General features: G+C 33.9%; 52 protein-coding genes and 1 riboswitch (2 of these 53 only partly in view). Of the genes, 3 read left to right on the top strand and 49 right to left on the bottom strand.

Translation table 11 applies throughout. From position 1 onward, the window contains the following. From kdpB to AB6B24_RS03515, 16 genes are all read right to left on the bottom strand, one after another. Positions 1-751: the 5' end (the start) of a potassium-transporting ATPase subunit KdpB gene (gene kdpB / locus AB6B24_RS03590; protein WP_311804111.1), read on the bottom strand. The gene continues 1,316 nt to the left of window position 1, outside the view; only the first 751 of its 2,067 coding nucleotides appear in the window; its start codon is at positions 749-751; the stop codon falls past the left edge of the window. A gap of 8 nt (positions 752-759) precedes the next feature. Then, the gene (locus AB6B24_RS03585; protein ID WP_311804090.1) at positions 760-2,487 is read right to left on the bottom strand and encodes a potassium-transporting ATPase subunit KdpA; all 1,728 of its coding nucleotides are present in this window, start codon (positions 2,485-2,487) and stop codon (positions 760-762) included. A gap of 9 nt (positions 2,488-2,496) precedes the next feature. Then, positions 2,497-2,577, bottom strand: a complete 81-nt coding sequence (kdpF, locus tag AB6B24_RS03580) for a K(+)-transporting ATPase subunit F (RefSeq protein WP_080513128.1) — start codon at positions 2,575-2,577, stop codon at positions 2,497-2,499. 246 nt (positions 2,578-2,823) lie between these two features. Further along, entirely contained in the window at positions 2,824-3,534 is a 711-nt protein-coding gene (locus AB6B24_RS03575; protein WP_047206209.1) for a response regulator transcription factor, read from the bottom strand. Next, a complete protein-coding gene (locus tag AB6B24_RS03570) occupies positions 3,524-6,154 on the bottom strand; it encodes a sensor histidine kinase KdpD (RefSeq protein ID WP_311804088.1) in 2,631 nt (876 codons plus the stop codon). The genes AB6B24_RS03575 and AB6B24_RS03570 overlap by 11 nt, the downstream gene beginning before the upstream one ends. Before the next feature lie 284 nt (positions 6,155-6,438). Next, positions 6,439-8,904, bottom strand: coding sequence for a Cna B-type domain-containing protein (locus AB6B24_RS03565; RefSeq protein WP_311804087.1), 2,466 nt, complete (start codon positions 8,902-8,904; stop codon positions 6,439-6,441). A gap of 585 nt (positions 8,905-9,489) precedes the next feature. Then, positions 9,490-10,335, bottom strand: a complete 846-nt coding sequence (locus AB6B24_RS03560) for a nucleotidyl transferase AbiEii/AbiGii toxin family protein (protein ID WP_311804086.1) — start codon at positions 10,333-10,335, stop codon at positions 9,490-9,492. After that, positions 10,332-10,919 carry a hypothetical protein gene (locus tag AB6B24_RS03555; protein ID WP_195935341.1) on the bottom strand — a complete coding sequence of 196 codons (588 nt, stop codon included), beginning with the start codon at positions 10,917-10,919 and terminating at the stop codon, positions 10,332-10,334. Before AB6B24_RS03555 ends, AB6B24_RS03560 begins: the two co-directional genes overlap by 4 nt. Positions 10,920-11,378: 459 nt before the next feature. Further along, entirely contained in the window at positions 11,379-13,043 is a 1,665-nt protein-coding gene (gene alsS, locus AB6B24_RS03550) for an acetolactate synthase AlsS (protein WP_311802637.1), read from the bottom strand. A gap of 154 nt (positions 13,044-13,197) precedes the next feature. Further along, positions 13,198-14,454: a tetratricopeptide repeat protein gene (locus AB6B24_RS03545; RefSeq protein ID WP_311802636.1), complete on the bottom strand. Its 1,257-nt coding sequence runs from the start codon at positions 14,452-14,454 to the stop codon at positions 13,198-13,200. 27 nt (positions 14,455-14,481) lie between these two features. After that, a complete protein-coding gene (locus AB6B24_RS03540; RefSeq protein WP_311802634.1) occupies positions 14,482-15,654 on the bottom strand; it encodes an AI-2E family transporter in 1,173 nt (390 codons plus the stop codon). Between the two features lie 65 nt (positions 15,655-15,719). Continuing rightward, positions 15,720-16,340, bottom strand: coding sequence for a class I SAM-dependent methyltransferase (locus tag AB6B24_RS03535; protein ID WP_311802633.1), 621 nt, complete (start codon positions 16,338-16,340; stop codon positions 15,720-15,722). Between the two features lies 1 nt (position 16,341). Continuing rightward, positions 16,342-17,949, bottom strand: a complete 1,608-nt coding sequence (locus tag AB6B24_RS03530) for an NAD(P)/FAD-dependent oxidoreductase (RefSeq protein ID WP_311802632.1) — start codon at positions 17,947-17,949, stop codon at positions 16,342-16,344. Between the two features lie 36 nt (positions 17,950-17,985). Continuing rightward, positions 17,986-19,356, bottom strand: coding sequence for a 23S rRNA (uracil(1939)-C(5))-methyltransferase RlmD (gene rlmD, locus AB6B24_RS03525; protein WP_311802631.1), 1,371 nt, complete (start codon positions 19,354-19,356; stop codon positions 17,986-17,988). Between the two features lie 206 nt (positions 19,357-19,562). Beyond that, positions 19,563-19,808 (bottom strand): hypothetical protein, encoded by a 246-nt coding sequence (locus AB6B24_RS03520; protein WP_003130138.1) that lies wholly within the window; start codon positions 19,806-19,808, stop codon positions 19,563-19,565. A 289-nt stretch (positions 19,809-20,097) separates the two neighbouring features. After that, positions 20,098-20,919, bottom strand: a complete 822-nt coding sequence (locus tag AB6B24_RS03515; RefSeq protein ID WP_153241464.1) for a MurR/RpiR family transcriptional regulator — start codon at positions 20,917-20,919, stop codon at positions 20,098-20,100. A gap of 159 nt (positions 20,920-21,078) precedes the next feature. On the opposite strand from AB6B24_RS03515, the gene AB6B24_RS03510 reads away from it, so the two are divergent. After that, a complete protein-coding gene (locus AB6B24_RS03510) occupies positions 21,079-21,774 on the top strand; it encodes an N-acetylmannosamine-6-phosphate 2-epimerase (RefSeq protein ID WP_039115419.1) in 696 nt (231 codons plus the stop codon). A gap of 61 nt (positions 21,775-21,835) precedes the next feature. Here the strand turns inward: AB6B24_RS03510 and AB6B24_RS03505 are convergent, their stop codons facing one another. The 19 genes from AB6B24_RS03505 to AB6B24_RS03415 form a co-directional block, all read right to left on the bottom strand. Beyond that, positions 21,836-24,343: an HAD-IC family P-type ATPase gene (locus AB6B24_RS03505; RefSeq protein ID WP_311843332.1), complete on the bottom strand. Its 2,508-nt coding sequence runs from the start codon at positions 24,341-24,343 to the stop codon at positions 21,836-21,838. A 477-nt stretch (positions 24,344-24,820) separates the two neighbouring features. Continuing rightward, positions 24,821-26,269 carry a cardiolipin synthase gene (gene cls, locus AB6B24_RS03500; RefSeq protein ID WP_369164170.1) on the bottom strand — a complete coding sequence of 483 codons (1,449 nt, stop codon included), beginning with the start codon at positions 26,267-26,269 and terminating at the stop codon, positions 24,821-24,823. A gap of 634 nt (positions 26,270-26,903) precedes the next feature. Further along, positions 26,904-27,971, bottom strand: coding sequence for an ABC transporter substrate-binding protein (locus AB6B24_RS03495; protein WP_311802627.1), 1,068 nt, complete (start codon positions 27,969-27,971; stop codon positions 26,904-26,906). Between the two features lie 47 nt (positions 27,972-28,018). Continuing rightward, positions 28,019-28,819: an ABC transporter permease gene (locus AB6B24_RS03490; RefSeq protein WP_029343880.1), complete on the bottom strand. Its 801-nt coding sequence runs from the start codon at positions 28,817-28,819 to the stop codon at positions 28,019-28,021. A gap of 1 nt (position 28,820) precedes the next feature. Next, the gene (locus tag AB6B24_RS03485; protein ID WP_311802626.1) at positions 28,821-29,609 is read right to left on the bottom strand and encodes an ABC transporter permease; all 789 of its coding nucleotides are present in this window, start codon (positions 29,607-29,609) and stop codon (positions 28,821-28,823) included. Further along, a complete protein-coding gene (locus AB6B24_RS03480; RefSeq protein ID WP_311802625.1) occupies positions 29,606-30,892 on the bottom strand; it encodes an ABC transporter ATP-binding protein in 1,287 nt (428 codons plus the stop codon). Before AB6B24_RS03480 ends, AB6B24_RS03485 begins: the two co-directional genes overlap by 4 nt. Positions 30,893-31,543: 651 nt before the next feature. After that, on the bottom strand, positions 31,544-32,443 hold the full coding sequence (gene murB / locus AB6B24_RS03475; protein ID WP_010905790.1) for a UDP-N-acetylmuramate dehydrogenase: 900 nt from the start codon (positions 32,441-32,443) through the stop codon (positions 31,544-31,546). Positions 32,444-32,485: 42 nt separating this feature from the next. Next, entirely contained in the window at positions 32,486-33,085 is a 600-nt protein-coding gene (niaX, locus tag AB6B24_RS03470) for a niacin ECF transporter S component NiaX (RefSeq protein ID WP_003132120.1), read from the bottom strand. A gap of 253 nt (positions 33,086-33,338) precedes the next feature. After that, a complete protein-coding gene (gene thrB, locus AB6B24_RS03465) occupies positions 33,339-34,229 on the bottom strand; it encodes a homoserine kinase (protein WP_311918995.1) in 891 nt (296 codons plus the stop codon). 4 nt (positions 34,230-34,233) lie between these two features. Next, a complete protein-coding gene (locus tag AB6B24_RS03460; RefSeq protein WP_311918996.1) occupies positions 34,234-35,520 on the bottom strand; it encodes a homoserine dehydrogenase in 1,287 nt (428 codons plus the stop codon). A gap of 176 nt (positions 35,521-35,696) precedes the next feature. Then, entirely contained in the window at positions 35,697-36,338 is a 642-nt protein-coding gene (locus tag AB6B24_RS03455) for a deoxynucleoside kinase (RefSeq protein WP_032398530.1), read from the bottom strand. Positions 36,339-36,464: 126 nt separating this feature from the next. Then, complete coding sequence (locus AB6B24_RS03450) at positions 36,465-37,748, bottom strand: folylpolyglutamate synthase/dihydrofolate synthase family protein (RefSeq protein WP_311918997.1); 1,284 nt, start codon at positions 37,746-37,748, stop codon at positions 36,465-36,467. Positions 37,749-37,766: 18 nt separating this feature from the next. Beyond that, positions 37,767-38,264 carry an NUDIX domain-containing protein gene (locus AB6B24_RS03445; RefSeq protein WP_098383820.1) on the bottom strand — a complete coding sequence of 166 codons (498 nt, stop codon included), beginning with the start codon at positions 38,262-38,264 and terminating at the stop codon, positions 37,767-37,769. Positions 38,265-38,266: 2 nt separating this feature from the next. Further along, positions 38,267-39,340 (bottom strand): dihydropteroate synthase, encoded by a 1,074-nt coding sequence (folP, locus tag AB6B24_RS03440; RefSeq protein WP_311918998.1) that lies wholly within the window; start codon positions 39,338-39,340, stop codon positions 38,267-38,269. Then, positions 39,337-40,386, bottom strand: a complete 1,050-nt coding sequence (gene folE / locus AB6B24_RS03435; RefSeq protein WP_039115398.1) for a GTP cyclohydrolase I FolE — start codon at positions 40,384-40,386, stop codon at positions 39,337-39,339. The genes folP and folE overlap by 4 nt, the downstream gene beginning before the upstream one ends. A gap of 78 nt (positions 40,387-40,464) precedes the next feature. Beyond that, positions 40,465-40,815: a dihydroneopterin aldolase gene (gene folB / locus AB6B24_RS03430; protein WP_311802619.1), complete on the bottom strand. Its 351-nt coding sequence runs from the start codon at positions 40,813-40,815 to the stop codon at positions 40,465-40,467. Between the two features lie 53 nt (positions 40,816-40,868). Then, positions 40,869-41,456, bottom strand: a complete 588-nt coding sequence (yihA, locus tag AB6B24_RS03425) for a ribosome biogenesis GTP-binding protein YihA/YsxC (protein ID WP_010905788.1) — start codon at positions 41,454-41,456, stop codon at positions 40,869-40,871. After that, positions 41,453-42,688 (bottom strand): ATP-dependent Clp protease ATP-binding subunit ClpX, encoded by a 1,236-nt coding sequence (gene clpX / locus AB6B24_RS03420; RefSeq protein ID WP_057720252.1) that lies wholly within the window; start codon positions 42,686-42,688, stop codon positions 41,453-41,455. Before clpX ends, yihA begins: the two co-directional genes overlap by 4 nt. Before the next feature lie 243 nt (positions 42,689-42,931). Next, positions 42,932-43,438 carry a dihydrofolate reductase gene (locus tag AB6B24_RS03415; protein ID WP_029343872.1) on the bottom strand — a complete coding sequence of 169 codons (507 nt, stop codon included), beginning with the start codon at positions 43,436-43,438 and terminating at the stop codon, positions 42,932-42,934. A gap of 398 nt (positions 43,439-43,836) precedes the next feature. Between AB6B24_RS03415 and AB6B24_RS03410 the strand changes: the two genes are divergently transcribed. Next, positions 43,837-44,346 (top strand): tRNA (cytidine(34)-2'-O)-methyltransferase, encoded by a 510-nt coding sequence (locus AB6B24_RS03410; RefSeq protein ID WP_010905785.1) that lies wholly within the window; start codon positions 43,837-43,839, stop codon positions 44,344-44,346. Between the two features lie 119 nt (positions 44,347-44,465). Continuing rightward, the gene (locus AB6B24_RS03405) at positions 44,466-44,879 is read left to right on the top strand and encodes a hypothetical protein (protein ID WP_311918999.1); all 414 of its coding nucleotides are present in this window, start codon (positions 44,466-44,468) and stop codon (positions 44,877-44,879) included. Positions 44,880-44,906: 27 nt separating this feature from the next. Here the strand turns inward: AB6B24_RS03405 and AB6B24_RS03400 are convergent, their stop codons facing one another. The 14 genes from AB6B24_RS03400 to tpiA form a co-directional block, all read right to left on the bottom strand. After that, positions 44,907-46,211, bottom strand: coding sequence for a nucleobase:cation symporter-2 family protein (locus AB6B24_RS03400; RefSeq protein ID WP_003132095.1), 1,305 nt, complete (start codon positions 46,209-46,211; stop codon positions 44,907-44,909). Between the two features lie 48 nt (positions 46,212-46,259). Further along, positions 46,260-46,853, bottom strand: coding sequence for a xanthine phosphoribosyltransferase (locus tag AB6B24_RS03395; RefSeq protein ID WP_029343871.1), 594 nt, complete (start codon positions 46,851-46,853; stop codon positions 46,260-46,262). 111 nt (positions 46,854-46,964) lie between these two features. Beyond that, a riboswitch (purine riboswitch) is annotated at positions 46,965-47,062 on the bottom strand. A 62-nt stretch (positions 47,063-47,124) separates the two neighbouring features. Continuing rightward, the gene (gene guaC, locus AB6B24_RS03390) at positions 47,125-48,114 is read right to left on the bottom strand and encodes a GMP reductase (RefSeq protein ID WP_012897747.1); all 990 of its coding nucleotides are present in this window, start codon (positions 48,112-48,114) and stop codon (positions 47,125-47,127) included. Between the two features lie 258 nt (positions 48,115-48,372). Next, positions 48,373-48,990, bottom strand: coding sequence for a TIGR01906 family membrane protein (locus tag AB6B24_RS03385; RefSeq protein ID WP_021721812.1), 618 nt, complete (start codon positions 48,988-48,990; stop codon positions 48,373-48,375). Positions 48,991-49,092: 102 nt separating this feature from the next. Beyond that, positions 49,093-49,866 (bottom strand): TIGR01457 family HAD-type hydrolase, encoded by a 774-nt coding sequence (locus AB6B24_RS03380; RefSeq protein ID WP_012897745.1) that lies wholly within the window; start codon positions 49,864-49,866, stop codon positions 49,093-49,095. Positions 49,867-49,915: 49 nt separating this feature from the next. Next, positions 49,916-50,644, bottom strand: coding sequence for an acyl-[acyl-carrier-protein] thioesterase (locus tag AB6B24_RS03375; protein ID WP_369164166.1), 729 nt, complete (start codon positions 50,642-50,644; stop codon positions 49,916-49,918). A 96-nt stretch (positions 50,645-50,740) separates the two neighbouring features. Further along, positions 50,741-51,181 carry a cytidine/deoxycytidylate deaminase family protein gene (locus AB6B24_RS03370; RefSeq protein ID WP_021721810.1) on the bottom strand — a complete coding sequence of 147 codons (441 nt, stop codon included), beginning with the start codon at positions 51,179-51,181 and terminating at the stop codon, positions 50,741-50,743. A 103-nt stretch (positions 51,182-51,284) separates the two neighbouring features. After that, positions 51,285-52,088, bottom strand: a complete 804-nt coding sequence (locus tag AB6B24_RS03365) for a glycoside hydrolase family 25 protein (protein WP_014570581.1) — start codon at positions 52,086-52,088, stop codon at positions 51,285-51,287. A 58-nt stretch (positions 52,089-52,146) separates the two neighbouring features. After that, positions 52,147-53,286 carry a radical SAM family heme chaperone HemW gene (hemW, locus tag AB6B24_RS03360; RefSeq protein WP_195935372.1) on the bottom strand — a complete coding sequence of 380 codons (1,140 nt, stop codon included), beginning with the start codon at positions 53,284-53,286 and terminating at the stop codon, positions 52,147-52,149. A gap of 179 nt (positions 53,287-53,465) precedes the next feature. Further along, on the bottom strand, positions 53,466-53,993 hold the full coding sequence (locus AB6B24_RS03355) for a ParB/RepB/Spo0J family partition protein (RefSeq protein ID WP_153241443.1): 528 nt from the start codon (positions 53,991-53,993) through the stop codon (positions 53,466-53,468). Then, entirely contained in the window at positions 53,975-55,294 is a 1,320-nt protein-coding gene (locus AB6B24_RS03350; protein WP_277730413.1) for a phosphoadenosine phosphosulfate reductase, read from the bottom strand. Before AB6B24_RS03350 ends, AB6B24_RS03355 begins: the two co-directional genes overlap by 19 nt. Positions 55,295-55,527: 233 nt before the next feature. Further along, positions 55,528-56,115 (bottom strand): hypothetical protein, encoded by a 588-nt coding sequence (locus AB6B24_RS03345; protein ID WP_311919000.1) that lies wholly within the window; start codon positions 56,113-56,115, stop codon positions 55,528-55,530. 48 nt (positions 56,116-56,163) lie between these two features. Next, a complete protein-coding gene (locus AB6B24_RS03340; RefSeq protein WP_047206234.1) occupies positions 56,164-57,135 on the bottom strand; it encodes a choloylglycine hydrolase family protein in 972 nt (323 codons plus the stop codon). Positions 57,136-57,297: 162 nt separating this feature from the next. After that, positions 57,298-57,671 carry the end of a triose-phosphate isomerase gene (gene tpiA / locus AB6B24_RS03335; RefSeq protein ID WP_029343862.1) on the bottom strand. The gene runs 385 nt beyond the window's last position, so the window shows 374 of its 759 coding nt (coding positions 386-759); its start codon lies beyond the right edge, outside the window — the gene reads right to left on this strand; the stop codon is at positions 57,298-57,300.

Below are 57,671 nucleotides of genomic sequence, written 5' to 3'. Positions count from 1 at the left end.
GAACAAAAGAAGCAATGGGATAGAGTGTCACAATAACTATTAAGAAAATAATAGTTAAACTCACAAGTAGAGTATTTAATGCTATTTCATTCGGCGTTTTTTTCCGTGAGGCTCCTTCAACAAGAGAAATCATTTTATCAAGAAAAGATTCTCCTGAACTAGAAGTGATTTTTATCTTGAGCCAGTCGCTTGAAACAGTTGTTCCTCCTGTTACTGAGGCAAAGTCACCACCAGATTCTTTTATAACAGGAGCAGATTCTCCTGTTATTGCAGATTCATCGACGGAAGCAATTCCTTCAATTACCTCCCCATCACTTGGTATCAATTCTCCTGCTTTAACTAGAACTATATCATCTTTTTTTAACTCAATTGCATCAATAATAGTTTCCTTAATCTGATTAGTAGCTTTATCTTTATTGATAATTCTTGCTTTCATATTTTTCTGCGTCTTTTTCAAACTCTCTGCCTGAGCTTTTCCTCTGCCTTCAGCGACAGATTCTGCAAAATTAGCAAAAAGAATTGTTAAGAATAAGATTATAGTCACAATTATATTATAAATTTGACTTGATGATTGAACTGTCCCAAATAAGTTTGGAAAAATAGATAGAATTAATGTAATAGTAAATCCAACCTCAACGACAAACATGACTGGATTTTTCATCATATATGCCGGATTAAGTTTGATAAAAGCTCCTTTGATAGAACTTTTTAGAATCTCTTGATTCAATAGTTTTTTATTTTTAGAAATCATCATAAACCTCATAATGTTAAAGATTCAGCGATTGGTCCAAGAACCAAAACTGGTAAAAATGTTAATGCTGATATTACAATCACTATTACAAATAGAACGACGGTGAAAGTTCCACTATCTGTTTTAAGTGAACCTACAGAATTATTTACCGACCTTTTCATCATTAATGATGAAGCAATCGCAAGTTGAATAATTAAAGTGAGATATCGGCCTAAAAATATAGCAACTCCAGTCGTAATATTCCAAAAAGCGGTATTATCTTTTAACCCCTCAAAACCCGAACCGTTGTTCGCCGCCGAAGATGTATACTGATAAACAATTTGCGATAAACCGTGAAAGCCAGGATTGGATACTCCAGCAATACCCGCGGAAACAGAAACGGCTAGTGCCGTAAAACTTAAAATAATTAAGGGGTGTATGATAATTGCTAGAGCAGTCAATTTCATTTCTTTTCCTTCAATTTTTTTGCCTAAATAAACAGGAGTTCGACCTATCATTAAACCACAGATGAATACTGTCAAAAGAACATAGAGAATCATATTCATTAATCCAACGCCTTTTCCTCCAAAAACAAGATTTAGCATCATATTAATCATGGCAATACCACCACCTAATGGAGTCAAACTATCATGCATGTTATTTACAGAACCTGTTGTGAAAGCAGTAGTAATTTCAGTAAATAAAGCTGACATATTCGTGCCAAATCTAGTTTCTTTCCCTTCCATGTTACCCATAGTTTGACTTAAGCCTAGGTGCTGTAAAATAGGATTCCCTTTGGACTCAGCCCAAATAATTATTGTAAGCCCGATTAAAAATAAAACACTCATCACGATAAATAATGGTCGAGCCTCTTTTCCTAAGAAAAGTCTTCTTTTACTTTTTAATTTAGAATTTAATAATTTATTTTCTTGATGACTATCTGAAACCATATATCCAAACGCAAATAATATCGAACCAGGTAATAACATCATTGATAGCATTTCAATTATATTTGTAATAATATTTGGATTTTCAAAAGGCATTGCTGAATTTGCTGCAAAAAAGCCGCCGCCATTTGTTCCCAAATGTTTGATGATTTCAAGAGCTGCCACTGGGCCTAGAGCAATATCTTGCATTTTCCCTTCAAGGGTTGTAATTGTTAAATTATGTACTAATGTCTGAGGAACGCCTTGTGATATCAATAATAAAGCGCCAATAATAGAAAATGGAAGTAATACACGAGTAATTACTCGTACAAAATCATAATAGAAATTTCCCATATCTTTGTATTTTCCAGACAGTCCTCGAATGAAGGCCATTGAGGCTGCAAAACCAGAAGCTGCTGATGTAAACATCATAAAGGTAATGACAATCATTTGACTCATATAGGAAAGGGCAGACTCCCCAGAATAGTTTTGTAAGTTAGTATTAGTGATAAATGAAATTACAGTATTAAAACTTAGACTTTGCTCCATTGCCCCAATGTGGTTAGGATTTAGAAAGGGAATTTCTTGAATTCTCAAAATTAAATAACCAATAAAAACCATTACAGAATTTGTTAATACTAGGGATAGCGCGTATTTTTTCCAAGTCATGGGCTGTTTTTTCATAGCAATCAATTTATATATAAAGCCATCAAATTTATCCATGACCGGATCTGCAAAGGTCTTTTGATCTGTCGCTATGTGATAAAGGTATTTACCTGTAGGTATCATTAATAATATGGCCACTGCCAATACGAAAATAATTTGTAACATCTGTTCCCCCTAAAACTTCTCTGGATAAATCAGAGCATAAAAGAGATAAATCGCCAATAACATGATAATAATCCCTAAAATAATAAACATTTTAAAAACTTCTTTCTAATTTTCTTTAATTTGCTTGTCACACCAAGCTATTAGAGCCAGAATTAGTAGAAAACTTACTACTAGTCCTCCAAGCATCAATAAATCCATCAAAATATTTTCCTCCTCCTTGATGTTGAAATTATTTTAACACTTGAAAAATAAAAAGAGTGTAAAGATTTGATTGTTCGTATAAAGATAATCTAAAGATTTTCATAAAAAAAGTACTGACGAATCTGTCAGTACTTTTTAGTCAATTTTTATCATTCGATAGCCAACACCAATATGTGTCTGTATCATCTTTGGATAATTGGAATCAAGTTCAATCTTCTTACGTAGCGTATTTGCAAATACTCTAAGTGCTGAAAAATCTTCCTCATAATACCCCCAAATTTCTTTGACAAGATAGTTATAGGTCATCACACGGTCCAAATTTTCTGCTAATAAACAAAGAAGTTTGTACTCGATAGGTGTGAGATGTATCTCTTTTTCATTTACAAAAACACACTTTGATAAATAATTTATTTTCAACCAGCCATTAGTAAAAGTTGTTACTTCTGTCAGTAAATTTTGATTATTTCCAGAAAACTTAGCTCTTCTCAAACTTACCCTAAGTCGAGCCAAAAGTTCATCAGTACTAAATGGTTTTGTCAAATAATCATCCGCACCAGCATCTAAAGCTGCTATTTTATCAGCATCTTCTCCTCTGGCGCTGACTACGATAATTGGTAATTGAGAGAATCCACGAACTTTAGAAATAATCTCTTTTCCGTCCATATCCGGTAAGCCTAAATCTAAAATTAGTAAATCTGGACGCTGAGAGATAATTTCTCTTAATGCTTCCTTTCCATTTTTAACGGCTACATAATTATAGTCTTCAACCTCCATTGTCAAAGATAAGAGTTTATTAATTGACAAATCATCTTCACAAATCAATATTTTTATATCATCATTGTTCATCAGAAATTAAAACCTCCTCTAAAGGTAATTTGAAACCAATAATTGCTCCATTTGGCTGATTATCTTTAACATAAATTTGTCCTCCATGTGCTAAAATAATACTTTTACACAAAGAAAGTCCTAAACCTAAACCACGCTTAGAATCAACTTGCCGATTTTCATCAGTATAAAATAAATCAAATATTTTTTCTTTAGCTTTATCTGTAATCCCAGGCCCATTATCAGAAACTTCAATAACTAACTCATCATTAATTTTTTTGGTTTGTAGTTCTATTTTAGAATTAATTGGTGTATATTTCACCGCATTATTAATCAAGTTTACAATCACTTGTATCATAAGAGCCACATCCATTTTTGCCATTAAGAGTTCGTCGGCTAAATTTAAACTAAATTCATGCTGTTCCAAATGCCTGTCTACATGTTTAAGTGCTTCTTCAACTACTTCATCAATAATATTTGCTTCCAACTTTAATTCTATTTTTTCATCCAATCTTGTGATAGATAAAAGATTTTCAACTAAATTAATCAACCACATTGAATCATCATAGATATAAGCTGATAATTCTTGAATTTGAAGTTTGTTTATTGTGCTATCTTTTTTCATCAGTAATTTTGCATGTCCAGAAATACTAGTTAGTGGAGTTCTTAAATCATGTGAAATAGCACGTAACAAATTTACACGTAACTGTTCTTGCTCAATTTGAATTTCGTTTTTTTGTTGGACTTCTCGAAGAATTTCTTTTTCTAAAGCTAATCCTGCTTCACCTAATATAGCCAGAATTATAGATTTTTCAAATGTTTCCAACTCATTTTTGTCCTTCATTAGGATACCAATCACCGCAAAAGATCGATTTTTCCCACGAATTGACAAATATAAGTAATTAGCAGCTGATAATGTATTGGTCGTTGCTCCTGCACGTTTATTATTGTGCATTACCCACTCAGCTACACCTCTCTCATTAAAATTCTGGTATTTTTCTAAATTATACTTAGAAGACTCAGTTGAAAAATATGATTCATCTCCTAAAACTTTATCTTTGATTGGATAAATCACAATATCTCGATCAAGTAATTTTTTTAACTGTTGAACTGTTGCTTCTAGAATTTCTGCTACCGAATCAACCTGTGCTAAATCTTTATTCGTTTGTAAAAGTACTTCTGTTCGATATGATTTTTCCGCAGAGACTCGAACTTGTTCTTGAATTCTTTTGATTAATGTCGACGTAATTAATCCAGCAGCCAACATAATTAAGAAAGTAATTGGATAATTAGAGCTAAAGGCTACAAAAGTGTAATAAGGTTCTGTGAAAAAATAATTAAAGCAAAGTACAGATAAGATTGAGGAAATGAGACTAAAAATTCTTCCTTTTGTAAAAATAGCATTAATCTGAACTCCTAAAATATAAAGCATAATTATATTAGCAACATTGAAGTTCCAGTATTTGAAGGCTAACCCACATGAAGTGACAAGAGCTAGCATCAGTATTGTTTTAAATAAATCACTTAATGAAAACCGGAATTTTTTTAAATTATACAAAGTTCCAGAAGTATTTTTTTGTTGTCCCCTTGCATTTGGAATGACATAGATATCAAGTTCTGGCGCTTCCTGACTTATAAGATCTACAATATTTTCCCTATTCCAAAATGAACTTTGTACACTTTTACCAATTACCAGCTTTGATATTTGACTAATTTTAGCATATTCGACAATTTGCTTAGAAACATTATCTCCATATAGGACAGATAGTTTTGCGCCTAACTGTTCAGCCAAACGTAAATTCTGTCTCAGTCTATCTTTTTCTTCTTTGGAAGAATTTTCTAAATCACCGATATATAATGCCGTAAATTCTGCTTTAAATGCAACTGCAAGTCTCGCAGCTGCATGAATAACATGAGAGGCTGAGGGTGAAGCTGAAACACATACTAAAACATGTTCTTTTGCATAAATATTTTTTTTATTTTGAGCTTTACGAATAGCGCTCTTATTGACTTGGTCAGCAGTTTTTCGTAAAGCAATTTCCCGAAGAGCGATAAGTTTTTCTAATGCAAAAAAATTTTCTTTTGCTTGATTTACTTTGTTTAGCTGATAAATTTTTCCTTTATCTAGTCGTTCTAATAAATCAACGGGTTCAATATCAATTAGCTCAATTTGATCAGCCTCTTCAAATATGTAATCAGGAATTTTTTCATTTACAATAATCCCAGTTATTTTTTCAATTACATCATTTAGACCTTCAAGATGCTGAATATTTATTGTTGTAAAAACATCTATTCCCGCTTTCAAAAGTTCTTCAATATCTTGAAATCTCTTCTTATTTCTTGAACCATGGCAATTTGTGTGGGCTAATTCATCAACTAGGATAACCTGAGGTCTACGAATCAAAGCTTCTTCTAAATTGAATTCTTTTAATTGAATCCCTTTATAATTTATTTTTTTTAAAGGTAAAGTTTCGAGCCCTTCAATTAATTTTGAGGTCTCTGGTCGATTATGAGGTTCAATGTAACCTGAAACAACATCAATTCCAGATTCCTGAACCTCACGCGCCCCTTCGAGCATAGCAAATGTTTTTCCAACACCAGCAGCATAGCCAAAATATATCTTTAGTTTTCCCTTTTTCATTGGTTGCCTCTAAATTTTCTTGTCCATATTATAGCATAAAAAACGTAGTCCATTAATCACATAAACTTTCTGACCCTTCCAATTTTACTATCTTCATAATAATTCAACTTTGGAATTTCCGCTTAGTTAAAGCAACAAGACTTGGCCTAACAACTAAGTATACTTTAATTTTTCAACAAAAAAACTCTATTGCCATGGAATCTGAAGATACTATGACAATAGAGAATATTGCTTTTAACAGAACTGGCTAGAATCTATAAAATGCTTTGATTCTTTTTAGTTTATCATTTTTCCCTTTTTTGTTTATGCTTCACTAATAATACAACTCCAAATAGTAATGCGGCACCAACAAGTATCAACCAGAATCCTGAATATTGCCCTACCACAGGAAGATTTTCTGTGGTTTCTTTTTTAACATCATTGTGTGCTTCTTCTGAATGATTCGAGTTACCAGCATTATTAGTAGGGTCACTACCATTGTCATTATTAATACTGTTGTCCTTCTCCTCTTCTTCTTCAGGATTAGGATCTTCTTTCACAAATTTGTTAATCAAAGTAATTTTATTATTTTCTTGAATTTGATCAACTTGATAATGCTTAGGTACGTCAATTTCTTTGATTGAATATGAAATATCATCACCCAGTTCATCCCTTATGGCTAAATCGGTAAATTCCCAAGTCCATTTTTCATTGACTCCAATAGTGACTGGATTCCCTTGCAACTTATTATTTGCCAACAGTTGAATTGTAATGGTTTCTGGTCTGATAGATTCATAGCCTTTATCATCCCACTCTTTATTAACAATCAAGCTCATTTTCTCCATTTCAATAGCTGTGTTAACAATATCTCGTCCTATAACTTGTGACTCATAGCGATATTTATAGTCAGTTGACAACTCTTCTTTTAAGAAATACTGAATTCCTTGTTCAACTCCTTCTATCTCCTCCGTTCCATGTAAGTGAGAGAAAGTATATTCCCAGTTCTTATTTGAATTTGTTTCTTGTGTCACAAAATCATTAGAATTTACTTGTCCATAAAAACTTTCATAACCGGCTGCTAATTCATTGAATTGAACCTGGCGTTCTTGCCCACCCTCTTTTCTCCATAGTTGAACTGTGATATGAGCTGGTCGTGAAGCAATATTTTCCTCATCCAACCAGATTTTTTTGCCCGAAATGGTAAGTGGGTTTTGAATCTTATTAAAAATTTTAAACTGAATTTCTGAATCATTTTCGTCATTTAATCTTTGGCTTGTTGACTCATAACCAGCTACAGGAATTTCTGTCACGTCATAGAAAATTTCACGCCCTTCGTTATTATATTTTGGTAGATTATCATAAACATAGGCCCAATTATCTGTAGCTCTTATCTCTATTGGGGTCTTATAAGGAAGTCGAACTTCTTCTTTATTATTCGTTGCTTTAAGATTTGCCCAAATTTGAACTTCAATGGTATCGGGCCTTAGACCGTTTATATCACTCTCATCTTCCCAAATTTTATCAATTGTCAATCTTTTTACCGCTGAGTATTCAAAAGAATCAAATCTAAATTGTTGAAGATTACGAAAGGCACCTGTTGATGCAGATACAGCTAAAGCAAGCGAGTCAGATGAATTAATTTCTTTTTGACCAATTAAATCATAAACAATGCCATCATCTGTCAATGCTCCTGATAAGATTGGATTAGTTGTTATACCATGGAGCAAATAAATTCGAAGTGTTCCTTTTCCTGAATCTCCAGGTTTATAATCATAGATGACATTTTGAAAACCTGTGGTGTTATCTTTAGTCGAACCACTTGCTAACTTTTCATTGGCATCATAACCATAATCAGAAGTTTGTCTTCTAATTGCCCCTTGCACTGGATTACCATCGCTATCATCACCAATTTCACCACGGCGACTTACACCTGAATTTTGGAGTATCTTACTTGTGTCTAGCCAAGCAACATGATCCCAATCGGCTACACCAAATCCTGCATCAGTCGCAAAAGGTACCGTTCGTCCTGAATTCAAAAGGGGAGTTTCGGCTGGAGTAGGTTCAGTTGTCGTCTCGATAAAGGATCCAAAAGGGTTACCTTGATGAGGTGTTTTACTTCCAGGATCCTCTTCCCAGCCTAAGCGATGGTTATCATCATCATTACTTTGCTGCGCAGTATTCCAGTAAGTATCAAACTTATAACCAATCGCACCTTTAAGACCGCCAATCCCCATGTTAGCCCCTGTAAAACCAACCTTTCCTACTTCTTCAGGATGAAAAGCAAAACCTATCCCGTCCGCACCTCCACTTGGAGTTCCTCCATTTTCGTCAGTATCTTCTTTATCTCTCCAGTCTCCATCTGTCCTATCTCCCAAATAAATAGCGCCTTTAAGTTTAAAAGGTTGTTCTGTTGAAATTCGATTATTAAGCGTGAAATTGCCTGACCAGTCATTTCGATTAGGGGTTAAGGTGATAATTCCTGTTTCTTCATCATATCTGGCTTTCGTTTCTTCATCAGTTAGAGCAGGACCAAAAGGATTAAAAGCTCCACCGACTTGATAACGCATGCCAACAGTGCCTGCTAAAGTAAAATTATCATTGAAATCACTCCTAGTAAGTGTCGTTGCTCCCGTATCAACATCAGCTGAATGAACAGTAACTACTTCCTCAGCATTAGTCTGTTTAGTTTGAACTGATAGCAATGTTAATAGACTAATAAATATTAGACCAATTAGAGAGACTATTACAGTTCTTTTTTTGTTTAGAATCATTCTTCACCTGCTTTCGATTTTGTATTTAATTTATTACCTCAATTACATCATTGTATTCGTTTTCATTATATCATTAATTATTTTTGCTCCAAAATAATATCCTGACTCCTTTTTTGAATTATGTATTATATAAAGTTCAATGTTTTTTACACACCATCTATCTTTGTATTTTTTATTAAAACGGACTCCCTAGATTTTATCTTTTTTATTATCTTAAACATAAGATGATTGGTTGTAGAAATGACGCATATTTGTACTAAAAATACTTTGAATAACTAATTATTTTATTTTTTTACAGACCATACTTATTCTGATTCATTTCACAAAAAAAGTCCCTGAACGCTTACGTGTTCAAGGATTTCTTCTTTTATTTTTGTTATTTCACAAATTGCTTGATTGTAATCAATAAAATTCTTCTGGTACGGTTAATGTGCTTTTGAATCCCAGTAGTTCAACGTTCAACGTTTATCGCCACTATTATCGTACCTTTACATATTATGAGCGCACTATGAGCATTGGGTTTTGACAAGTATAGGCAAGCTAATTTTATACTGTTCTTTAACTATACCCTTCGAACACACTCCTTTATTTCTCAATATTCTCCACAATTCTCAGCACCGAATCAACCACCTCATTAAAAGACAAGTCTTTGGCATAGTTATATTCACGCTGATACTTCTTCCATAACTGCTGCTGAACTTGAGAAGTCTTAAGTTGTTCTATGATGGCAGGATAATCATTCAATTGGAGTTTCGATTCTCGCTTGGTCATTGTATTATTCAAAGCATTAGCCAGTGTAGTGAAATTAATTTCATTCCATCTTAATTTTGAAATCATATAGACATCGTAGAAATCACGTGGTCTTGTTGAAGCAACACCACGGGCTAATATAGTTTCAACTTTCTCAGCAATAATGGTTTCAATCGGATATGACAGCAACGAAAGTTTATCATCGGAAAAAAGGCGGTTAATACTGAACTCAATCTCTCTTGGTGTAATTGCATCGCCCGTCGTTACATCAATAGATACTAATTCATGAATCCTCTCAAAATCAGCATATAATTTGAGTTTAAATCCCGGATAATCATCGGTTTCTCGGATTTCACTAACATTATCAAAGGAAAGGGTAAACGATTCATCTGTTGGAATTGTAATGATTTCTTCTGTAATGTTTGTTAGTTTTTCTAGTGTTAGCTCAAATCCCTTTACTGTTGTATCAAGATCCATTGTGGCACGCTGATCCAATCCAACGATTCCACCAATCAAGTATCCACCCTTCAAGATAAAATTATCCCTATATGGTGATTTTGCCAATTTTTCAAGGAATACCTCAATAAGATAGCTCTGTTGAACCTGTTGTGTTGTAATCTTCTTTTCTTTGGCAATCTGCTTAATCTTTGATTTAAAACTCATGGCATTCTTGAAAATCATAGTAGTCCTCCAATATATTTCTGAAGTTCAACCTCTAAACCAAAATGCTGTGCATACTTAAACAGCTTATTGATATCTTTGTCCTTAGAGGCTGTATATCGCTTAATAGCTGGAATAAACTGCTCAAAATCTGTATCGTATCGCGGTTTCAACAAATCGACTAACGTTCTTTCCACATCATAAATTATCAATTTCGAGCCGTTTTTTTCAATTTCAATTCTACCTAATTCGAAATCAGAAGACACTATTACAGGTCTTATTTCACCTTTCATTCGTGAAGTTGATGTTCCATATTTAAATGTCATCGTCGGAAGTATTGGTGCTCTGTCTGAATATCCTTGAAGATAAAGGGCCGTTTCATGTGAAAAGATTCCCTTTGGAAATCGTGCTTGAAGCAAGTAAAAATCATCGATGTATCCTTCATCCGTCACATAAATACCACGCTGAACAGGGAAAAGAATTTCTTCATTCACCATATTAATCAAAACCGCTCTTGGAATTTTTGCTTCCGTTACTTGATTTGTCAATATGATACCATTATTCTTTTTTGCAATCTCTAAAATTTTCTCTTTATTCGTCATCATAAGCCCTAACTTTCATGCTAAAAAGATAAATACATTTTAGCATAAAAGTTATATAAATTCAAGTGAATCTCATAATTCATCTGAATCACTCTTCTGTATATCCATCATAATAATAATAATAAAATTCATTTTTTAGGAAATTAGTTCTATAAACATCATCTCCCAAATCTATTCTAGGCTACTATCGTATAAAAAAATTATCGGTCTATACTCATCCTCTTTTGTTGTTTTTGCGCATCCTCTAAAAAGGGTATTTGGCTAATTTGAAGCATCCTCTTGGAGTGGTAAAAGGGTATTTTATTCGGCAATTGTAAGCAATTTTTCACAAACTAGGAGCTAGTTTCACAAATCTCATTGTCAATTTCATCTGATTTATTTCACAAAAAAAGCCCCTGAACGCTTACATGTTCAAGGGCTTCTTCTTTTATTTTTGTTATTTCACAAATTGCTTGATTGTAATCAATAAAATTCTTCAGGCAATAATTTTTCTGCTAATTTAATGTTATCAGAATAATCCAAAGGAACGTCAATTACTACTGGGCCAGTAGTATCTGGGATTGATTTAAGAATTTCAGCAAGTTCTTCTTTGCTGTGTGCACGGTAACCTTTTGCTCCCATTGCCTCAGCATATTTTACGTAATCAACATAGCCAAAATCAACGGCTGCTGAACGACCATATTTCATTTCTTCTTGGAATTTAACCATATCATAATGGCCGTCATTCCAGATAATTTGAACGATTGGAAGATTCAAACGTACAGCTGTTTCCAACTCTTGCCCTGTGAAAAGGAAGCCTCCATCACCAGAGTGTGAATAAACTTTTTTACCTGGGCGCAACAATGCGGCTGTAATTGCCCAAGGAAGTGCAACTCCGAGTGTTTGCATTCCGTTTGAGAAGAGGAGATGACGTGGTTCGTATGATTTGAAATGACGTGCCATCCAAATGTAGAGTGAACCTACGTCAACGGTTACTGTTTCATCATCTTTGACAATTTCTTGGAAAGTGCTGACCAAATCAAGAGGGTGCATTCTACCTTCTTCAGTATTTTCAGTATCAAATTCGTGTTGCTCAGCAACTTCATGAAGGCCATCGAGATAATCTTTTGTTCCTTTTGGAATTTTGTACCCACGAACAGCTGGTAAAAGATTATCCAATGTTGCTGCGATATCACCAATTAATTCACGTTCTGGTTGGTAGTAAGTATCAATTTCAGCAATGGCATTATCAATAACGATAATTCGACTATCAATTTCTGCATTCCAGTTACGAGCTTCATATTCAATTGGGTCGTAACCAACAGCAATAACAAGGTCAGAACGCTTCAAAAGCATATCTCCTGGTTGATTGCGGAAAAGTCCGATACGTCCATAAAAAGTATGTTCTAAATCATGTGAAATAACCCCTGCACCTTGGAATGTTTCAACGACAGGAATATTAACATGAGTCAATAGATTACGCAATGATGAAGCGACTTTAGCGTCTGAAGCACCAGCTCCAACCAAAATTACTGGCAATACAGCATTTTTAATTGCTTGTGCTAAATAGTTAATGTCATCAATAGAGGCATTCCCCATTTTAGGGTCTGAAAGTGGTTGAATAGCCTTGATTGATACTTCGGCATCCGTTACATCTTGGGGGATTGATAAGAAAGTTGCACCTGGATGTCCTGATTTTGCAATACGATAAGCATTGGCAATTGATTCAGAAAGTGTATTAGGGTCAAGAACTTCTGCTGAATATTTTGTTGCTGATTGCATCATTCCAGCATTATCCATTGATTGATGTGCACGTTTAAGACGGTCACTTCGTTTAACTTGTCCACCGATAGCCAAAATAGCATCACCTTCCGATGTCGCGGTCAAAAGCGGAGTCGCAAGGTTTGATACACCAGGCCCACTTGTAACAACTACTACACCAGGTTCGCCAGTTAAACGACCAACAGCTTGAGCCATGAAAGCAGCTCCTTGCTCATGACGAGTCACGACCATTTGAGGGCCTTTTTCATTTTCTAATAAATCAAAAACCCGGTCAATTTTTGCTCCTGGAATCCCAAATACATACTTCACTTTATGGTTAATCAAACTATCGACAACCAAGTTCGCCCCAAATTGTTTCTCAGACATTTTTTATTTTACCTCTATTTGTTCTAATTCATATTTCATAATCTCTTGGATTACTTCACAATCATTTTATCAGATAATAGAACCTTTTACAATTATTTTGACGCAAGTTTGTGAATTTTCTAGCTTACAATAAAAATAATTACTGACAGCTTTGTCAGTAATTATTTTTTAAGTCTGTCAGTAAATTTCTCATATTTTCATCATCCGGAACAAGTTCCAAATATTGTTCAATAATTGGTTCTGTTTTAGAAATTTGACCAATTTCTTTAAGAAAATCAATATAGTCTTCTAAAAACTCTGGATTCTCTGACAGATTGGTTTGAATGAGTTCTTCATACAAACCAGCCGCTTCAGAATCATTTTCCAAAGCTTTATGTGCTCCTGCAAAAAGCCATTTCGCTAATAAATGTTCATCTTCTAAAAGCTCTTCAAGATTAATGACAGCTTCAAAATCTTCTTCGTTGAAGTATAAATTAGCAAGCAAAAAGACTGTTTCGTCATGTAATTCTGGTAAATTTAAAGCATCCATGAGATAACGTTCTGCTGCAGCTTTGTCCTTTAGTTTGAAACTAATTTTTGAAGCGAAGTGTAAGAGAGGAACGGCATTAGGATTTTTTTTCATCCCTTTCTTTGCCATTTCTAGTGCAGCTTCAAATTCTTGATTAGCTTCTAGGGTTTGGGCATAGGCTAATTCATAGTTCAAAAATTCAACATCCATTTTTTCTAACCGTTTGAAATTAGCAATGGCTCTTGTTTCATTATGAGTTTCTCCATAAATAAGAGCAATTTTATACAAGGTTTCCGGTTTTTCATCAAATTCTAGTGATTTTTCAAGAAATGATATGGCATTCTCAAAATTACCTAATTGGGCATAAGAGTCACCAATTCTTTGATAAATAGAAATTTTTGTTTCATGTAAAATTTTGCGTTCTGAAAGTTTTGCATATTCGGTAATGGCAGCTGAATAATCACCTTGTTCAAAGTAGGACTCAGCCAAAGCAAATGTAATCAGAGGAGAATCCGATAATTCTCTTGCTTCTTCTAACTTAGAAATTGCTGTTTCAAAATCACCTTCAAATTGGTATAAGTCAGCAATTTTGACTAAAGCAGCAATATAATTTTCATCATTCACCGGGATTTGATAAAGGTAATTTAATGCTTCATCCAAATTACCGTTATCTTCTGCAATTTCTGCTAAGTTAATCAGGTAATCAGTTGTTTCCGGATCTTCTGACATAATTTGATCATAAATTTTTTGACTTTCATCAATGAAACCCATCATTTGCAAATATTCGGCTAGGTCAGCCAACATTTCACTATTATCATTTTTTAATGCTTTGGCAAGTGAATTTTGCATTCCAATCAGATCTCCCTGATGTAAGAAATCAATTGTATCTTCTGAATAAGACATTTTTCTCCTTATTTTTTATTCTATTAATTACTCATTTGCTTCTTCTGTAGCCGTTTCTTCACGATAAAGAACTGAAATTTCACGGTACCATTCGAAAACATGGACAATAATAACTTTCAAAGTTGCATAGAATGGAATAGCAAGTAATACTCCCCAGACACCCAGAATTTGACCTGCTGTCAGTAAAACAAATAATATTGTAATTGGATGGATTGACATTTGTTTTCCAAGAACTAAAGGAGAAATAAATCTTCCTTCAAGTGTTTGCTCAATAATAAGGACAATGATTACTTTTACAAGCATCAAAGGTCCACCAATTGCTAAACCAACAATTACCATTGGGATAGCAGCTAAAAATGAGCCTAAAAATGGAACTAAATTCAAAAATCCAGCGGTGATTGCTAAAGCAACTGCATAACGCAAACCAATAATAGGTAAACCAATCATAAACATGATAGCAACCGCAATTGCGACCAAAACTTGGCCACGGACATAATTTGAAAGCTGACTATTAATTTCGTGCAAAACTTTTGAAGTTTCTTTACGCCAATCATTTGGCAATAAATGAGTGACAAATCCATTTAATCTTTGACCATCTCTCAATAAGTAAAAAAGAACAAATGGGAATACAATTAATGAAATTAAGATACTTGTTGTTTTACTGATGAGATGTGAAAGAGTCGTAACAGCATTAACAGAGAAAGCTTTTGACCAATCAATCAATTGATTACCAATTGACTTAGCAAACTGGTCAACTTGTGGTCGAAATTGTTCAAAATGTGGATTTTTTGCTAAAGCATTAATCTCTTTTTGAGCAGTATTCACATAGTGAGGGACTGACGAAGCAAAATTATCTACTCCACTGATGATATTAGGAATAGCAACAATTAAGCCCCAAGCAATCAAAGCTGCAATTATTAAGAAAAGAACAATAATCGTAACAACTCGTGGGACTCTTTTCTTTTCCAAAAAATCAACAATTGGGTTAAGAAGATAATAAAAGACAGCTGCCAAAATAACGGGCAGCGAGATAACCGTTATAAATTCTCCTACAGGTTTAAAAATAAATCCAACTTTATTGAGTAAGAGAATATTCAGTAATAAGAGAAGGACGATTGCTAAAGCTGCAACTACTTTATTATTAATAAACCACTTGAAAAACCAAGAGGCTTTGAAACCTCGGTGTTGTTCTTGTTCCATATTTTTTTCCTAATTCTTTTTTTAGAATTACTGACAGATATTGTTCAAAGTCATTTAGTGTTCTGTCAGTAATTTTTTTCTAGTTCATAATATTGAATCTGTAAAAAAAACTTTTTGTCAGTAATTTTCCAACCGTTGTGATTAAAAATTCTTGTCAGTTCTTTTGGCTGATAGACTTTTACATCTCCTTCTGTTGAAAATTTATTAAGTCGCCAATTATAGGCTTTTGTAATAAATGGAATATGAATCTCAGCGATGACCAATTTACCCTCTGGTGCCAGTAGTCGTTTAGCTTCTGCTAAAAAAGCTTCAGGTGAAGGAAAATGATGAAAACTAGCTGAACAAATAATCAAATCAAAATTAGCATCCTCAAAGGGAACTTTTTGAGCAGAGCCTTGCTTAAAAGTAAAATTAGGATGCTTAACTTGAGCAATTTTTATCATTTCTGACGAAATATCTAAGCCACTTCCAAAAATTTTCTCTTTTTGATTTAACATTGCCAAAAGCTTTCCATTAGCACAACCAACATCTAAGATTCTTGAATTTTTTTCAATTTTTAAATGTTTACGAATAAATCTCTTGAAAAAGCTGGCCAAAAATCCATCAAAACTATGATCAAAACGACTCGCAATATGGTCATAAAAGTCTTCAGATTCTCTTTCGTAATCATGAGTCTTTTGAACCATTTTAGTCCTCCATCAAAGGTTTAGCGAATTCTGCAATCATGCTCTCAGCACATTTCAAACCGTCAATACCGGCTGAGACAATTCCGCCAGCAAAACCAGCCCCTTCACCTGAAGGATAGATTCCTTTTGTCGAAACAGATTGATAATTTTCTTCATCACGATTAATTCTGACTGGTGAAGACGAACGAGATTCAACCCCTGTCATTACAGCATCAGAGAGTGCAAAGCCATGCATTTTTTTATCTAATCCAACAATTGCTTCACGCATAGATTGTGTAACATAGTCTGGGAATAGTGATTCAAGATTTGTTGGTTTCACTCCCAAAGCATAACTAGGTTCAACTGTTCCCATTGCTTTAGAAGCTTTTCCATCAAGAAAATCTCCAACAAGTTGAGCTGGTGCTTGATAATTAGAACCACCTAATTCAAAGGCTTTATGTTCTAATTCCTTTTGGAACTCTACTCCAGCAAGTGGATGGTCAGTCGGGAAATCTTCTGGAAAAACTTGGACTAAAAGTCCAGAATTTGCATTTTTTTGGTCTCTAGCATGTTCAGACATCCCATTAGTCACAAGGCCACCTTCTTCTGATGCAGCTGGGACAACCAATCCTCCTGGACACATACAGAAAGTATAAACCCCACGGCCTGATGATGCCTTATAAGTTAAGCGATATTCTGCTGCTCCAAGACGCGGATGGTCAGCAAATTCTTTATATTGTGCTTTATTAATTAAAGATTGGGGATGTTCAATTCTGACTCCAACAGCAAAGGGTTTAGCTGTAATCGTTACCCCTTTATCATAAAGTTCTGAGAAAGTATCACGTGCCGAATGACCAATGGCTAAAATAGCCTGATTTGTTTTAATAATATTTCCGTCAGCAAGTTTTACAGACTGTAATTCTTCATCTTCAATTAAAAATTCTTCAACTTGAGCATCAAAATGAACTTCTCCGCCCAACTCAATAATTTGTTTTCGGATATTTTTAACAATATCACGAAGTAAGTCGGTTCCGACATGAGGATGTGCCTTATAAAGAATATCTTCTGGGGCACCAGCTTGTACAAATTCCTCCAAAACCTTACGACCACGCAAATCACGAACACGACTCGTTAATTTACCGTCAGAAAAAGTTCCTGCTCCACCTTCACCAAATTGAACATTCGATTTTGGATTAAGTTTTCCTTCAAGCCAAAACTTATCAATTGATTTTACACGCTCGTCAACAGCTTGGCCTCTTTCAAGAACAATTGGCCGATAACCATTTTGAGCCAATAATAAAGCCGCAAACATTCCTGCGGGACCAAATCCAATGACTACAGGCCGATGAAGCATTTTTTTATTTCCTATAACTGGATTGACATAATCTAATTCAGGTGCCAAAGAAACATTTTTTATTTTTTTAGACAGAATTCTTGCTTCATCTTTAAGTTTAATATCAACAGTATAGATAAAATCAATTTCGCCTCTATGTCTTGCATCAATTGATTCTTTGTAAATTCGATAATCCAGTAAGTCAGATTCTTGTAGTCTTAGTTTTTTCAAAACGAGACTTTTAACCTTACTGACAGGTTCATCAATTGAAATTTTGATTTGTGTTATGCGAATCATGATTTTCTTTCTATGAATAGGATTTATTATCCTCTTTTATCTTTTATTAAAACTAGCAACTAATTCAATATGATGCGTTTGTGGGAATAAGTCAACTGGTTGAACTTTATCCAACAAATAGCCCTCAGCTTCAAAGCGAACAACATCACGAGCAAAAGTTGCTGGATTACAAGAAATATAAACAATACGTCGAGGATTCATCATTGCTGCTGCTTTAATAAAGCCTTCATCCAACCCTTTTCTTGGTGGATCAACAAAAATGACATCGGGATTTATTCCTTCTGAAAGCCATTTAGGCATGATTTTTTCAGCAGTTCCAACCTCATAATGTGTATTTTCAAGTTCATTTAATTGAGCATTACGTTTAGCATTTTCAACGGCTGCTGGAACAACTTCCATGCCATAGACTTTTGCAACTCTATCAGCCATACTAATTCCAATCGTTCCAATACCAGAGTAAGCATCAATAACAACATCACCTGGTTTTAGACCCGCAAAGTCATAGGCAGTTTCATAAAGTTTTTCAGCTTGAGGTGTATTAACTTGATAAAAGGCAGGGGCTGAAATTTGATAAGTTTTATCTAGCATCAAATCTGTGATGAAATCTTTGCCGTATAATAAAATAAATTCTTTTCCTAAAATAAATGAACCTGTTCCAGAATTAATATTTAATTGAACAGATTTTATATTTGTAAAACGTTCAACCAAATGATCAATCACAAGTTCAACCATTTCTGGAAGTTTTTTACTTGTAACGACTAAAGTAATCATCATTTCACCCGTGTGGAATGCTCGACGGACAACGATATATCGCAACCAGCCTTTTCTCGTTTTCTCGTCATAAGCTTGTAAATTAATCTTTCGAAACTCATCGCGCAAAAAAAGAACCACAGCATCAATCTCAGGATGTTGAATATAAAAATCTTCCACAGGAATCAAAGTATGAGAATTCTTTCGATAAAATCCTGTAGTTAAAAGCCCGTCAATCATTTGGACAGGAATTTGTGCTTTATTTCGATAATTAATTGTTTTAATTGCTTCAACTACTGGTAAAACTGGATAATCAGATTTACCAGCTGTTTTTCTCAAAATATCTACTACTTGCTTATGTTTAAATTTCACTTGTTCATCATAAGATAGATGACCAAAATCTGCGATTCCGGTGCGCAAATAATCAAGGTTAAGCTGAGTAACACGATGTTTACTCTGACTTATAAATTCATCCACACGCCCAAATCCAAAAGATTTCCCAACCTTAAGCACATGCATTTTGATACGTTCCCCAGGTAAAGCATTATCCACAAAGAAAGGGAAAGAGTCGATTTTAACAACCCCTTGTCCTTCATGTGTTAAGTCAAGGACTTCTGCTTCAAATATATCGTTTTTCTTGAAATTTGTCATGTCCATATTATAACACATATTATCATTTGGGTTCTATAAATGAAGAGTATTTAAATTTTTGAAAAAATATACTCCATAATTCCCGGATTCTTTCACCTAAAATATTGTTAAAAGTGTAGTCAAATATTTTTCGACAATAAAAAAGCCACTCACAAGGTAAGTAGTTCTAATTTATCTAATAAAGAAAGTGTAGTCTTTATTATGAATTTACATTAACGCAAAATCTCTATTCTACGTTGAGCACTTGCATGAATGAGTTTCACTTTATTTTCTCCAAAAAGTTTTACTAATTTATCAAATTCTGCACTTTTAGCAAATTTTTCATTATGTTTCATATTTTTTTTGCCATTTTTTTTAGATTTCAGTGAAATATAAATTTCTTGTCCTTTTTCATTACGTGGAACAAAATTAGTTTGTTCTAAAATTATTTTTTCAATTTCTTTTTTTGATTTCGCCATTGAAACAATACTCCTTATTCTTTTTTATTCAATAAATATCATAGCATAAGATCGTCAAAAACTTAAATATTTATCATTTGCTTATTAATTTAAATAAGATGAAATATATTTTCCATCTTTACTCTTTAAAATCATTTAGTTTCTTTCTTCAGTCCACTTTCAACCAGCCTAAGCCACTTTTTAATTTCTTTAATATCTTCATCACGGTAAAAGAAAATCAAATTTAAACAGTAGATAGGTAAAAAATTAAACTGAATTTTTTTACGCAAAATTACTAATCACCAAATAATTAATCTATTGATTTACTAATAACCGCTCTGATAATTTCTTCACGACTTTTTAAAGCCTCATTTTCAAAAATCTTTTCGTGATGTCTTACTAGGAGTTCACAAATGTATAACTGTGATATTTTGCCAGATAAAGAACCACCATCAAAAAATTCTTCTGCTGTTGTTTGCAGCACAATGTCTGAAAGCTGAGCAATTGGCGACACTAAATTACTGGTTATTGAAAGGATTTTAGCTGTATGTTCTTTAGCGATTTTAAGCGATTCATATAAATCTAAAGTCCTTCCTGATAAAGAAATTCCAATAACCAAATCAGTGTTTTTTAGAATAGCGGCCGTTTGGGCCTGAAAGTGAGTGTCACTAATTGCTTTAGCTTGAATACCAATCCGTAAGAACATTGCCTCCAAATCTTTTGCCGTATTTCCGCTTAAGCCAACACCAAAAATATAAATTGCTGAGGCATTTGAGAGTAATGCAGAACTCCTCTCCAATAGTTCTATAGACAATTTTCTTTTTGTTGTTTCTAGACTGTTGACAATTTTTCTCTCTTTTTCGTCAAAGAATAACTCACTATCTTTAGCCTGAGATTCTTTTTGAGAATAGTCTTCTTTTGCTATCTCAATTTTTAAATCTGAGAATCCTGAAAAACCTAATTTTTGACAGAATCTGATAATTGTCGCATCTCCTACATGAATCTCACTTTTAATATCATTCATCGTTCCATAAATAATATGATTAGGTGACACTAATACGTAGTTAGCAATTTTTTTCTCAGATTTGGTAAGAGTTTTATATTTTTCTTCAATGACTTGTTCGATTTTCATAATATCCCTTTGGTAAATGTAGTTAGCTTTTTCTTTATTTTACTATTTTTTTATATTTTTTAAAATGAATTAGAAAAAGTTGACAAAAATGTAAGCGCATGCTATATTAGTTATTGGAGAATTTCTCCATTATATCTTAAATTGGAGGATGAATAAACAGTGAAAAAAGAAGTATTTTTAGACAAAGTAAAAAATGGAATTATTGTATCCTGTCAGGCTTTACCTGGTGAAGCTTTATATTCTGAAAAAGGTGGTATCATGCCTTTGATGGCTAAAGCAGCTGCACAAGCGGGAGCCGTTGGAATTAGGGCAAATTCTGTAAGAGATATTAAAGAAATTCAAAAAATAGTTGATTTACCAATAATTGGTATTATTAAAAGAGATTATCCACCACAAAAACCTTTTATTACTGCTACCATGAAAGAAATAGATGAGTTAGTAGCCACTTCTTGTGAAGTCATCGCCTTGGATTGTACCTCTAGAGAACGTTATGATGGCCTAACTATTAATGAATTTATCAAATCAATCAAAGAAAAATATCCAAACCAACTTTTGATGGCAGATTGTTCAACCTTTGAAGAATGTAAAAATGCATATGAAGCTGGGGTAGATTTTGTTGGTACAACGCTTAGTGGTTATACAGATGAAAGTCCAAAACAAGATGAACCTGATTTTGCCTTACTTGAAAAACTAGTTGAGGAGAAGATTCCAGTCATTGCAGAGGGAAGAATTCATAGTCCAGAACAAGCCAAACGCGTTTATGATATTGGTGTTGATGCCATGGTTATCGGGGGAGCAATAACCAGACCTTTTGAGATTGCCACACGATTTATAAAAGCAATTGGCGAAAAATAGTAGCCCATTCATCGGAATAAAAAAAAACACCGCCAAAAAGGATGGTGTCTTTTTTTTATGCTTATCTCTCGTTTACATTTTCTTTATTAACCTGAGATCTTTCCCAATTATCGACTAATATCTTCTTATATTGAGGTCTTTCAATCGCTGCTTTTGCATTATACTGTCTTAATTTGGTAAATGAAAATCCACTGATTAAGGCTAAACCTACAAGAAGTATCGCAATTTTCTTTGTTTTTCTCTTTATATTTTTAGAGAATAAAGCTCTAACCATAAGAATCATTAAGATACAGATAATTGTTGGTATAACAAATCTGAAACTTTTGAAAGGTGCAATTCCTAAAAATTTAGTTACTGGTGAAATAAAGTAAGTTCCATAAAAGAGTGCTGTCATTCCGACAATAACAATAGCTCTAAAGCGGCTTAAGGGACGGCATAAGAGATAGAGTGAAAAGAGTTGAACACTACCAATAACCAAAGTTACATCACTGATAAACTCCTTATAATGAGTCACAAAGTGTCCATCGGTAAATGTCGTATAGATTGGGAATTTATAGGCCAAGCTGAACATTACAAATATAGCAATCCCAATAATTATCCCCGTAGGTAGAGCGTTGTCTCTAATTTTTTGGAGAATATCATCTTCATTTCTTTTTTCATCTTTTTCTAGCACAAGTAAAGCACTAGGAATTCCGACGGTAAAGATACCCATCATCATTAAATTTATTGATTCTAATGGGAAGAGATGACGTGTAATTAACAATAGAACTGTTAAGGTAAAGATGTATATCACTCTTAGAAGATTCATACTAGCAACACGTGTAATATTATTAATTACTTTTCTTCCCTCTTTGAGAATATTTGGAAGAACAGAGAAATCATTTTTCAATAGAATAAATTGAGCAACTGACTTTGTAGCTTCATTACCGCTTCCTAAGGCAATTGGACAATCTGATTTTTTAAGGGCGAGAATATCATTAATTCCATCTCCAATCATTCCCACAGTATGACCATTTGCCTGTAAAGCAGCAATGATATCCCGTTTTCTTTCTGGAGTTATGCGACCGAATATTATCTTTTCTTCTACCACTTCCTGTAGTTCTTTTTCACTTTCAGGAAGTTCTGATAGACCAATATAATCCGCTTCTAAACCGACCTCTTTTGCAATAAGTGAGACCGTTTTTGGATGGTCACCCGAAATAATTTTAATCTGAGTCCCTTGTTTTTCAAAGTATTCTAATATTTTTTTAGCTTCTTTTTTAGGTCTATCTTTTAAGAAAATAAGACAAAGAAGTTGGCTTTTTTCTCCCAAAACATTATGAGAGAGAGCGAGAATTCTATAACCTTTTTCCAAGGCTTCCTCAATATCAGCTTGTTGTTTAGGAGTGATATCTTTTGCTACTAAATCAAAAGCTCCTAAAATATAATTTCCTTTATTTTTAATTTCTACAGATTGATATTTAGTTTCTGAGCTAAAAGGTTGATATGAAACTAATTCAAAGGTATTTTGTTGACCACTAGTAAAATATTTTGTCAAAGCCTCCATTGAGGAATTTTGTTCTTTATCTAAGGAGATAATATATGAAATGATATCATTTGTTTCAGCTTTATCATTATAGTATAGAACATTTTCAACATTCATTTGTCCTTCGGTAATTGTTCCCGTTTTATCTAAACATAAAACGTCAACTCTAGCCAATGTTTCAATTGCTGATAATTCTTGAGTCAAAACATCCATTTGTGAAAGTTTAATGACACCTAAGGCCAAAGCAACTGATGTAAGCAAGACTAATCCTTCAGGAATTAAACTTGTAATCGTTGTTGCTGTTCCAACAATCGCCATCTTTCTTTGAGGAATCACTGACAAGTTTAATGACGAAAAGACGAACTGGTTCAGCAAAACAAGAATTGAAATAGGAATAATTCCTATTGCGATAATTTTTAAAATTTTATCAATTTGTTGTTGAATTTTTGATTTTGATTTTTTTAAAACTGAAGCTTCTTTTGTGAGTTTACTGATAAATGTATGATTCCCGACTGCCTGAACTTGTGCTTTTGAAGCACCTTGCATGACAAGACTACCTGAATAGATGAAATCACCAACATGTTTTTCGATAAAATCAGATTCTCCGGTAATCATGGATTCATCAACATCTAGTCCTTCTTCCAAACATATCGCATCCACCGGAACCTGAACCCCTTTTTTCAGACAAATAATATCATTTAAAACAAGCTCTTCTTTTTCAATACTTACTTGTTCACCTGCTCTTATCACTTCGACTTTATCTTGTTTTAGAAAAGAAAGTTTTTCAATAATTCTTTTGGCTTTAATTTCTTGATAGATGCCAATTGAGGTATTAGAAATAATTGAGAAAATAAACAGCATATTTTTATAAGAACCAATGATAAATAACACAACCGCAAGTACTAGATTGAGTAAATTAAATAAGGTCATTGAATTTTTAATGATAATATCTTTATTTGAATTCCCAACTTTAACCGTCATGATATTCAAATTTCCAAGTCTTTTTTGTTCTTCGACTTCTGCATTTGACAGTCCTTCGGTCATGTTTACTTTATTCAATATCTGCTTTTCCTCCTAAACTAATTTCTTTAATTATTATATCTAAAATTTTACCTTTTTTTCTTACATTTTTGAAAGTATTTGAAAAATTATTTTATCAAAAAAGTTATTAGAAGGCTAATAATTCTAATAACTTTTTAGCTTTTAAATTATTTATTGATTATAAAAGATTTTTATTTGTTCAATATCAGACAAGTAAAAACGTCGCCTCATGCAGTAGCTAAAAAAACATGCTCGATAAGTTCAGCAAACCTTTTGACTTTTAATAGACAATCATAGCCTTAGTGAGTATGAATGATTTGTAGCATCTATTACTCTACTCTTGGATAATTGACTTTCAGTTATAGGGAGAATTACTACAAAATAAAAACCACTAAAATTTTCAAGTGGTTTTTATTTTTCAATATTCATGTATTTTAAAAGAGTCAATTCATCCTTATTAAGCCTTATATACAGGACCATTTATAATATCGGACTAAGTAATCTCGAAAAGTTTTGCTTGATTTTAAGCCAGATAGATTGTTGGGCAATTTCTTCATCGGTAAGTAGCTTAGAATTTCTTAAGTCTCCCTCAAAGGTCCTTCTCATCTCTTTTGCTATAGTTTCATCATAACAAAAGGCACTTATCTCAAAATTTAATTCATAACTACGAATATCTTGATTAGTTGTGCCAAATACACCTAATTTTCCATCCATTACAAGGGTTTTAGAGTGTATGAAGCCATTTGTATAATTGTATATTTTCACACCGTGTTTATGCAGATAATTTGCGTAATATTGTGTTGCTCTAAAAATAAACGGATGATCTGGCATATTGGGAATCATGATTCTTACATCAACACCAGAATTCGCCGCTGCTACAAGCGCCGTTATCATCGAGTCATCAGGTATCAAGTAAGGCGATTGAAGCCAAATATAGTCTTCCGCATCCATGATCATTTTAATAAAACCTGTTCTTAAGGTTTTATTATCACTCTCTGGTCCGTTAGCGACAATCTGAATATCAATGTTCCCTTCTTCTTCTGGTACCACAAAATATGAATCTTCTCGTTCGAGCTTATCTTTAGGATCTCTGACTGAAACATTCCAATCTCGAATAAATGTTTCTTGAAGACCAAAAGCTGCTGTACCCACAATTCTACCGTGTGTATCACGCCAGAAGCCAAACTTTTTACTGTTATAAATATATTGATCACCAACATTAAAACCGCCAGTCCAACCAATTTGACCATCTATCACTACAATTTTACGATGTAAATGATAGTTAAGTCGGGTTTTTGTTAGTGTATTACGCGATGTGATAAAGGCTGTGACCTTACCTCCTGCCTCTTCCAAAGGTTTAAAGAAATCTTTTCTCGTTTTTCCTCCCCATGGATCGTAAACTACTCTAACTTCCACCCCTTCTTTAGCTTTTTCAATTAGATGATCGCGAAAAGCAGTTCCAATTTTGTCATTAAAGAATGCATAGTACTCTACATGAATATTATCTTTAGCATTCTTTATGTCGTCAAACAAGGCTGAAAATTTATCTTCTCCATTCAGATAAAAATTCACTTTATTCCCACGACAAAGTGGTGTACGTTCGATATTATTAAAATACCTTTTCAGTAATCTTTCATGGGGTGCCATTTCTTTTGGCTCAAATTTTTCATTATTTTCACGCACCCTTTGGGCAAGAATAGACAGATTATATTTATTTTCTTCTTCAAAACGATTTGTTGTTGTTCGATCAAGCCCTCTTCCTAAAAAAAGATAGCCAAGGAAACCAACCCCTGGTAAAAAGAACAAGAACATAGACCACGCAAAAATACTGGCAATAGACCTAGGTTTCCGAAAAATTGTCACAAGGGCAAGCAATGTGTTTATCGTTATTAGTGTTCCCATCAAACTATAGATTGTCGCAAGTGACATAAAATATTTCTCCATAATCTCCATAAAATAATACTATTTATCTAATTATATCAAAATTTATTGGATACTTTATTTATTTTATCTAAGCAAAATTTAATGTTATTTTTATAAGTGTTATTGATTCATTAATTCTTAATGCATTTGTCTTATCTATACCATTTAAATAAACCAACTCTCAGCCTTTTCTTTGCCACGCGCCATTGCAGTAACAAAAGAAAGCCTATCCACAATACACACATCTTTTCTTTCAGTATCAAATTTTCAAAATTCATCTCATATCTTTTCTTCTGTTTATTTTACATTTCCATGTGTGATATATGGTTCAATCAAACTGAATGACATCTCCTAAACTAATTGTTCCATTTCTATCTGCTTGTTCATTTTCTTCAGTTAACCCTGAGTTATTGATATAGTCACCTTCAATATCACTCATTTGATGATAAAAAATTTTCTATAAATCAAAAAACATTCCCTAAGGAATGTTAAAACTTTTTAAATTTTATACCTGCAAAAATGCACTGAAAAATTTGTCCATTTCTATCGGTTATCGAAAACTATTTTAATTTTGATTGACTTCTTCTAATAAAGCTAAATTCAATGAATAACGATAAGAGAGTATTCTTATGATTCTTTTTTATTTATTCATTTTAAATTCTAAATATAAATCATTATAAATTCCAGTCCAATATGGATTAAGGTTTTTGTAGGCTTCATCGTCTTTGATGGTTGCTTCATCTGGATAAAAGGATTTATTATCTCGAATTTCTTTGGGTAAGAGGGCTTTGGCTTTCAAATTTGGGGTTGCATAACCAATCCACTGCGCATTTTGGGCTGCATTTTTGGGTTCTTGCATGAAATTAATAAAAGCGTAAGCCGCTTTGACGTTTTTAGCTGTTTTTGGAATGGCCAAATTGTCATACCAAATATTTGTTCGCTCGGGGATAACGTATTTCAAGTTTTTATTTTCAGAGGTCATCTCTGCTGCTTGTCCGCTATAAACAACGGCTAAAGGTGTTTCATTATTAATCATGTAATTCATGATTTCATCACCCAGAATTGCTTTTACATTTGGCGTAAGTTTTAGAAGGTCTTGATAGGCTATATCTAGCTCTTTTTGGTTGGTTGTATTTAATGAATATCCATGTTTACTAAGGACCATCGCCATAACGTCACGCACACTGTCTGTCAGTAAAATTGAGTTTTTGTAAGTTGGTGACCAGATATCATTCCACGTTTTTGGTGGCCTTGTTACTGTTTTTGAATTATAAACAATCCCTAATGTTCCCCAGAAGTATGGAACAGAATAGTGATTTCCTTGGTCAAAAGCCGGATTGAGGAGTTTAGGGTCATCATCTTTCAAACCTTTAATTTTACTATGGTCTAGCTTAATGAGCAAATTTTCTTTGGCCATTTTTTCAATCATGTAATCGGAAGGAACAATCAGGTCATAAGCTGTTCCTCCTTGTTTGACTTTTGAATACATGGCTTCATTGGAATCGAAGGTCATATAGTTTACTTTATAACCTGTTTCTTTTTGAAATTTACTAATCAAGTCTGGGTCGATATACTCTCCCCAGTTAAAAATGGTCAGGCTATTATTTTGAGTTTTGACTCCATCAGCAGCTTTCATTCTATTAGTAATCAGTCCTAACGAGGCAGTAATAATCAAAATTCCTACAAAGAAGTATAATATTTTTTTCAAGTTTCTCCTTTCTATACTTTGAGCTACAAAGTATCAGTAAAATAGTTTTAAGTCAGATTTGAAGATTTTCCAACAGTTTCTGAATCTCTCATAATATAATAATAGCCTATAACTAATAGAATTGAAAAGAGAAATACAAGGGTAGAAAGGGCATTAATTTCTAAAGAAATTCCGGCGCGAGCTCTGGAATAGATTTCAACTGATAGGGTTGTGAAATCATTTCCTGTGACAAAGAAAGTGACGGCAAAATCATCTAAAGAATAAGTAAATGCCATAAAGAAACCAGCAATAATTCCCGGTGTTAAATAAGGCAGGGTAATTTCACGCATTATTTGACTTGAATTTGCCCCTAAATCATTTGCGGCGTCAATGAGTGAACTATCCATTTCTTGATAAAGCGGCATTACCATCAAAACAACAATAGGGATAGAGAAGGCAATATGACTGAGTAAAACAGACATAAAACCAAGTTTCATTCCAACAATTGTAAATAAAATTAGGAAGGAAGCACCGATGACAACGTCTGGGGAAACCATTAAGACATTATTTAAGCCCAGTAAAGTTTCACGACGTCTTCTCTTGAATTTAACAAGGTTCAAAGCTCCAATTGTTCCAATAACTGTAGCAATCAGTGAGCTTAAAAAGGCGAGAAAGAAAGTTTGAACAACAATCAGAATTAGACGACTGTCAGCAAATAACGTTTTGAAATTATCTAATGTGAAACCTGTAAATTTGCTCATATCACTTCCGGAGTTGAATGAGTAAAAAATAAGGTAAAAAATAGGTGCATATAAAAGGATGAGGACAAAGGTGAGGTAAACTTTACCAAGTGAATTTTTCTTTTGCAAATCAATCTCTCCTTTCTTTCGTCATTCTCATGACAATCAACATGGCTACAACTAAGACAACAGCAATGGTTGAACCCATTCCCCAGTTTTGTGTCGTTAGGAAGTGTTCTTCAACGGCCGTACCGAGTGTGATGACTTTATTCCCACCGATTAAACGCGTCAACATGAAGAGTGACAAACTAGGAATAAAGACAGCCTGCACTCCAGCTCTAACACCGTTTAATGAAAGTGGCCAAATCACTTGAGTAAAAGTTTGCAAACGTGAGGCACCTAAATCGGCACTCGCATTTACCAAATTATCATCTAAATCATTTAAAGCATTAAAAATTGGTAAAACCATAAAGGGAATGGAAATATATGATGCGACCAAAATAAAACTTAGGTCAGTAAATAAAATCTGTGTCCGTCCAATTCCCAAAAACTGTAAAAAGTTATTAACTGAACCATATTTACCAAAAATTCCAATAAAGGCATAAGCTTTAAGTAACAAGTTAACCCATGTAGGTAAAATAATAAGCATGAGCCAAAATTGTTTCATTTTTAGTTTGGTCAAAACATAGGCTACGGGGTAGGAGATGACAAGGGTCGCTACAGTAATAATCAATGCGTAGAGAATAGAGTTCCAAGTCATTAAGAGGTAAGTTCCGCTAGAAAAATAGAGGATATAATTGTTAAGGGTAAAGTGACCATTTAAATCAAAAAATGATTGCCATAAAAGCATGGCCAAAGGGACGATAACAAAGAAAAGAATCCAGAGAAAATAGGGAACAGAATAAATTCTTTTGGTCACTGATTGGCCCCACTTTCTTTATTTTCTGACTCAGATTCATTCTCTTGCTTTTGTAAAATTTCATTCACTGTTTCAGCAAGCTCTGTCAATTCCATCGTGTTTTCAAGCGCTTCTTTAACGGCTTCTTGAATGGCAGCTTCTTCTTCGGCATTTTCTTCTTCGACAGCATTAGCTAAACCGACCGTTTCTTCTTCTTCAACATATTCTTCAATACGTGCGTCAAATTCTTCTTCGGTTTCATTAAGACGCATGATGTGAATGGCTTCTGGGTCAAAATCGAGTCCAACTCTTTCTCCAACAATGGCTTTATGTGTTGAATGAATGAGCCATTCGTTATTAAATTCATCGTAGGCTACAATTTCATAATGGACGCCACGAAAGAGTTGAGTATCTACTTTTACATTGAATTTACCTTCGTCAGGAAGTGTAAACCAGATATCTTCAGGGCGAATAACAACCTCAATTGGTTCATTTTTACGCATCCCACCATCGACAGCTTCAAATTTCTGACCATTAAATTCAACGAGGTAGTCTTCGATCATTCTCCCGTTTAGAATGTTTGATTCTCCAATGAAATCAGCAACAAAATGATTAATTGGTTCATCATAAATATCAGTTGGAGTCCCTGATTGCACAATTTCGCCTTCATTCATGATGAAGACCCAATCAGACATTGCTAGCGCTTCTTCTTGGTCATGCGTAACAAAGATAAATGTAATTCCAAGACTTTGTTGTAGCTCTCTTAATTCATATTGCATATCTTTTCTGAGTTTCATATCAAGTGCTGAAAGAGATTCATCAAGTAAGAGAACTTTAGGGCGATCAATTATGGCACGGGCAATAGCTACCCTTTGTTTTTGCCCTCCTGATAATTTAGTAATTGAACGCTTTTCAAAGCCATCTAAGCGCACGAGTTTTAAACTCTCAGAGACACGTTTAGCAATTTCCTTTTTATCTACTCCTTTAATTTTAAGAGCGAAAGCGACGTTATCAAAAACGTTCATATTTGGAAAAAGAGCATAGGATTGAAAAATCGTATGAACATTTCGTTTATTTGCGGGTAAGTCATTAATTCTTTTATTATCAAGAATAACATCACCATCGGTTGCATCAAGAAGCCCCGCAATAATATTTAAAATTGTTGATTTTCCTGAACCTGACGCGCCTAAAAGAGTATAAAATTTCCCTTCTTCTAGTTCAAATGAAATATCTTTAAGAACGGTTGTATCAGTGTCAGCATAAGTTTTACTGACATTTTTAAATTCGATAATTGTTTTTGACATTTTTTTAATTCCTTTGAATATAAAGATGTGATAAGCCGTAAAGTTGCTTGTAAGTAATATAAAAAACCAAGCCAACGCTTGGTTTCATCATCAATTTAAGTTTTCTGATTCCAAAAGGACAAACAGAAAAATCTAGTGCAGAGTCTATACAGCAGAAGAACTTTTAATACTCTTATTGATGCGCCAAAGCGTGTTTTTCTTGGGTGGGGCTTTTATATTCCCCATAACTCCTAAAAAGAGTTAATCAATAAGGCAACGAAAGTCGCCAATTTCGGCTTTTGACCCGGCTGTCCGTCTGGCCTTGGCTCAATTTTTACTGACAAATCGTCAATATTTTACTGACGAGATGTTATTTTTACTGACGAAAAGTATTTTTGAGAAATTTTTAGTTTCGTCAGTTCAATGCGACCAAAGGAAGTCATTGAATCGGTGGATAAGGGAAGTTTCAGCTTTGCTGAAATTTCTATCAGTAAATTAAATCCAGAATTCAACCATTAAATTGGCAGATAGAAAGTTCTAATTTGCTGACGGCTTATTCGTCAGTAAAATTGAGCGGTCAAATCTTCTGTATATGCACAGAACATCATTAATTATAGCTTAAATTAGATGATTTATCAAGTTGAAATTTGAAAAAGACAGGAAAATCCTGTCTTATTTTTCACCGATTATTCTAACTTCAGGTTCAAGAGTGACCCCTGAGTTTTCTTTCACTTTATCAATAACATGTGCGATAAGTTTTTCGTAATCTGTCGCATTTCCATTTGCAACATTAACCATGAAACCTGCATGTTTTTTGCTAACTTCAACACCGCCAATGCGTACGCCTTGTAGATTAGCTTCTTGGATTAATTGTCCCGCAAAATGACCGACTGGGCGTTTGAAAACTGAACCGCAACTTGGATATTCCAAGGGTTGTTTACTTTCACGCAGGAAATTGAGTCGATTCATTTCATTTTGAATTTGAGTCGGATCACCTGCTTGGAGTTCAAATTTTGCTGACAAAACAACCAAATTTTTGTCACGAATGACAGAATGACGGTAGCCAAATTGCATTTCACTTGCAGTCAGAACCGAAATGTTTCCGTCAGTATCCATAACTTTGCAACTTACCAAAACTTGAGAAATTTCGCCACCATAAGCTCCAGCATTCATGAAAACAGCACCGCCAATTGAACCTGGAATTCCGCAGGCAAATTCAAAACCTGTCAGTGAATTTGCTTGTGCCACTTGTGTTACTTCTTTTAATTTTGCACCAGCTTGAGCTTCAATCGTATAGCCAGCCACTTTTACTGACTCTAATTTTTCAAGTAAAATCACAAGGCCACGAATTCCACCATCACGCACAATCAAATTTGAAGCATTTCCAAGCACAGTAACTGCTGTGTCAGTTGATTTTGCTTTGACTAATAATTCTGTCAGTGCTTCAATTGTAGCTGGAAAAGCTAAGATATCTGCTGGTCCACCTACTTTTGTATAAGTATATTTTGATAATGGTTCATTAAATTTAACCAGCAAATCTGGGATATTTTCAAGGTCAGTTTCTTTTATCATATCCTTATTTTATCATTTTCTATTAAAGATGACAATTTTGTCTTAAATTTCGGCTTTAACTTTCTTTTTATTCAAGAAACCTTTAGCTTTATCGAAGATATCAATTGGGAAGGCTTTGCTCAAAACATTGCACAAACCAAGCGCTAAATTGAAATCAATCATACTGTGTACAAGACCACCAAAACCAATCAATAATAGAAGATTAAGTAGAGCAGCTTGATCAATATTTGCAAATCCTAAAGAATAAAAAACATAAACTACTAAAGTTTCCAAACCAGCATGAAAAATACCGAGAATAAAATTAAAAATTTGGATTTTAACTTTTTGATGAACAAGTTCAGGATGTTTCTTTAGGACATAAGCACCCACTGTCATTACAGGGAGATGCATAAGGGCACGCAACCAGATAGTTGGTACCGGAATACTAATCATAAATCCTAGGGTAGTTCCTAGAGCAACAAAAGCGGTCATTAATGGACTGAAAAACATGGCAGCCATTACGGGAACATGTGAGGCAAGCGTGAATGATGCAGGACCAATAATAATTTTAGCCGGCATAATCATTGGAATTAAAATTCCAAGTGCAGTTAGCATCGCAGCAATAATCAGATTTCTGACTTTTGCCTTTTTTGTTTGAGCCATTTGAGTTTCCTTTTCTTTTTAAACTCTTGCTTTAAAAAAGCGGACAGTAGGGCAATAATGGTTTTTCATTTAAATCACATTTCCTGTCAATAAAAGAAATTTAATTATTCATTACTTTTAACTTTAAAAAAATGATCAATCAAAAACCTTGTTCTGACAAATAAAATGAAAGTTAGTGAACTACTTTACATTCTTTTTTGCTTTAATGATTATATCATTTTATATGTAAAATAATCAAGAAAAAAATCTGTATTTATAATACAGATTCTTCTACTTGTAATCCATTGCTGTCAACTTCCAAGGAATAAAGTTGACCAGATAAATTTTGCTCATTAATTTTTTCTGTCAGTAAATCCAGCTTATCATCGGGTAAAAGGAGCATTACTGTTGGCCCCGCCCCAGATAAATAAGTTCCATAAGCACCAAATTCATGACCAATTTCTCGCAAAATTTTGAGTTCAGGAACTAAAGAAGCGCGATAATTTTCATGAAAACGGTCAGACTCTATCATTTGCCCAGCAATTTTTAAATTTTTTGTCAAAAGACTGGCCGTCAGTACATTTGCAATAGAGCTGGCAGCAACGGCCTCTTTATAAGCCAATTCCTTAGGTAAAACTTTTCGACTTTCAACAGTTTTTAACTCATAGTCTGGAACAAAAGCTAGAAGTTTACATGAAGGAAAGTCTGAGCTAACATAATTCGTTTTGTCAGCAACAGTACTTGCTATAACTAAATTTCCTAAAAGTGCTGGCGCAACATTATCAGGGTGCCCTTCAATTTCACAAGCAAGTTCTAGTTTTTCTTCTGTTGTCAAATTTAGCTTTGCTAGTTGATTAGCTAATTCAATACCAGCTATAATGACTGAACTTGATGAACCCAAACCTCTTGCTAAAGGAACTTCCGAAGTCATTTTCAAATGATATTTTACTGACAGACTGGAATTTTTAGCTTTCAAAACTGCTGACAGCGTGGTCAGTAATAAATTTTTTTCGTCAGTAGGAATATTATTTCCTAAATCATGGTCAATTTTCCAATCATTACTTTCTTCAAGTACTTCCACTGTCAAATATAAGTTGACCGCAATACCAATTGAGTCAAAACCTGCGCCTAAATTTGCTGATGTCGCTGGTACAATAATTTTCATTTTCCTAGTCCCCCAAAACTTTAAAATAATTAAGTAATTTAAAATCTACTTCTTCTTTTAATTTATCTTGAATGGCCAAAAGTTGAACGCGATTAATCTGATGACTGATAATCACAACAACTGCGCGATGTCCATCACCTTTTTGTTGTAAAACTTGTTCAAAAGAGACATCTTCACTTGTAAATAACTCCACCAAGCGCAATAATTGCCCAGTTGAATCTGGTGTTTCAACGGAAAAATAATATTTATTTACAATATCATGAGGATTAGCTAAGCTCGTTGGACGTGCGTATTCATTAAATGATTTCCCAATTGTTCCATCTTTTACCCGCTTAACAATTCGAACAATATCAGCTAAAACACTCGTAGCGGTTGGCTTTTGACCTGCTCCCGCCCCATAGAACATTGAATCCCCAATTCCCTCTGATTCAATAAAAACAGCATTCATAACACCATTGACACTGGCCAATGGATGACTTTTGGGAAGAAAAGTTGGGCTAACCTCAGCGAAAATTCCTGATTCAACCTCATTAATTTCACCTGTCAATTTTAAAACATAACCAAATTGTTGAGCAATCTCAACGTCAGTTTTTTGAATTGTTCTGAGGCCAGATTTAGAAATTTGATCAGGACTTAGCGTCATTCCGAAAGCAAATTCACTTAAAATCGCTAATTTATAACTGGCATCAATTCCGTCAACATCATTTGTTGGGTCAGATTCAGCATAACCAAGTTCTTGAGCTTTGGCCAAAGATTGGTCGTAAGTCCATGCCTCCTCTGACATTTTTGTCATCATAAAATTACTTGTTCCATTAAGAATTCCTAAAAGATGTGTGATTTTGTCTGATGAAAATGAATTGGCTAAAGTTCTTAAGATTGGAATCCCACCAGCAACAGCCGCTTCATAATAAAGAGCAACATGATGTTTCTCTGCCAAAGCACGCAATTCAGTTCCATGAACAGCCAGTAAATCCTTATTGGCTGTGACAACATTTTTACCCGCTTTAATCACTTTCGTAATGTAGGTCTTAGCTGGTTCAATCCGTCCCATCAACTCAACAACAATTGAAATCTCAGAATCAGCCAAAATTTCTTCTAAAGTTAGAACAAAATCATATTGATAACCCTGTGCTTTAGCTTTTTCAATTGCTTTTTCATCTCTCATCAAAACTTTTGAAATGACGATTTCTTCATCTAAAATTTTTGATAGTTTTTCTTTATTCTCAGAAATTAAAGTTGGAAGCCCAGTTCCAACTGTCCCAAACCCCAATATTGCTATATTTACTGTCATCACTTCTCCTTTTCAAACAAAAATTAAATTTTAAGATAATTCAAAAAATAACTTTCGCTCAATTTCTTAATATTATACCATTTTTATCGAAAAAAATTTACTGACAGAAAGCTCAGTAAATTTAAAAGAATAAAAATTACTGACAGCCTTGTCAGTAATAATAATTTCACTATTTTTTAAAGCAAATCTAGTTTTTTCAACTCATTATCGATTTGTCCCAAAACTTCATCAAGATGTTCAGGATTATTGACAAAATCAATAGAATCACCATCGATTCTCAATTTTGGCGAAATGTTGTAATTTTTATACCAATCAGGATATTCATCATGCACTTGAGCATAATAATCTTTTAGTCCTTCTTGATTTTCAATTTGTTCAAATGAACGTCCACGTTGTGCAATTCTTGAGAGCATTGTTTCAAATGATACATCAATATAAACCAATAAATCCGGACGTTTTTTGGGCATTCCATCAAGTTCTTCTAACATATTTGCTAATAAATCTTGATAAATTTCCAATTCAGTTTTTGTTACATTTCCATTTTTATAGTTCAAAGTTAGGAAAAGTTCATCCTCAAAAATCGAACGGTCAAGCACGTTATTATCCTGACGATAAGCCATTTTAATTGATTCAAAACGTTTATTCAAAAAATAGATTTGTAGCAAGAAAGCATACTTTTGAGGATCTTGATAATAAAGATCAAGAACAGGATTATTGTCCACCGCTTCATAAAAAACATCCGTTTTCAAATGTTCTCCTAAAGCCTTTGCTAGACTCGACTTCCCTGCACCAATTGTACCTGCTAATACGATCAAAATTGTCTTTTCCTCCTCGTCATTTCTTCAAAAGAAAGAAATGAATTTATAAATCTATTTTATTATAGCCGAATTTTTTAAATTTACAACTATTTATTAATTTTAAAAACTAAAAAATTATTTTAGTTATTACTTCTCTTTTTTCAAAAACTCACGAACTTGAGATGAGAAATAGAGAGAGCCTGTAACTAATAACAAATCATCTTCAGCTAAATTTTTTTGCGCACGAACTAAAGCTAATTCCCAACTTGGAGCCAATTCAACCCCTTCTTCTTCCAATTTTTGAAAATCTCCCAAATTCAAAGCTTTCGGATAATCAAAAGTTGTCAAAATCAAATGTGAATTTTTCACAGTTTGAAGCATTTTTATCATTTGACTAATATCTTTTGTAGTAATGGCTGAGAAAATGAGTGTAATCTTTTTATCTGGAAACTCAGAGCTAAGGTTTTCAAGCAAACGATTCATCGCATGAACATTATGAGCACCATCCAGTAAAATGAGTGGTTTTTCACCTAATTTTTCCATACGAGCTGGCCAAAAAGCCTCACGAATTCCAGAACGAATCACATCCTCAGTCAATTCAATCCCAACCTTACTTGCATAAACCAGAGAAAGTTCAATAGCCATACCAGCATTTTCTATTTGATGTAAGCCAACTAAAGATTTTTCAATATCCAATATTGCTTCTTGACCAGAAAAGAAATTGAAATGTTCGTGTTCTTCCACTTCCGTACGATAATCATATGGAAATTGATAAACACGCGCTGTATTTTTTCTAGCCACTTCCCATATAACCCGAAGTGCTTTTAATTCAATATTTCCAACAACTACTGGAATTCCTGGTTTAATAATTCCAGCCTTTTGAGCTGCAATTTCTTCAATCGTCGATCCAAGAATATCAATATGATCTAAACCAATTGTTGTGATTCCAGAAACAACAGGTTTAATTACATTTGTTGAATCAAGAAGTCCGCCTAAACCAACTTCAATAACCGCTAAATCAACCTGCTCATCAGCAAAATATTTAAAAGCCATTGCCGTGATAATTTCAAATTCGGTAATTCCAGTCAGTTCAGCATCTTTATCAAGTTCTGCAACAAGTGGTTGGATCATTTCTACATAATAAATTAATTTATCATCAGCAATCGGGAGTGCATTAATCGACATCCGCTCACCAAAAGTGGTGATGAAAGGACTTGTGAAAGAAGCAACCTTCAGACCTGCTTGCATAAAGATTGAGCGTGTAAAAGCGACTGTGGAGCCTTTTCCATTTGTTCCAGCAACGTGAATCATTGACAAAGACTCTTCTGGATGACCAAGCAATTCTAAAAGGGCCGAAACACGACTTAGGCCTGGGCGAATATTAAATTTTAAACGTGAATGTATCCATTCCAATGCTTCTTCTATAGACATTTTATGACCTTTTCTACTTTATCTTTTGTATTGATAATATTTTTTAAATTCATCAGGAGCTTCAGTCCTATCAAGAAGAAAAAAAGGCAATTCAGCAAGGTCTGCTTCTTTTTCTTTTAGTTCCAATAGAAAACGAAAATCAATGTGTTGATGTTCTTTCTCATTCTTAATTTTGTTGTAAGGAATATTAATCAAGTTAACATCTACCAACTTGCCTGATTCTGACGCTGAAAAACCTGTTTCTTCATGGAACTCACGAATTGCAGTTTCCAATGGCTTTTCTCCTAGCTCAACATGACCTGCTGGAAGCAAAAGCTCCTTTTGATAAGGGTGTTCAATAAAAAATAATTTATGCTTTTTAAAAACTAATGCACTTGCTGACAATTGTAAATCTGGATTCTTTTTCCCCCGAAGCTCTAAAGTCGAATTTTTCAATAATCGAATAATCTCGGAAATTTTTTCTTCACTTCCAATAGCAGATAAAGCTTGAATTTCAGCAATTAGGTCTTCATTCATTTTTAAAATTCCTTATAAATTTCAATTGCATCAAGTAAACGTTTAGTCTCCTTAACATCATGAACACGCAAAATCCGTCCCCCATCAGCAACCATTTGCGCTTCTAGGACAAGGCTTGAAAAAAGCCGCTCTTCTCCTTGGGCATTGAAGAGTTTTCCCATAAATGACTTACGAGAGATTGCAATCATAAGAGGTAAACCTATTCTACTTAAAATTTCAGTTGTTTTAACCCGCTCGAGACTATCTGAACCTGAATCTCCATTAAAAAAACCAACTCCAGGGTCAATAACGATTTGTTCAGTTTTTAAACCAAGTTGAAGTAACTCTTCTTTTTTATTTTCAAAAAATAATGGAAGTTCTTCATAAACATTATCAGCATAACTAAAACCAGCTCGCCCATTATTCATAGCAACTACAGCCGGTTGATACTTTTCTACCACTTTTAATTTATCACTTGTATCAAAACCATCAATATCGTTAATAATATCAACCCCAGCGTCTAAAACTCGTTCCATGACATAAGCTTCGTCCGTATCGACAGCAAAAATTGCTTTAGGAAAGTTTTTTTTCAACTCAAGAATAGGTTCTTTCAGTCTGTTCCATTCCTCTTCTGGGCTAATATCGTCATATCCTGGTTTCGACGATTTCCCTCCCAACTCAAGAACAGAAGCTCCATTTTCTAAATCATCTTCTACTCTTTTTAGAATATGAGAGAGGTTTAAATTATCTGGATTTCCATCATAAAAAGAGTCTGGTGTAACATTGACGATTGAATAGACAATTGACTTTCTAGTTAAATCAAAATTGAAATTTTTACCTGACCAAATGATTTGATGACGTTTATAAATCACTTCAAGCATTTTTTTATCTTCATCATTTTCAAAAAGATTAATCAATTTTGCCAAGTCATCAATTGTTAAAACTACTAACAAGGAGTCTGGAGTCAGTCTTGTCAAACTACCATTTCGATAAAGTTTTTTTTGAAGAGAAATCAATTCATTTTGATTTAACTCATCAAATTTTAGGATAATATTTTTAAGAGAAAAAGATTCTTGATTAAGTTCTAAGATTTTCATAAAAGACTTTCTAAAAATTCCATTCTTTTTTCGTTATTTTCTTTAAATTCACCTAAAAAATAAGAAGTTTTAGTAATAGAATTTACTTTTTTTACTCCACGCATTTCAACGCACATATGACGTCCTTCAACAAGAACTGCCACTCCTTTAGGATTCAAAATATCAGTCAAAATATCTCCAATATCATGAGTGATATTTTCTTGAACCGAGAGTTTGCGCGAAACATAATCAACTAAACGGGGAATTTTTGACAAGCCAATAATTTTTCCATCAGCTGGGATATAGGCAACATGAGCTTTCCCAAAAAATGGTAACATATGATGCTCACACATTGAATAAAAAGGAATATCTTTAATCAACACAATTGAATCCGTTTTAGAAGAATCAATTTCAAAAAGTTTATACTCATTAAACTTGCTTAAGCGTTGTGATGAAAGAATTTCTTCATACATTTTAGCTACTCTCGCTGGAGTTTCAAGTAATCCTTCTCGATTTGGATTTTCACCTACTGCAAAGAGAATCTCTTTAACGGCATCTTCAATACGATTTCTCGGTGTTTTTTCTTCTTTTATCACATGGAGCTCTTGTTCACTTACTGAAAGTTCGGCTATTGCTTTTTCTATTGACGCATAATATTTAAAGTCTTTATCAATCAATTCAAAAATAGGTTTCAAGACAAAAAGACGATTAAAAGCTTCTTTATGTGGAATAACCAAGTTTTCTTCTTGCATTTCTAAGTCACCATAGAAAATAATATCAATATCAATTGTTCTTGGCCCCCAATGAATTTTCCGCTCACGGTTCAAAGATAGCTCAACTTCATGAATAAAAGATAATAATTCCAAAGGTTCAAGTAGCGTTGCCACCTTTAATGCCAAATTAGTAAAATCATCTTGTTTGACGCCGCCGACTGGAGTACTTTCATAAAAATTTGATACTTTTTCAATCATAATTTTAGGGTGTTTTCCCAATAAACGAATGGCTTCATGTAAATAATACTGACGGTCACCAATATTACTTCCCATGCTTAAATAAGTTGTTTGCATAAGTCCTCCATTTAGACATAATCTTTTATGATTTTGTTTCTTTTCTATCTCTTTAAAATATTTATCTTAAAAACCAGCTTAGCCTCTCATCTCAATTTCAGCTGAATCAAAAATTCCTTCAATCGGTACGGCTAATTTTCTAAGATGGACTTCAACCGTTGCTATACGCTCTGAAGTAGCCTTTACTGCTTGAATAATTTCAAAGGCAACATGTTCAATTAAATCAGCTTTTGAAGATTCTACAACTGCTTTTGTTGCCTCATAGAAATCAACATAAGACAAAGTTTCATCTAATTCGTCTTTTCCTGAAAAATCAAAATTTGTTTCCACAATTAAATCAATTTCGAGATTTTGTCCGAGAACTTTTTCTTCAGGCAGAACACCAATATGTGCCCTAAATTTTATATTATTAAGTTTTATTTTGTACATATTTCCTCTTTTTAAGTGTAGAAAAGGCTATGAATCTCTTCATAGCACTATTTTCAGAGATATCTTAAAATCGCTTCCCAAGCTTCTTCAAATCCTGTCTTATCGGTAGAAGAAAAGATAATAAAATCATCTGTACTATCAAATTTCATTGCTTTTTTGATAATAGATTCATGTTTATTCCACTTACCACGTGGAACTTTATCAGCTTTGGTCGCAACTAAAATCACTGGAATATGGTAATATTTCAAAAACTCATACATCATCAAATCATCTTCCGAGGGTTCATGACGAATATCAACTAAGCTGACAACTGCTTTTAAATTTTCTCTTGTTGTCAAATATTCCTCAATCATTTTACCCCATTTTTCGCGTTCCTTTTTAGAAACACGAGCGTAGCCGTAACCAGGTACGTCAACGAAATGAAGTTGATCATCAATATTATAAAAATTGAGCAACTGTGTTTTACCAGGTTGACCAGAAGTTCTGGCAAAGTTTTTACGATTAAGTAAAGTATTAATAAAACTTGATTTACCGACATTTGAACGCCCGGCTAAGGCAATTTCTGGCCAATCATTTTCTGGATATTGTTTTTTTGATGCTGCTGAAATTGTTATTGTCAGATTATTTGTATTTATGGTCATTTTTTCTTGGTCTCTCGAATCATTTGTGGCTCAGCTTTTCCGTCAACAACTGCTTCATTAATAATAACTTTTGTAATTTCTTCATGACTTGGAACTTCAAACATGATATCCATCATTACTTCTTCAATAATTGAACGAAGTCCACGCGCTCCTGTTTTGCGCTCAATTGCTTTTCTAGCAATTGCCATGAGGGCTTCATCTTCAAATTCAAGTTCAACATTATCAAATAAAAGGAGTTGTTTATATTGTTTAATCAAAGCATTTTTAGGTTCTGTCAAAATTTGAATCAAATCCTCTTCGGTCAAACGTTCCAAAGCAGCAACAATTGGCAGACGACCAATAAATTCAGGGATTAATCCGAATTTTTGAATGTCCTCGGCAATAATTTCTTGCATATAAGAATCATCGTCATTTAATTTTTTATTATTGGCACCAAAACCAATAATTTTTTCACCTAAACGTTGTTTGACAATTTCTTCAATCCCGTCAAAAGCTCCACCAACAATAAATAAAATATTTTTGGTATCAATTTGAATCATTTCTTGATTAGGATGTTTACGTCCACCTTGTGGTGGAACGCTAGCTACTGTCCCTTCAATAATTTTCAAAAGGGCTTGTTGAACACCTTCCCCGGAAACGTCACGAGTAATTGATACATTTTCAGATTTTTTAGCAATTTTATCAATTTCATCGATATAGATAATTCCGCGTTCAGCACGTTCAATATTGAAATCACTCGCTTGTAAAAGTTTTAAGAGAATATTTTCAACGTCTTCTCCAACATAACCAGCTTCAGTTAAACTTGTCGCATCTGCAATCGCAAACGGAACATTGAGTGATTTCGCTAAAGTTTGAGCGAGAAAAGTCTTACCAGAACCGGTAGGTCCGATTAATAGAATATTTGATTTTTGTAGTTCAATATCTTCAGCAATTTTACTTGCTGTAAAATTAATTCGTTTGTAATGATTATAAACAGCAACTGCAAGTGCACGTTTTGCTTTTTCTTGACCTATCACGTACTCATTTAAATGGTCAAACATTTCTTTAGGTGTTTTAACTTCAAGCATTTCTGAATCTTGTTCTTCTCTTAATTCTTCTTCTAAGATTCGAGTTGAAAGTTCAATACATTCATTACAAATATAAACGTCTGAACCGGCAATCATTTTTTTTACATCATCTTGACTCTTTCCGCAGAAAGAACAATGTATATTTGGATTTTGTGTATTTGACATAGTTATTTTATTCCTGATTTCACTAACATAAAAAGTAAGTATTATTGGCTTACTTAAAAGGCACTTTTTCTATTTCTTAAAATAAAGTTCCAGAAAAAGCGTGAATTGTATTTACGAGGTTCGTAAAAGCATTGAGTAAAAACAATACTCCCAGACCCCAACGTTTTTTTCTAAAGCATTGAATCGCGATGACAATGCTAATCCAACAAAGGAGAGCTGTGAAAAGCCCAAAAATTGATTTTGTCATGGTTGTTTCACTTTTTCATATTTTTTAATTGTAAAAGTATAAGAATTCCGCTCATCTTTATCGTGAAATTTTTCAGAGACTAGTTTAAATTTCCCAAAGTCAAATGTACTTGGAAAATATGTATCTCCTTTAAATTTTTCATGAACAACTGTTCGATAGAGCAATTCAAGTTCAGATTCAAAAAGGGCTAAAATTTCAGCTCCTCCTGTGATAAATAAGTCTTTATTTTGCTTATGGTACCAATCTAGAACTTCCTTAGGGCTGTGCATGATGAGCACTTTTTCATTATCTGATTGATAAGTTTCATCGCGAGTTAAAATAATACTTATTCTCCCTGGCAATACACGTTTATTCATTCCTTCAAACGTTTTTCGTCCCATCAAAATCACTTGATTCATGGTTGTTTCTTTAAAATGTTGTTGTTCAGCAGGTAAAGACCAAGGCATTTTATCAGCTTCACCGATAAGACCAGCTTCATCTTCTGCCCATATTCCAATTATCATAGCAACCCCTCTCATTGATTTTTACTTTTACTATTATAGCAAATTTTTGCTGTTTTCGCTTTGACAAGTTTGATATTGGTCACTCATTCATAAAAATAATTTCTTTTTTTTATCAAAAAAATATAGTTTTCTCTTTACAAAATACAAAAGAAGTGGTATGATATCAATTATATTAATTTGTTTCAATCTTTCCTGTTATGATTAAAGCAAATTAGTCCCCCAACTAGACTTCTTGCTGAGATTGACTCCGAGGGGTCTAGTTTTTTTGTTTTTTACTTTAATTAATTTACTGACAGCTCTTCTGCTTATGGTAAAATGTTCTTAAATAATTACATTTTACTCATAGATTTTTTGATAAGGCTGTCAGTAAAATTTTTGTTATTAAGAAAGTGTATTTCATGAATCATATTGCTCTTTTTGAACCTCGTATTCATTTCAATACAGGAAATATCGCCCGCACTTGTGCGGCAACTAATACCGTTTTACATTTAATTGAACCCTTTGGTTTTGAAATTTCCGATAAGCATCTTAAGCGTGCTGGTTTAGACTATTGGGATAAGGTAAATATTGTCTATCATAAAAATTTAGATGATTTTATGAATTCAATTAATGACGGAGGACAACTCTATTTGGTCAGTAAATTTGCTGAGCATGTTTATTCTGACGTTGATTACTCCGATGATGAAAAAGATCACTACTTCTTGTTTGGCCGTGAAGATACAGGTTTACCTGAAGAATTTATGCATGAACATCGTGATGAATGCATTCGTATTCCAATGAATGACGAACATGTTCGGTCATTAAATTTATCAAATTGTGCTTGTATGATTGTCTATGAAGCTTTAAAACAACAAGATTTCCGTGGACTAGAACTCGTTCATACTTATGAAAAAGATAAGTTAAAATAATTGTATTTATAAATAGACAAACGCCTTGTTACTGACAGGCGTTTTTTTATTGTTCTTTTATTTAGCGAGTGCTATAATGAAGACAAATAAGAGGGGAATACAAAAATAAGGAGCATTTTATGAAGGCTAAACTAGGCAATGAAATTGTTGAATATTGGCAAATCAGCCTGACTAACCCCGCAAACGAATCGTGGGTCGAAGAGGCTTTTAAGAAAGGACAGCTCTCGTGGTCTGGTCAATTTGCAATGAATAAGGAGACCAAAGAAAAATTACTTGCTGATGGAATGTCTACAAAAAATCCAGCTGAGCATGATACCCTTTCTAAAGAAATAAAACATTTGGACTGGCTAGGGCTGTATATTTCGCCAAATAAGCTGAGTAATGCTTATCCGGATAATATTTATCTTGTAGTCAATCAAGTACGTATCCCAGCCTTTGGACGACTTGGAGAGTACCTCCTAGTAGCACCTGATGGTTCTTTTGAAATTTACTCTGAAAAGAAATTTCAGCGAGATTTAGAAAAAATTCAATAAAAAACCACCTCAACGGTGGTTTTTATTTTATTTTGTTTCGTCAGTAACTAATTCATCTTTTTTCCCATGATTAAATACTAAATTCAGGATAATTGCTGAAACAGTACTCATCACAATCCCATTAGAAACAAAAGGTTGAATAAAGCTTGGAAGTGCTGTAAATAAGTTTGTTGAGTTAAAACCAACACCCATCGCAATAGCAACTGCAGCAATCAGAAGATTTTGATTTCCTTCAAATTCAACTTTTGCCAGCATTCTAATTCCTTGTGTGGCAACCATACCAAACATAATCAACATCGCTCCACCCAATACTGGAGTTGGAATAAGTTGTGCAACAGCGGCAAATTTTGGAATAAGTCCTAATACAATTAAAAATCCAGCTGTGAAATAAATAGGTTTACGTGTTTTAATTCCTGATAATTGCACTAAACCAACGTTTTGTGAAAAACCTGTGTAAGGGAAAGTGTTGAAAACACCACCAAGAAATACAGCAAATCCTTCCGCACGATAACCATTACGCAAACGTTTTTCATCAAGATTTTCACCAGTAATATCAGCAAGAGCTAAATAAACTCCTGTTGATTCAACCAATGACACGATAGCAATAATAATCATCATTAATGAATCAGCCAAATAAAATTTAGGTGCTGAGAAATAAAAAGGTTGTGGCAAGTGTGCCCATGGTGCTTGAGAAACAACTGAAAAATCAACTAAGCCCATGCTAGCAGCCAAAATTGTTCCAGCAATAAGTCCAATTAAAATAGCAATAGAACGAATAAATCCAGTAGTAAAGATATTAATTAAAAGAATAATCACTATAGTTGAAACAGCTAAAATTAAACTTTGGATTGTTGGTTTGTCAACGTTATTCCCCATATTGCCAATAGCAACAGGAATAAGGCTTAAACCAATTGTTGTAATTACTGAACCAGTAACGATTGGTGGAAATAGTTTTCGGATTTTAGAGAAAATTCCTGAAACCAAAATAACGAAAACCCCTGCAACCATTAATGAACCAAACATTGCTCCAGAGCCATGTCTTTGACCAATAATAATTAATGGAGCAACAGATTGAAAAGCAACTCCAAGGACAACTGGTAAGCCAATCCCGAAGTGCTTACGTAGTTGAAGTTGCAAGAAAGTGGCTAAACCACACATGAAAATATCTGCCGAAATTAAATAGGTTAACTGAGTCGCTGAGTAATTTAAAGCTCCAGCAATCATGATTGGAACAAGAATTGAACCTGAATACATGGCCAGCAGATGTTGTAATCCTAAAACAGCAGATTTTGAGTTACTTTGCTCCTGGCTTTGTTCATTTTTTTGAGACATTTTGATTTTCCTTAAATTTTTCTTTTTTTATTTTCTTATTGCTTAAGCTTAGTCGAAATCTTTATCATCGGCTGGGGCGAAGATGACTTTACCATCTTCAAATTTTTCAATCCGGGCAAGACTGGTAAGTTTCATTCCTTGGTCAAGAAGTTTTTGACGGCCATCTTGGAAAGATTTTTCAATCACCATTCCTAAACCGACAACTTCTGCTTTAGCTTGTTCCATTAAATGAACCAAACCAAGTGCTGCTTGACCATTAGCTAAAAAGTCATCAATAATCAAGACTTTATCGCCTTCTTCAATGAGTTTGCTTGAAATTTGGACAGTTGAAGTTAATTTTTTAGTGAAAGAATAAACTTCTGTAATCAATAAATCATCATTCATGGTTACATTTTTTGCTTTTTTAGCAAAAATCATTGGAACGTTGAGTGATTCAGCAGCATATAAAGCAGGGGCAATCCCACTTGCTTCAATGGTTACGACTTTTGTAACTCCTGAATTTGCATAAACTTGTGCAAAACGTTTCCCGATTTCCTTCATCAATTGATAATCCACTTGGTGTGTCAAAAAGCGGTCAACTTTAAGAATGTCTTGTCCTAATACTTGACCGTCTGTATGAATGCGGTCTTCTAATAACTTCATTATTCTCTCCTTAAAAAAATTTTTTCTCATCTGTGCCCACAGGTGAGAAAAACGTCTCGTTATAAAAAATAACAAGACGTTTCAAATACGCAAAAAAGAAATTAAATTTACTGAAAAATCGAATTTCCTTATTGTCTCGCATTTACGGTACGAGGTAGAAACGCCCAGCCATATTCTAGGTATAAATAAGATTGTTCTATTATAGACTAAATGCTAAAGTTTTTCAAGCATAAGTTTTGGTATTCCCGAACAATGGGAAAGAAAATGCTTACTAAATCGCATCACCATTCCAAATTGAGTTTTTAACAACAACATAATCAACTTTTGTCAGCGCAGACAAATCACGACCACCAGCATAAGAAATTGAACTTTGGAGATCTTCTTCCATTTCTTTCAATGTATCTTTAAGTGAGCCTTTGTGAGGAAGGAGAATTTTCTTTCCTTCGACATTTTTGTGTTCACCTTTTTGATATTCTGAAGCCGAACCAAAATATTCTTTGAAAAGTTGTCCGTCACGTTCAACAGTTTGTCCTGGTGATTCTTCGTGTGCAGCAAAAAGTGAACCGACCATTACCATTGTTGCTCCCATACGGATTGATTTTGCGATATCGCCATGAGTACGAATTCCGCCGTCAGCAATAACTGGTTTACTTGCTGCTTTAGCACACCATTTTACCGCTGCAAGTTGCCAACCACCTGTACCAAATCCAGTTTTAACTTTTGTGATACATACTTTCCCTGGACCAATGCCGACTTTAGTCGCATCTGCTCCAGCGTTTTCCAATTCACGGACAGCTTCTGGCGTTCCAACATTTCCAGCAATAACAAAAGTTTGTGGCATCAAACGTTTAATCAATTGAATCGTTTTAATAACAGAATCTGCATGTCCATGAGCAATATCAATTGTAATAAATTCGGGAATGAGTGCGTCTGCTGAAATTTCACGAATAAAAGCATGTTCATCTGCTTTAACACCAACAGAAATTGAGGCAATCAGGCCTTGTTGGTGCATTTTTTTAATAAATGCCGCTCTATTTTCTGCTTCAAAACGGTGCATGATATAGAAATAACCTTCTTTTGCAAGCATTTCAGCAATTTTATCATCAATAATGGTTTGCATATTCGCTGGAACAACAGGGAGCTTGAACGTAAAATTTCCTAGTTTTACGCTTGTGTCTGCTTCTGATCGGCTGTTAATTACACATTTATTCGGGATAAGTTGGATGTCTTCGTAGTCAAATACTGAGTTTAGATTATTCATTGCAATTTCTCCTTGAGAATGAGTAGGCTTTTATGAATTTCTAGCCTGTGAACTCATTTATGATTTGATTTACAGAAAAGACCGACCAAACCCTTCGGGTTTCACTAGTTGAACGATTATAAAATCTCTGTCTGCTCAACCTTCCTTATTCATTTTATCTCAATTAAACGGTTTTTTTAGTTATTTACTTCTATTTCTTCAAAAAACACATAACATCATTCGGAAATAGCAAACAATAAAAAAACACCGACCATTCTGTCAGTATTTTTTCTTTAAAAATAAAGTTCCACGTCTATAAATGACAAAAAAGATTAATTCATAGATGAGTAAAAAGATTAAAAAGCTATGCATGAAAAATTGCTCAGGCAAAACGCTAATAATCGGGTCTGTCGCTGGGTCAAAGAGCCAACTATTATCCCGAAAAAGCACTTCATGAAAAGCTACAAAAAATTGGTCAAAGCCAATTAGCCAAGCAATAACTCCAATTGCTAAAGGAAATAGCATAACAACTCTAAGCGCATTATGGAAAACAAGCGAAAGATTTTCTTTTATAAATCGAATAGTGAAAGGAATCAAAATGATTGTCAGAAAGAAAACAAGCATAAACAAATTTTTCACTTCTGCGAAATGGTGAAGACCACTTGCTGACGAAGGGAAATCAGGCATAGATAGTTTCGTTTCCAAAGGATTAATTAAATAATTCATCAGAATTAAAAAATTATGCCATATTTTACCGGCAGTCATTTGAACTAAATCGGTTAATTGATACCAAAAAATTTCACCAAAAAATAAGGGAATCGCCAAAAAAATAGTTAAAGTTACTGACAAGGCAATAATCCATAAAATACTAAATCCAAAAATGACTTTATCTCTCATAGGCGCTCCCAAAGTATTCTAAAATTTACTGACAGAAATTAATTTTTCCGTCAGTAAATTTTTAAAAGCAATCAATTACTGACAGACCTGTCAGTAATATTTTCAAACTTCCCACTCATCTAAACTAGCTACTACATAAGTCGGAGGAACTGGAAGATTTGGTACTTCTTCAGCTCTTGTAAATCCAGTTGTGACAAGCAAGCTATCAATTCCGTTATTAATGCCCGTATGAATATCTGTCAGATAATTGTCGCCAACCATTAATAAATCAGATTTAGGAAGCCCTAATTTTTCGACCGCTTTATTGGCAATAATAGCTTCTGGCTTACCAATAATGGTTGCTTCAACTCGTGTTGCTGCTTCAAGCATTTTTATCAGCGCTCCAGCTCCAGGAGTCAAACCACGTTCGTTTGGCAAATTCAAATCTGGATTTGTTCCGATAAATTTAGCTCCTTTATGAATTGCCAGAGTAGCAAGGACAAGCATTTCATAAGTTAAATCAGTATCTAAAGCGACCACAACGTAAGCTGGATTCTCACGATCTTTTTTGTAACCTGCCTCATAAATCGCTTCTTTAAGCCCATCTTCTCCAATGATATAAACTGTTTTTTCTAAGCCTAAATCATTCATATAATCAACAGTAGCAAGACTTGCAGTATAAATTGTTTCCAATGGAGTGTCAATATTAAATTGTTGACTCAAACGGCGTTGTACCACGCGCGGTGTTTTTGTTGTGTTATTTGTGACCAAAAGATAAGGTATTTTAGCCTCTTGTAGCCGATGAATGAAATTCTCGCCTGCAGGAATACGCTTATTTCCCAAGTAAATTGTCCCGTCAAGGTCAATTAAGTAACCACCATATTTTTTATTTGTCATTTTATTCTCTTCTACTTTTTTTCACTAAAATTTACTGACAGAGCTGCCATTAAATTTTTCCCCAGTGAATTTCAATTTGAGTACTTCCGTCATTAAAATTGTGATGACTCACTTCGTCTTCCCAAGACATTAAAGCATTGATTTCTTCACCATAAAGGACTTCATGATTATATTTTATAAATACATGTTTGGGTTGATGATTTTTACGGAATTCAAAATCCACCATATCAGCTGCCCAATCATAATATTTCGCATTATTAACATGTCCATTCATATCTAACGCTGAAAAACGGACAGGATAAACAATTTTTTGAGCATCACTAAATTCGTCAATTTTACGGAATTTATGAGGACGTGAAATTTTTGATACTTTTTCAGATTCATAAGGATCAACAATTTCATCCAATACACGGTCAATTTTTCTCGTTGCCTTATCCATCAAAACCCAAGTTGAACGAATTTCAACTAAAACTTCTCCATTTTCATCTAAAAATGAGAAATTACGATAACAAAAGAATTTATTATAACTAGTTGCTTCAGTTTCAATTGTTATTTTTTCATTAAATTCTGGTAAACGATGAATCGTCAATTCATATTCAATAACTGCCCAAAAGAGGCCATATCTCTCAAATACCCAGACATCTGAGCATCCAAGTGCCGTTGATTGCTCTCCAGAAATCTGTAAAGCCACAGCTAAAAGGCTTGAAATTCGCATTTTTTTAAAAGCATCACTTTCATAGAAAGGAACTTGATAATTTTGTTGATATTTTATACCCATTTTATGATAACCTCGCCTTCTATTTTAGCAAAAAAAAGAGCAATTTTCATAAATTGCTCATCTATTAGCCAGAGTTTTTAAAGTTCTCAAAGCTAATTAAATTTTTTCACAGGCGATTTCTAAAGTATCAATCAATAATTCTTCATAAGGATCTTTCGCATGATACTCATCAATGTATTTAATTTCTTTCACACCAGCAGCAACAACTAATTTCAGGCAGGCAAGGCAAGGAAATAAAGTTGTATATAAAATCGCTCCTTCTGGTGAAACACCATGTTTAGCAGCTTGAGCAATCGCATTTTGTTCTGCATGGACCGTTGCTACACAGTGTCCATATTTATCTTCAGTACAACCAATATCTGTACAATGTGGCATCCCTGAAACCGCACCATTATATCCCGTAGAGAGAAGTTGACCATTTGGACTGACCAATAAAGCTCCTACTTGAGCATGGTTACAAGTTGAGCGTTTTGCAACCACTTGGACAATTTCTTTAAAATATTCATCTTTACTTGGTCTTGTAAATTTCTCTGACATCATGAACTCCTTAATTGCTTTTTGATTTATTATAGCAAATTTATTTATTTCAGGCTTAATAAAAAAACTTCCAAGAGAATCATAAATTAACTTGAAAGTTTTTTTATTTTTGATTTTTAAACAATTCATTATAGTTGGTTTGGTTATTAACCATATTCAAATCAACATTTCCCGAGTAACCTGGTAAAGTTCCTTGGTCAGTAAATTGTTGCATTTTATAACTTAAAGTCGTTTCTGGTGAAGCATCCCAATAACCTGTATTTCGTCCATAGGCAGCAATCCAAATCGCTTTAAATTTATCAACTTTTATTTGATTATCTCGCAAGAACCAGTCTTGGGCATAAATACCAATGTTTTTAGCTCCTTGTTTCTCCAACTCAGAGCGAAAAGCCTCAATCCCTTGGTTCATATTTTTCATATTGGTTACCTCGACATCAAGCCAATAATAGGTCGGCTTATAAGGGCTTGCTCGACGATAAAAGTCTCTTGCTTGCTTCCTCATTTCAGAAGTGTTTTCTCCAGTCACAAAAGCATAAACCGCAGTCGGGATTCCCCGCTCTTGGAAAGCTTTAATATGCTGTTTATAGGCAGTATCTTCTCCATCCTTGCTTGCTGAATTATCAGCATGACCATAAGAGCCATTGACACGAATAACCGCACCAATCACATGCTGACTCAAGGTGTTGTAATCAATATCTTCTGGACGTTGCCAACCCGAAAGGTCAACAACTGGTTTATTCAAATCCAAAACCTTCTCATCCAAAATATGATTTACAACAATTTTTTCAGTTGCTGCTTTTTTAGGAGGTTCTACCGGTCGAATTCGTACTAAACCAAGTAAGGCGATCATTGCAATCATGGATGCTGTAAAGATAAAAGCTCCCATTTTTTTAAGTTTACGTCTCATTTTAGGTTTCATTAATTATATTGTAACATAACTTTCACAAAAATTCATCACGATAGCATTAAAAATTAATATCATCGAGCAAAAATTTCTCAAAGACATTATTCCCCAACTCAAAACCTTTGTCTGTCATATGAATTCTTTGTCTATCATCATATAATAATTTTTGATTAATAAGTTCTGTGATTTGTTCACCGTATAATTTTTCAAATGAACACTTAAATTTCTTTTCAAACTTCTCAACCAAAACTCCCGATTTTTTCCGAAGACCTAAGAACATTTCTTCTTCTATTTGAGATTTTTTACTTAAAACTTCTTCGTTTACCCTTTTTTCAGTTGGAGCAGCTTTAAGGTAATGATGAACTGGGCCAAGATTTTTATAACGAATCCCTGCTAAATATCCTGACGCTCCAGCACCAATTCCATAATATTCCTCATTATCCCAATAAGTTATATTATGTTTGCTCTCAAATCCTGGTAAGCCAAAATTTGAAACTTCATAGTGATTATAACCATTTTTAGCTAAAATATCCATGATATATTCATACATGTCCGCATTTTTATCTTCACTTGGCAGGCGTAAAAGTCCACGACGTTGTCGATTCATAAAAACTGTGTGATCCTCTAAAATAAGACTATATAATGCCACATGTGGTAGTTTTAATTCTAAAAATTTTTCAACATCTGACTTAACCATCTCCATCGTTTGCCCAGGTAAAGCATAGATTAAATCAATCGTAATATTTTCAAATCCAGCTTTTTTCAGTCTTTCAACTGAATCATAGACTTGAACTTCTGTATGTGTCCGCCCAATTTTTTTGAGCAAAGCATCATTAAAAGTTTGGACACCTAATGAAATTCGATTGACTGCTGAATCAGCCAAAACTTTAATGACCTCATCTGATAAATCCCCTGGATTTGCTTCAACAGTAAATTCTTCCAAAACTTCTAAATTTAACTGTTCAGTAATCGCTGTCAATAAACGTTCAAGTTGTTGGGCTGACAAAACACTGGGCGTTCCACCACCAATATAGATTGTTCTTAATTTTTCTATCTCGAAACTTTGAAATTCTTCTATGAGCGATTCAATATAAGCATCAATCGGCTGTCCTGTCATCAATACTTTAGCAAAATCGCAATAATAACAAATATGAGAACAAAAAGGAATGTGAAAATAAGCCGAATTAGGTTTTTGCAACATTTATAAATCCCTTCAAAAATTTTTCCTATTCAATGAAAGATAGTGAGAGGATTAACCCTAAAATTAATCTTACCAATAAAAATCACAAATACTTGACCTATTATAACACACCTATGGATAGCAATTGACTTTACAAAACGGAAAATATAGATAAAAAAGAGGGTAGCTTTAACTACACTCTATTCTTCTTTATCCCATTCCCAAGACCGTGAAAACTCCCCTCCTTTAAACAAAGAGGCAAGTCCACTTAATTGTTTGAGCCTTAGTAATTCTTCTTTATCCATTCCAATATTTTTCATAATCCACCGATCACTTAAGCCAGCTTCAATTAATTGTTGAACAATTTCTGTCATTAATTCTACTGAATGAGTCCCTCTGGCACGATTATGGCGAATCGTACTGGCTATTCTATCTTCTAATGGGCGATCAATCACAGAAACGGGTAAACAGTTCCCTTCTCTTTGCGCAATCGTTTCAGAATTTTTCATTACAAGATAGCGGTGAAAACCATCCACGATCTCATAAGTATCATTTTCTTTGTCATAATAGCAGACAATTGGCATGGTATAACCATCTTCTAATATCGACCGTTCTAAAAGTTTAAATTCAGTCGGCGCAGTTTTATTAGGATTATATGAATTTGCTCTAATCTTTTCAATTGGAACCCGTCTCACTTGATAAGCTGGACTTACAAAAAGCTCTCCCATTTTTTCATTGCCTCCTTCTTCTTTTGCAATTCATCTTTCGTTTGACCAAATCCCATATATTGACAGGAAGTATCATTTTTTAAAATGGTGATACACATTCTCTTATAAGAGGGAACTAATCTGAAATTTTTAATTGGTACATCATCAGGATATTTTTTGAAACGAACTAATTCATATTCCTGTTTGTAATTTCGATTATTTTTTGGAGTACCTAAATTTTCAAATTGCAAATTTGTTTCTTCAAGTTCACTGACAACTTTCTGAGGCAAAGCTCCCCCATTTTTTGTCCAGTAAGTCAGAGAACTCTGGAACTTTTTCAGATAAACTTCTCGAATATCCTCTGGTAATGTCTTGAGTAAAAAGTCAACATAGGTCTCCCAAGTATGCCCCTTAGGAAGACTGACTCCACGATAACCAAGAGCAATTGTCCCACCATAAATAGCCGCAAAATTTGCTCCATTGACACGACCAATCAATTTTCCCCAAGTCTCTGGCTCCAATGCTTGATACAATTTCAAAGATGAGACGCCACATTGATGAAAAGGATTGGCAACCCTCATACTTTTAAAGGGGACTCCTGCTTGAAAATATAAATCATATAAATGATTATAATCAAAAGAAAATTTAGCATTTGCTACCCAGACATCCTCAAACAACCAATCATACATCGGATAAAAATTGAAAACATTATGAAAAATTCGATGACTATAATTTGTAGTTCCAAATCTTGAAAAAGTTTCATCACGTGTCACAGCATTAAAGCGATTTAAACTTTCTTGAGCTCTGATTCCGACAAGAACTGCTGTTCTTTCTGCTTTCTTTTCTTGATGAAGCCACTGACAGAATTTGCTTTGAAAATCATAATCAGACATTCCTATTTCAAAAAATGGGAAATTGTGATTTTCAAGATGAATTGCTCCTTCTGGAACTGAATTCAACCAGAGTTCGGGATGTTCAGGGTCCCAAGGAAGCCAAGTCGATTGTGACATCGATATTCCACAAGAAGCAGAGACAGGCATACAAATATGATAATAATCAAAATCAGGATATTTCCCCATTGAGCGTTCTATATAGTCTTTGGTTTCTTGATAATTCCCCTCATAGTCAAGATAATAAACAGAAACTGCTATTTCTTTGTCAGCAAGTTTATTTTCTTCATAATAACGATGAACAAGTTCTAGCATCAATCCAGAATCTTTCCCGCCAGAAAAGGAGACAATTAAGTGGTCGAAATAATTACAAATATAATCTAGTCGTTTATTGAAAGCTTCGTAAACATTTTCCTTCTGATATTTTCTCACATTCGTTACCTTTCGCATAACTTTTTCAACATTTCACTTATTGAGCTTAAACCATTTAAATCATATTAAAGTTTAGGTCTTCCAATTGAAACCATATTTATTATTTTAAAATACAAAAATTAAATATAAAATACGTTTATATCTTTATATTTTATTATAAATTACTTTATTTTGCAATTTTATATTAGAATCGTACTTTATCTTAAGGCTTAAATTATAAAAAAAAGTACTTGTCAAAGTACTTTTTTATAATTTAAGTATTTTCTTCTTCCTTCAATGAGGAATAACATTGTCAAACTAAGCAAGATGAGATAAATTGGAAAAGCAACTTCTGCGAAATTCCAATGATGAATCTCTGTAAAACTTGTTGATGCAGAAAAAAGACTACCTAAAAACAAGAAACCATTTTCTGTTTCGGGATACTTCCAACCTTTTAACATGGTAGGTAATGCGGCTAGAGCATCTGATAATATCGCAAGAGATATCGCAACATTAGGATTTTTAGTCAAATACCAAGCTACTAAGGCCAAAATAGAAACAAGGCCACAAATATAATCAAATCTTTCAATTCTCCAATAAGCTACTTTGTTAAATGACGAAACAATAAAAACTAAAATTGGACCAAAGCCAGCCATAAATACGGGTAAACTTGCCCAAGAAACACCAGTTGATAAGGATGCTGCTGTACTAATCAATGGAGCAATTCCCCAAATTAACCAAGTAATTTTATTTGGTTTAACTCGACCACGCAGACTAGCGATAAGATAAGTAGTTGTAAAAGATATTGAAATAAGTGCGCCTAAAATAACGATGAGATGCATTAAATTCTCCTAAAATAATTTTGTTTTCATTATAACAAAATCTTAAGATTATAATTCATCTGGGAAACGATAGACTTGTATACTTAAATCATCATACGTTTGTAAGTAAAGTCTGCGACTGTTCACTTCCACAGCACTGCGATAAACAGTATAAGTCCCTGAGCGGCCTTCAGACTTTGGAACTGTAACACCATTTAAAATATGCCATGCTTCAACAATATTTTGCTGTTCATCTTTAGGATACACCGCTCTTTCTTTGTAAATAGCTGCTCGAATAAATCGAGCTGTTGGTGTGAATCCTCCAGGAAAAACTGGTTTCCCATTGAAACTTCCTGTCGAAATTTGGTTAGGATTATCATTTTTTACTGACAGATTTTCTAATGATGAATTACTATCCTCATTTTTACTGACAGAAGTATTTTCACTTTCTGTCAGTAAATTGATATCCATATAAGTCCTTAATTTCTGGACTTCATTCTCAAATTTAGGAGCATTTGTAACCACACCAATTGGATTATCTGAAATGACCAATCGTCCACCATGCGGTTCAATATTAATCATTTGTCCGCTTGGATCTGTCGCAGAAAAATGTAAATCATTACGTCCAAATTTGTAGATTGCATTTTCATCAGTCATCAACTGTACATTATCAATATTCTGACGAACTTCTTCAATTGAACGGCAATTTCCCAGCAACCAAAGCAAAAACTCAAAAGCCGCAAGTTGAACTTTTCCCTTCTCTGCTTCTTTAGCGTAATCTGACTGATTTGAAAAAGTTAGTTTTTGCGCCGCCAAGCCATATTCATTTACTCCATCTGAAATATCAGCATGTAATCTCATTTCGCTATTTCCGACGCCAAGGATAGCATATGGATTAATCATTTTTTGATTGTTATAAACGCTTGTCCATTCATAATTTCTTGGTAGAACAAGGGCAGCGGCATTAAAAGTATGCCAATCCATTGTTCTAGCAAAAACCAATCCACCGTCACTTGACTTTAGTTGAAAACTGGTACACATTTTTCTCCCCTTAATTAATTTGTCATCTCTTTATTTTATCAAAAGTTTTACTGATAGAGATACTAGCAGAACTATAAACTTCAATCCTATGACAAAAACTAAAAAATGTACGAAAAAAGTACTGACAGAAACAGTACTTTCATTCAACCCATAATTATAAAATTATTTGTACATTTCAAGCAATGCAAGGAAGCTATCAGCTTCAAGTGAAGCTCCACCAACGAGGGCACCGTCGATGTTTTCTTTAGCCATCAATCCTTCGATTGTTTCAGGTTTAACTGAACCACCGTATTGAATACGTACAGCTTCTGAAACTTCTTTTCCGTAAAGTTTTTCAACTGTTGAACGAACAACACCACAAGTTTCGTCAGCGATTTCGTTTGTTGCAGTTTTACCAGTTCCGATTGCCCAGATTGGTTCATAAGCAATAACCAAGTTTGAAACTTGTTCAGCACTCAAGCCAGCAAGACCAGCTTCGATTTGACCTGAAACCCATTCAGCTGTTTTTCCAGCTTCAAAAGTTTCCAAAGTTTCAC

The organism is Lactococcus sp. AK05 (assembly GCF_041026685.1).
Lineage (GTDB): Bacteria > Bacillota > Bacilli > Lactobacillales > Streptococcaceae > Lactococcus > Lactococcus lactis.
Note: the sequence above shows the minus strand (reverse complement) of the source record. Positions and strands in the feature narration are given on the sequence as shown.

Bases quoted from the DNA above. Each gene is read 5' to 3' on its own strand.
- AB6B24_RS03340 (WP_047206234.1), bottom strand. From the start codon at position 57,135: ATGTGTACCAGTTTTCAACTAAAGTCAAGTGACGGTGGATTGGTTTTT.
- AB6B24_RS03575 (WP_047206209.1), bottom strand. From the start codon at position 3,534: ATGAACAATGATGATATAAAAATATTGATTTGTGAAGATGATTTGTCA.
- murB (WP_010905790.1), bottom strand. From the start codon at position 32,443: ATGATAAAAGAAACTGACCTTGAAAATATCCCAGATTTGCTGGTTAAA.
- AB6B24_RS03545 (WP_311802636.1), bottom strand. From the start codon at position 14,454: ATGTCTTATTCAGAAGATACAATTGATTTCTTACATCAGGGAGATCTG.
- AB6B24_RS03410 (WP_010905785.1), top strand. From the start codon at position 43,837: ATGAATCATATTGCTCTTTTTGAACCTCGTATTCATTTCAATACAGGA.
- AB6B24_RS03400 (WP_003132095.1), bottom strand. From the start codon at position 46,211: ATGTCTCAAAAAAATGAACAAAGCCAGGAGCAAAGTAACTCAAAATCT.
- AB6B24_RS03535 (WP_311802633.1), bottom strand. From the start codon at position 16,340: ATGGTTCAAAAGACTCATGATTACGAAAGAGAATCTGAAGACTTTTAT.
- AB6B24_RS03355 (WP_153241443.1), bottom strand. From the start codon at position 53,993: ATGGGAGAGCTTTTTGTAAGTCCAGCTTATCAAGTGAGACGGGTTCCA.
- folP (WP_311918998.1), bottom strand. From the start codon at position 39,340: ATGAAAATCTTAGAACTTAATCAAGAATCTTTTTCTCTTAAAAATATT.
- guaC (WP_012897747.1), bottom strand. From the start codon at position 48,114: ATGAATAATCTAAACTCAGTATTTGACTACGAAGACATCCAACTTATC.
- AB6B24_RS03450 (WP_311918997.1), bottom strand. From the start codon at position 37,748: ATGTCTATAGAAGAAGCATTGGAATGGATACATTCACGTTTAAAATTT.
- AB6B24_RS03560 (WP_311804086.1), bottom strand. From the start codon at position 10,335: ATGATTTTCAAGAATGCCATGAGTTTTAAATCAAAGATTAAGCAGATT.
- AB6B24_RS03555 (WP_195935341.1), bottom strand. From the start codon at position 10,919: ATGATGACGAATAAAGAGAAAATTTTAGAGATTGCAAAAAAGAATAAT.
- AB6B24_RS03540 (WP_311802634.1), bottom strand. From the start codon at position 15,654: ATGGAACAAGAACAACACCGAGGTTTCAAAGCCTCTTGGTTTTTCAAG.
- AB6B24_RS03385 (WP_021721812.1), bottom strand. From the start codon at position 48,990: ATGAGAGATAAAGTCATTTTTGGATTTAGTATTTTATGGATTATTGCC.
- AB6B24_RS03345 (WP_311919000.1), bottom strand. From the start codon at position 56,115: ATGCATCTCATCGTTATTTTAGGCGCACTTATTTCAATATCTTTTACA.
- folB (WP_311802619.1), bottom strand. From the start codon at position 40,815: ATGTACAAAATAAAACTTAATAATATAAAATTTAGGGCACATATTGGT.
- kdpF (WP_080513128.1), bottom strand. From the start codon at position 2,577: ATGTTTATTATTTTAGGGATTATTATCATGTTATTGGCGATTTATCTC.
- AB6B24_RS03585 (WP_311804090.1), bottom strand. From the start codon at position 2,487: ATGTTACAAATTATTTTCGTATTGGCAGTGGCCATATTATTAATGATA.
- AB6B24_RS03515 (WP_153241464.1), bottom strand. From the start codon at position 20,919: ATGAAAATCGAACAAGTCATTGAAGAAAAATATAAAACTCTTACCAAA.
- AB6B24_RS03395 (WP_029343871.1), bottom strand. From the start codon at position 46,853: ATGAAGTTATTAGAAGACCGCATTCATACAGACGGTCAAGTATTAGGA.
- AB6B24_RS03460 (WP_311918996.1), bottom strand. From the start codon at position 35,520: ATGACAGTAAATATAGCAATATTGGGGTTTGGGACAGTTGGAACTGGG.
- thrB (WP_311918995.1), bottom strand. From the start codon at position 34,229: ATGAAAATTATTGTACCAGCGACATCAGCAAATTTAGGCGCAGGTTTT.
- hemW (WP_195935372.1), bottom strand. From the start codon at position 53,286: ATGTTGCAAAAACCTAATTCGGCTTATTTTCACATTCCTTTTTGTTCT.
- AB6B24_RS03445 (WP_098383820.1), bottom strand. From the start codon at position 38,264: ATGAATGAAGACCTAATTGCTGAAATTCAAGCTTTATCTGCTATTGGA.
- AB6B24_RS03415 (WP_029343872.1), bottom strand. From the start codon at position 43,438: ATGATAATTGGAATATGGGCAGAAGATGAAGCTGGTCTTATCGGTGAA.
- AB6B24_RS03565 (WP_311804087.1), bottom strand. From the start codon at position 8,904: ATGATTCTAAACAAAAAAAGAACTGTAATAGTCTCTCTAATTGGTCTA.
- folE (WP_039115398.1), bottom strand. From the start codon at position 40,386: ATGCAAACAACTTATTTAAGCATGGGAAGTAATATTGGTGACCGTCAG.
- yihA (WP_010905788.1), bottom strand. From the start codon at position 41,456: ATGACCATAAATACAAATAATCTGACAATAACAATTTCAGCAGCATCA.
- AB6B24_RS03370 (WP_021721810.1), bottom strand. From the start codon at position 51,181: ATGTCAGAGAAATTTACAAGACCAAGTAAAGATGAATATTTTAAAGAA.
- cls (WP_369164170.1), bottom strand. From the start codon at position 26,269: ATGTCACTTGCGACAATCTATAGTTTGATGGGAACACTAATAACGATA.
- niaX (WP_003132120.1), bottom strand. From the start codon at position 33,085: ATGGCTCAAACAAAAAAGGCAAAAGTCAGAAATCTGATTATTGCTGCG.
- rlmD (WP_311802631.1), bottom strand. From the start codon at position 19,356: ATGGACATGACAAATTTCAAGAAAAACGATATATTTGAAGCAGAAGTC.
- AB6B24_RS03405 (WP_311918999.1), top strand. From the start codon at position 44,466: ATGAAGGCTAAACTAGGCAATGAAATTGTTGAATATTGGCAAATCAGC.
- AB6B24_RS03365 (WP_014570581.1), bottom strand. From the start codon at position 52,088: ATGAGACGTAAACTTAAAAAAATGGGAGCTTTTATCTTTACAGCATCC.
- AB6B24_RS03570 (WP_311804088.1), bottom strand. From the start codon at position 6,154: ATGAAAAAGGGAAAACTAAAGATATATTTTGGCTATGCTGCTGGTGTT.
- alsS (WP_311802637.1), bottom strand. From the start codon at position 13,043: ATGTCTGAGAAACAATTTGGGGCGAACTTGGTTGTCGATAGTTTGATT.
- AB6B24_RS03375 (WP_369164166.1), bottom strand. From the start codon at position 50,644: ATGGGTATAAAATATCAACAAAATTATCAAGTTCCTTTCTATGAAAGT.
- AB6B24_RS03505 (WP_311843332.1), bottom strand. From the start codon at position 24,343: ATGACCGAAGGACTGTCAAATGCAGAAGTCGAAGAACAAAAAAGACTT.
- AB6B24_RS03530 (WP_311802632.1), bottom strand. From the start codon at position 17,949: ATGATTCGCATAACACAAATCAAAATTTCAATTGATGAACCTGTCAGT.
- AB6B24_RS03520 (WP_003130138.1), bottom strand. From the start codon at position 19,808: ATGGCGAAATCAAAAAAAGAAATTGAAAAAATAATTTTAGAACAAACT.
- AB6B24_RS03380 (WP_012897745.1), bottom strand. From the start codon at position 49,866: ATGACAAATAAAAAATATGGTGGTTACTTAATTGACCTTGACGGGACA.
- clpX (WP_057720252.1), bottom strand. From the start codon at position 42,688: ATGTCAAATACACAAAATCCAAATATACATTGTTCTTTCTGCGGAAAG.
- AB6B24_RS03480 (WP_311802625.1), bottom strand. From the start codon at position 30,892: ATGTCAAAAACAATTATCGAATTTAAAAATGTCAGTAAAACTTATGCT.